This window comes from Nocardia citri (assembly GCF_054065835.1).
This window is the reverse complement of the sequence record NZ_JBSUQM010000020.1, coordinates 56,189-107,524: the sequence shown is the minus strand read 5'-3', so window position 1 is coordinate 107,524 and position 51,336 is coordinate 56,189. Positions and strand designations below refer to the sequence as shown.

The 51,336-nt window shown below is 64.0% G+C and carries 33 protein-coding genes and 1 pseudogene (1 of these 34 running past the window's edge); 14 read left to right on the top strand and 20 right to left on the bottom strand.

Annotated elements, in window-relative coordinates; genetic code table 11:
• The 10 genes and pseudogenes from ACW2Q0_RS23540 to ACW2Q0_RS23495 form a co-directional block, all read right to left on the bottom strand.
• On the bottom strand, window positions 1–1,400 hold a 1,400-nt coding region (locus ACW2Q0_RS23540; protein WP_457193066.1), incomplete at its 3' end, for a sensor histidine kinase.
• Window positions 1,397–2,047 (bottom strand): response regulator, encoded by a 651-nt coding sequence (locus ACW2Q0_RS23535; protein ID WP_457193065.1) that lies wholly within the window; start codon window positions 2,045–2,047, stop codon window positions 1,397–1,399. The genes ACW2Q0_RS23540 and ACW2Q0_RS23535, both read right to left, overlap by 4 nt.
• Window positions 2,048–2,229: 182 nt before the next feature.
• Window positions 2,230–2,427, bottom strand: a pseudogene (locus ACW2Q0_RS23530) (IS256 family transposase); the annotation flags it as partial.
• A 244-nt stretch (window positions 2,428–2,671) separates the two neighbouring features.
• A complete protein-coding gene (locus ACW2Q0_RS23525) occupies window positions 2,672–4,429 on the bottom strand; it encodes an Hsp70 family protein (RefSeq protein ID WP_457193064.1) in 1,758 nt (585 codons plus the stop codon).
• Window positions 4,426–6,222 carry a hypothetical protein gene (locus ACW2Q0_RS23520; protein ID WP_457193063.1) on the bottom strand — a complete coding sequence of 599 codons (1,797 nt, stop codon included), beginning with the start codon at window positions 6,220–6,222 and terminating at the stop codon, window positions 4,426–4,428. Before ACW2Q0_RS23520 ends, ACW2Q0_RS23525 begins: the two co-directional genes overlap by 4 nt.
• Window positions 6,223–7,849: 1,627 nt before the next feature.
• Window positions 7,850–13,876 (bottom strand): DUF4011 domain-containing protein, encoded by a 6,027-nt coding sequence (locus ACW2Q0_RS23515; protein ID WP_457193062.1) that lies wholly within the window; start codon window positions 13,874–13,876, stop codon window positions 7,850–7,852.
• 295 nt (window positions 13,877–14,171) lie between these two features.
• Window positions 14,172–15,434: a DNA sulfur modification protein DndB gene (locus ACW2Q0_RS23510; protein WP_457193061.1), complete on the bottom strand. Its 1,263-nt coding sequence runs from the start codon at window positions 15,432–15,434 to the stop codon at window positions 14,172–14,174.
• A gap of 82 nt (window positions 15,435–15,516) precedes the next feature.
• Window positions 15,517–15,948, bottom strand: coding sequence for a DUF4189 domain-containing protein (locus ACW2Q0_RS23505; protein WP_457193060.1), 432 nt, complete (start codon window positions 15,946–15,948; stop codon window positions 15,517–15,519).
• A 63-nt stretch (window positions 15,949–16,011) separates the two neighbouring features.
• A complete protein-coding gene (locus ACW2Q0_RS23500) occupies window positions 16,012–16,611 on the bottom strand; it encodes a DUF4352 domain-containing protein (RefSeq protein ID WP_457193059.1) in 600 nt (199 codons plus the stop codon).
• 32 nt (window positions 16,612–16,643) lie between these two features.
• Window positions 16,644–17,183: a hypothetical protein gene (locus ACW2Q0_RS23495; RefSeq protein ID WP_457193058.1), complete on the bottom strand. Its 540-nt coding sequence runs from the start codon at window positions 17,181–17,183 to the stop codon at window positions 16,644–16,646.
• Between the two features lie 423 nt (window positions 17,184–17,606).
• On the opposite strand from ACW2Q0_RS23495, the gene ACW2Q0_RS23490 reads away from it, so the two are divergent.
• The 4 genes from ACW2Q0_RS23490 (at window position 17,607) to ACW2Q0_RS23475 (ending at window position 19,930) form a co-directional block, all read left to right on the top strand.
• Complete coding sequence (locus ACW2Q0_RS23490) at window positions 17,607–17,945, top strand: ESX-1 secretion-associated protein (protein ID WP_457193057.1); 339 nt, start codon at window positions 17,607–17,609, stop codon at window positions 17,943–17,945.
• On the top strand, window positions 17,942–18,241 hold the full coding sequence (locus ACW2Q0_RS23485; protein ID WP_457193056.1) for a WXG100 family type VII secretion target: 300 nt from the start codon (window positions 17,942–17,944) through the stop codon (window positions 18,239–18,241). The genes ACW2Q0_RS23490 and ACW2Q0_RS23485 overlap by 4 nt, the downstream gene beginning before the upstream one ends.
• Window positions 18,242–18,845: 604 nt before the next feature.
• Window positions 18,846–19,628: a hypothetical protein gene (locus ACW2Q0_RS23480; protein ID WP_457193055.1), complete on the top strand. Its 783-nt coding sequence runs from the start codon at window positions 18,846–18,848 to the stop codon at window positions 19,626–19,628.
• A gap of 8 nt (window positions 19,629–19,636) precedes the next feature.
• Window positions 19,637–19,930 carry a hypothetical protein gene (locus ACW2Q0_RS23475; protein WP_457193054.1) on the top strand — a complete coding sequence of 98 codons (294 nt, stop codon included), beginning with the start codon at window positions 19,637–19,639 and terminating at the stop codon, window positions 19,928–19,930.
• Between the two features lie 31 nt (window positions 19,931–19,961).
• On the opposite strand, the gene drmC is transcribed toward ACW2Q0_RS23475, so the two are convergent.
• From drmC to drmD, 5 genes are all read right to left on the bottom strand, one after another.
• Window positions 19,962–20,705 (bottom strand): DISARM system phospholipase D-like protein DrmC, encoded by a 744-nt coding sequence (drmC, locus tag ACW2Q0_RS23470; RefSeq protein ID WP_457193053.1) that lies wholly within the window; start codon window positions 20,703–20,705, stop codon window positions 19,962–19,964.
• Window positions 20,680–22,722 (bottom strand): DrmB family protein, encoded by a 2,043-nt coding sequence (gene drmB, locus ACW2Q0_RS23465; RefSeq protein WP_457193052.1) that lies wholly within the window; start codon window positions 22,720–22,722, stop codon window positions 20,680–20,682. Before drmB ends, drmC begins: the two co-directional genes overlap by 26 nt.
• A gap of 11 nt (window positions 22,723–22,733) precedes the next feature.
• Window positions 22,734–26,474, bottom strand: a complete 3,741-nt coding sequence (gene drmA, locus ACW2Q0_RS23460) for a DISARM system helicase DrmA (RefSeq protein ID WP_457193051.1) — start codon at window positions 26,472–26,474, stop codon at window positions 22,734–22,736.
• 99 nt (window positions 26,475–26,573) lie between these two features.
• Complete coding sequence (locus tag ACW2Q0_RS23455; RefSeq protein WP_457193050.1) at window positions 26,574–30,614, bottom strand: Eco57I restriction-modification methylase domain-containing protein; 4,041 nt, start codon at window positions 30,612–30,614, stop codon at window positions 26,574–26,576.
• A complete protein-coding gene (gene drmD / locus ACW2Q0_RS23450; RefSeq protein WP_457193049.1) occupies window positions 30,611–33,865 on the bottom strand; it encodes a DISARM system SNF2-like helicase DrmD in 3,255 nt (1,084 codons plus the stop codon). The genes ACW2Q0_RS23455 and drmD overlap by 4 nt, the downstream gene beginning before the upstream one ends.
• 153 nt (window positions 33,866–34,018) lie before the next feature.
• Here drmD and ACW2Q0_RS23445 point away from each other — a divergent pair, with 153 nt between their 5' ends.
• The 10 genes from ACW2Q0_RS23445 to ACW2Q0_RS23400 all read left to right on the top strand — a co-directional run bounded on the left by ACW2Q0_RS23445 (window position 34,019) and on the right by ACW2Q0_RS23400 (window position 48,434).
• Entirely contained in the window at window positions 34,019–35,116 is a 1,098-nt protein-coding gene (locus ACW2Q0_RS23445; RefSeq protein ID WP_457193048.1) for a helix-turn-helix domain-containing protein, read from the top strand.
• A 2-nt stretch (window positions 35,117–35,118) separates the two neighbouring features.
• A complete protein-coding gene (locus ACW2Q0_RS23440; protein WP_457193047.1) occupies window positions 35,119–35,607 on the top strand; it encodes a hypothetical protein in 489 nt (162 codons plus the stop codon).
• Between the two features lie 157 nt (window positions 35,608–35,764).
• The gene (locus ACW2Q0_RS23435) at window positions 35,765–37,852 is read left to right on the top strand and encodes a UvrD-helicase domain-containing protein (RefSeq protein ID WP_457193046.1); all 2,088 of its coding nucleotides are present in this window, start codon (window positions 35,765–35,767) and stop codon (window positions 37,850–37,852) included.
• Window positions 37,853–37,862: 10 nt separating this feature from the next.
• Window positions 37,863–40,151, top strand: a complete 2,289-nt coding sequence (locus ACW2Q0_RS23430) for a GmrSD restriction endonuclease domain-containing protein (RefSeq protein ID WP_457193045.1) — start codon at window positions 37,863–37,865, stop codon at window positions 40,149–40,151.
• Window positions 40,152–40,398: 247 nt separating this feature from the next.
• Window positions 40,399–41,427 (top strand): restriction endonuclease, encoded by a 1,029-nt coding sequence (locus tag ACW2Q0_RS23425; RefSeq protein ID WP_457193044.1) that lies wholly within the window; start codon window positions 40,399–40,401, stop codon window positions 41,425–41,427.
• A 252-nt stretch (window positions 41,428–41,679) separates the two neighbouring features.
• Window positions 41,680–41,943: a hypothetical protein gene (locus ACW2Q0_RS23420; protein WP_457193043.1), complete on the top strand. Its 264-nt coding sequence runs from the start codon at window positions 41,680–41,682 to the stop codon at window positions 41,941–41,943.
• 369 nt (window positions 41,944–42,312) lie between these two features.
• Window positions 42,313–43,371 (top strand): phenylalanine--tRNA ligase subunit alpha, encoded by a 1,059-nt coding sequence (pheS, locus tag ACW2Q0_RS23415; protein WP_457193042.1) that lies wholly within the window; start codon window positions 42,313–42,315, stop codon window positions 43,369–43,371.
• A 46-nt stretch (window positions 43,372–43,417) separates the two neighbouring features.
• Window positions 43,418–45,922, top strand: a complete 2,505-nt coding sequence (gene pheT / locus ACW2Q0_RS23410; protein WP_457193041.1) for a phenylalanine--tRNA ligase subunit beta — start codon at window positions 43,418–43,420, stop codon at window positions 45,920–45,922.
• A 405-nt stretch (window positions 45,923–46,327) separates the two neighbouring features.
• A complete protein-coding gene (locus tag ACW2Q0_RS23405) occupies window positions 46,328–47,596 on the top strand; it encodes a hypothetical protein (RefSeq protein WP_457193040.1) in 1,269 nt (422 codons plus the stop codon).
• A gap of 67 nt (window positions 47,597–47,663) precedes the next feature.
• Complete coding sequence (locus ACW2Q0_RS23400; protein WP_457193039.1) at window positions 47,664–48,434, top strand: ESX secretion-associated protein EspG; 771 nt, start codon at window positions 47,664–47,666, stop codon at window positions 48,432–48,434.
• Window positions 48,435–48,467: 33 nt separating this feature from the next.
• On the opposite strand, the gene ACW2Q0_RS23395 is transcribed toward ACW2Q0_RS23400, so the two are convergent.
• The 5 genes from ACW2Q0_RS23395 to ACW2Q0_RS23375 all read right to left on the bottom strand — a co-directional run.
• Entirely contained in the window at window positions 48,468–49,496 is a 1,029-nt protein-coding gene (locus ACW2Q0_RS23395) for a hypothetical protein (protein ID WP_457193038.1), read from the bottom strand.
• Between the two features lie 42 nt (window positions 49,497–49,538).
• On the bottom strand, window positions 49,539–50,057 hold the full coding sequence (locus ACW2Q0_RS23390) for a hypothetical protein (protein WP_457193037.1): 519 nt from the start codon (window positions 50,055–50,057) through the stop codon (window positions 49,539–49,541).
• 25 nt (window positions 50,058–50,082) lie between these two features.
• Window positions 50,083–50,850 (bottom strand): alpha/beta hydrolase, encoded by a 768-nt coding sequence (locus ACW2Q0_RS23385; RefSeq protein WP_457193036.1) that lies wholly within the window; start codon window positions 50,848–50,850, stop codon window positions 50,083–50,085.
• A 54-nt stretch (window positions 50,851–50,904) separates the two neighbouring features.
• Window positions 50,905–51,195, bottom strand: coding sequence for a DUF427 domain-containing protein (locus ACW2Q0_RS23380; RefSeq protein ID WP_457193035.1), 291 nt, complete (start codon window positions 51,193–51,195; stop codon window positions 50,905–50,907).
• A 106-nt stretch (window positions 51,196–51,301) separates the two neighbouring features.
• Window positions 51,302–51,336: the 3' end of an alpha/beta hydrolase-fold protein gene (locus ACW2Q0_RS23375; RefSeq protein WP_457193034.1), read on the bottom strand. It continues 400 nt past the right edge of the window; only the last 35 of its 435 coding nucleotides appear in the window; its start codon lies off the right edge, out of view — the gene reads right to left on this strand; it ends in the stop codon at window positions 51,302–51,304.

Below are 51,336 nucleotides of genomic sequence, written 5' to 3'. Positions count from 1 at the left end.
ACCGGGGCGATGGCGATCACCGCTGCGACGACGAAACCTGGCCAAGGGATTCTCCATCGTATGTTCAGTGCGGCGACACACCCGCACACCAGATGCAGGATCACCAACGCCAGTTGCGTGGGGAGGTGTGGCGGATGGATGAACGGCATCCGCGCGATCGCGGTGATTGTGAGGGTGATCGAGATAGCGACCAGGCCGTACCCGTAGCTGTTGCGAAACCGGGCGATCTTTTCGGCTGTGCGCGATGGGTCCGTTGTCGAGATCTGGCGTGGTGTTGCCGGTGGCCAGGATAGCGTAACGGTGGTACCGGCGGCCGAAGAGTCGAGGGTGGCGTCACCGCCGACATCGCGCATTCGCGCGATGATCGACTGCCGTACGCCGTGATGCCCGCAGGCGCTGTCGGCGAGGGCGGCGAGCCCGGTGCCGTTGTCTGTGACGGTGAGTCGCCCCGGTTCGACGGTGACGATGACGGTGGTCGCATTAGCGTGGCGTTCCACATTGGTCAGCGCTTCCCGTGTCGCCGCGGTCAGTGCGTGCGCTGTGCGGTGATCGACGAGTACCGGCGCACTGCGAAAGTCAACGGGCAGTACTGGTTCGGCGCAGATCGGCGCCAGGGCATCGGTAAGCTCGACGTCGCTGTGATCGTCAGGCGCGGGGCTGCGGGCCAGAGCGGCCAGGTCGCGCTCGGCTTGGCGAGCCAGCCGGTCGGTGTCGGACGCCGCATCGTGACCAACCATCAGCAAGGTCGCGGTGGCGGTGTCGTGCAGAAGCCGCCGTTGCTCGCAGTCATAGCTGTAGAGCTCGTCGGCCACCGCCGCCGCGAGTTGCCCGTCGTGGAGGCGGTCTTCCTCGTCATCGACGGCACGGGCGACCCGAATTACCAAGTGGCGCAACACAACCGCCAGCACCCATTGAACTGCGAGAAAATAGATCGAGAGCACCGAGAACGGATGGGCTAGGCCATCGAGGGTGTAGCCGAGCAGGCATGCGAGCCCGGTAGCGATGATCGTGGCCGCACCCGCGGCGCCGATGATGCCGATCCCCGTCGATATGGCGGATTGTCCGGCGACGATCTGCGCGGCGTTCGGGGTGTTCGGGTCCGAAAGTTCGGAACTGGCGACGACGAACGGGGTGCACACCAGGTAGGTGAGGACCGCGATGACGTCGGCGAGAATCCAACCGCGTCCGCGGCGCCGGGTCCAGAGCCGAAATACCGACCAACTCCCGAATCCGGTGTTGAGCAGTAATCCCACGTGAGTGTGCACTGGCTGCAGGGGGTAGATGACCGCAGCCAATAGGAATGGCAGATGCCGCAGCAGCAATGCCGACACACCGATCTCATCGGCGAGCCTGGCCGTCATCGGATGCGGCTCGACCGCACCACCGGCGGAACCGTTCATGGCAGTTCGTTGGGACTCACGATGCCGTCCTGGATGGCGCGCGTCACGAGCGCGGCCTTCGTACTCGCGGGCCGTCCGACCGCCGCGTATTTGGCACGAACGCGGGCGATGTAGGTTTCGACGGCGCTTTCGGAAAGGTACAACTGCTCGGCAACAAGGGATTTCGATCCCGACTGGAACCAGAGCAGAAGAACCTGTTGCTCGCGTGCGGACAGTCGCGGACGCACCGGCATCGACACCAACGACATCGCGTTGGCCATCGTCAATGTCATATGCAGCTGCGCACTGGCCGCAGCGCGGACCGCTTTCAAAAGTGGTTCGCGTCCTTCGGTTTTCGCCACATAGCTGGCAACCCCCGCCTCCAGGCAGTTGCCGACGAGACGCGCGTCGGTGTGCTGGCTGTAGATCACGACTCGATGCCCCCGATCGCACAGGTCCGTCACCGAACGCAGGTGGGGCGTATCGTTGCCGAACTGCAGGTCCAGGATGACCACATCGACGGAGCCCGCGTCATCGGTGAACTCCGTCGGCGATTGGTATTCACCGACGACGCGGATGGGCGGATCAGCCATCGCGCACCAACTGGAGATACCCTCGTGGATTACGTCGTGGTCGTCAATGAGAGCGACCCGAATGATTGAGTTCAACCTGCTGGCACAGTCCTTCCTCCACTGGCGTTGCGACTGAACCGCCTCCGTCTATTTCGCCGTCAACGCACCAGATCTGGGTCGAGGTTCTCGGCGGCTTGACATCTCGCGGGATGGACAGCACAGCAGCAAAGCTGGCTGTGCTCAGAGGCTATTCGTACTGGCCACGTCCGACAAGACCCCTGCGGCGACTTCCGCGCCCAGCCGGGCAGGCTCGCGGAGCAAAACTGTTGCCGCTCACCGGTTTCCGAATCGACCCATTTGTCGTTCACGCGCGGCGCCTTCACTTTCACCGAGCCCGCAGCGGTGAGGACTTCCTGCTCGGCGTGGTAACCATTGCGCACCACTAGACGGTGACTGTTCCCGTCGAGCCGGTCGGCGAGAACTGGGCGACATGGGCGCAATCCATGCTGGCGCACACCTACCTCGCCGTCACCGCCGCTATATCCCAAAAGCATTGGCAGCTACTTCATTCCACTCATGCTCGATGAAATCAAGGGTCTCCTGGCGCACCAGATCATGCCGATTCCGAACCTCGCCTCGGTGCGCCGCGGGTCGACCTGGCGGCGAAGACATCAACACCGCGCCCAAAAGGGCTTGCTGCCAGCGAAGGCGGCTGGAGTATCAGCGCGATCCGCACCGGCACTCGGGGTCGTTCGCCCGACGTCGACAGATCGCGCACGGCTGGTAGTACAAGCGTTCGTCGACCTGGATTTCGGGCGGGTGCAGCGCCCGGCTGAAATAGGTCGGCTTGTAGGTGTAGAGCAGTTCGCCGGGCACGTAGTAGTCGTCCTTCTTGTCGGCGATGTTCGACCGCACGACGACGCTACCAATTTCGGTGGCCTCCTGCTCGAGCGGCGGACCAAGGTCGTCTGCGACACCCGCGTTCGTCTTACTCGAACCCAGCGAGATGCCGAACTGCACATCGTGCAGCGACTTTCTCTCATGATCACCGCGCAGGTCCGACTTCGCCGTGACATGGACGACGCCGTCGGGGTCGAGGGTCGTGTTCAGTGTCAGGCGCTCGATGAAGGGCCGTGCGGCGGTGTCGACTGTAAGGCTGAGTGTTTCGAGGTCGTCACGGGGATCCGACCGCTGGGTGTCCGAGCCGGGCCGGGTTGGCGTGCAGAACTGGAACTTCGCGTGGCCGTCGCGAGGGTCGGCGCAGTACATTTCCAGCGACTCGTCCGAGAGTTCCTCGCCCTCGAAGGGAATGCGGGTGCCGGCCTTGAGGAGCCGATAGTACGAGCCTCGGGCCAAACGGACCTCGATGTCCTTGGCCAACTCCAATTGCTGCCGGTCGAAGGCGATCCACGCAGCACCCTGAGCGATCAACGTTGCGCTGTTCTGCGACACCTCAACCCGGTGCGCGCCGAAGAACTCCCGCAGCCGGGACGAGATCGCAGGCATCCGTGACATGCCGCCGGTCACCAGGCACATAGCCACCTGTGAATCGCTCACGTGAGCGGCGTCGAGCAGTGAAACGATATGGTCCATAGCGCGGTCGATCAGCGGTTTCGCAATCGTCTCCAGCTCAGCTCGTGTCAGCTGATGGATCAGTGGAGCACCGGTGCCGGGATGGAAGTTGCGGATAATAAGGGGCTGCGAATCCGACTCCGACAGATAGATCTTCAGCTCCTCGCATTTGTGACGGAGCTGGCGGCGACGGTCGGGGTCGATATCGACTGATGCGTCGGTCGTCTGAGTGAGAATCCAGTTCCGCAAAGTGTCGTCGAAGACGTCACCGCCGAGTTCCCCCGTGCCCGCGTTCTGCAGCTGGACCATGCGACCGCCCATCATCCGGCACAGCGTGAGGTCCAGCGTGCCGCCGCCCCAGTCCACAACCAGGACGTTTTTGCGGTCGAAACGCTGTACGAAATCGGTGCCGACTCGCGGCCGGAAATGGCCGTAGAGCGCGGCGAACGGCTCATGGACGAACTGGACCACGCGAATGCCGGCGCGGGCGTAGGCCTCGCGCAGCGCTCGGCGACGACGCCCGTTCATATCGACGGGGATGGTGGCGACGGCGGCCGTGATCTCGGACAGAAGACCGGCGTTGAAGGGTGAGTCCAGTGCGCGTCGTCGCGCATGCTCGATGACGTCATAGGTGATGTCGACGGGACTGCGTTCGACACCGTCGACGCTGATCGTCTCCTCACCGAGGTAAGTCTTGGGCGACTTGACGAAACTGCCGTGCACGCCGAGGCCACCGGCGTCGAGTTCATCCTTGGCGGCTTGCCCGACAACTTTCCGGACGCCCTCGTACTTGACGACCGAGGGCACCGGTCGGCCGTTGTTGTCGAGAAAGTCGATAACCTTCTCGTCATCGACGTACGAGACGAGGCTATTGGTAGTGCCGAAGTCGAACCCTACGACGGTCATTGCTGTTCTCCTTGCGCGTCCGTCGAGGAACGCGGTTGTAGAGTGGCCAAACTTCGCTGCAGATACTTGACCGCGCGTCTGACAAATTGGTCGGTCATCTGCGTCTCCCCGTATTCGAGCGCGGCGAGAGCGTCTTCGAGCGATTCGACCTGCTGCGATATGACCCGCGAGGTGTTGATACGCATCGTCTCGAAATCCGATGTCGCGCCTATACGCTCGCTGCGCCGAGCGCCGACTTCCTGCTGGAGCGCGACCTGAACCTTCGCCAGTTTGGTCTCCAACTCGGCAGCTCGGGCCCGGACTGCGGCCAGCTCTGCCGCGGTTCGCTGGATCTCTGCTTGCGCCGCATGCAGGCGATGGGTCGTCTGGTCACGGTCGGCTTCGACGGCCTGCAGCCTACGACGTACGGACTGGATGACTAGCGCAGCCGTTTTGCGCGCAGTCTTCGGGAGAGCGGCCATCTTCTCGCGGCCGGCCGTGGACTCGGCGAACGACTCACCGCCTCCCCAGATGGTGTCCGCGAACGCGGCGGCACAGTCGGCGAGATCCCAGTTCGCCGCCGAGGCCGTGATAAGCACGAGAGTGTGTGCCGCATTGTCGGACAAGCTCTGCAGCGCAGGACTTTTCAAGGACGTCTTGCCGTCGAAATCCTGGCTGAGCAGATTCTGCATCCGCACGATCGACAGCCGCAGTGTCTCCTTCTCGGCGTCACCAGCGACGAGCCGGGTTAGCCGCGCCCCAAAAGTGGCATCTTCAACGAATACCGGATGCCGCTGCAGGACCCGTGCGGCCAGCGCAGTGACGTTCTGACGTGCGGTACCACGAAGATCGGACTTGTCAGCGGTCAGCATTAGCGCCAACGCGGTGGCGAGCCTTGTGTCGCGTGCCGCGACATCGGCGATCAGCTCGTCGAAATCCTGGAGTTCGACCGGCTTCGCCAGGGCGATCCTGGCCGAGGAGCTCTTCGCCAGTTCGGCCGGTTTGAGGTCCTGGTCGAGACAGCGTAGGTAGTGGAGGAAATCGGCGAACGACTGAACCTGGTCGATCGTCAATGGCGCCGGCGCGGCGGAAACTGGTTCGGACGCAGGGGTGGGCGACGGAACCGGCTCATACTCGGAATCGGCGTTCGCGCTGGGCTCCTCCGCACCGGTGGCGATGGGTGGATCTTCGGTCGCCGCAGGCTCGGCAGGCACACTCGTGTCGTCGGAGCTCGAGCCGTTTTCTGTGTCAGCGGCAGATGCTGCGTCGGAAGAGTTTTCCTCCGTGCGCTCTTCCTCGCTACCGGGTTCTTCCGTACCAGTGAGCTCGTCCGCGGCTGCTACGGCGTGGACTGTGGCCGAGTTCTCTTGCGCCGTGTCCGCATCCTCGACGGATTCGGTCGGTTCGGGTGCATTGTTATCGGTGGTCTTCGCCGTCTCGATTGCAGAAGCGGTCGCGCTCGTCGGACTGACCGACACTGCGCGCACTTCGCCGCTATCGGGCCCTTCCGCGCTTGCGAGCCCGTCCGCGGCCGCTACGGCATGGACCGTGGCCGAGTTCTCTTGCGCCGTGTCCGCATCCTCGACGGATTCGGTCGGATTGGGTGCATTGTTCTCGGTAGTGGCATCGGTGGTCTTCGCCGTCTCGATGGCCGGGGTGGTCGCGCTCGTCGGAGTGTCGGACATGGTGCGTTCTACCTCCGTCGTCGGTGGAACAGTCGCCGCCACAACTTCTTCTGCTCTTTTTCGTCGTCTGCGGGCGCGCCGTTTGCCGAAGCTTCGTTGCTGCTCGACATCGCGCTGCGTGTCTCCCACGGTGGAGTGTCGGACACCTGCGGAACCGGGTTCGCGGTGCCCGATGTCCCGGTGACCGAAGCCGCTCCCTTCCGAGGGAGCGCCTGTGCGGCGAGGGTCGCCGGAGTCGGGGTTGTGGCGGCGAGCCGGTGCTTTCGTGGTGTGCGGGCGCCGCTGGAAGTCGCCGGGCCGTTGCTCGTCGCTTGCGCTGTCGTGCTGGAGGGGAGGTCGGTAGTCGGTGCCCCGTCCGTTAGGTCTGCCTTCTCGGGGCGGACGCTCGCCAGTGTGGTCGCGGTCATCGCGGAATCGCTCGGTATCGCGGCGGCCGCGTATGCCTTCAGTGTTGGGCCCGCCAGCTTTCGGGCCTCGGTGCGGGGTCTCGCCGGAGCTCTTCGTGGATCTCGGCTTGTTGTAGCGGTTTTCGCCGCCGGTTCCGCCTGTGGCAGCGCCCCGGCTGTTTTCCCGCTCCTTGCGGTGGCCGCTTCTGCTGCCGTCTGCCACGTCAATCCTTCGTTGGTAGTGAGATCCAGCCGTGAGTCCACCCACTGCTCGGGCAAACCATTCTGACTGGCTTCCTGCACGGCGGTCACAGCGCAGGGGTCGCCGGTGGCGATGTGATGCTCTGCGATGAACAGCATTGCCTTGACACGGTCATAGGATTCGGCGCTGCGATAGTCGAAGCTTGTGACCGCGTCGCTCGCAACGGCATCGAGGGGCTGGCTGCACAACTCCACGAGGGCAGCCGTGTAGTCGTCCATCAACAGTTGCTCGAGGTGTGCGAGCTCGCCGGTGATCCGGCCCGGGTCGACAGTGCTCGTTTTCGTCGCCCACATTCGTGCCAGACGGTCGGAAACGTCACGCAGCCGAGGGCTCAACGCCCGGTGCTCGGCTTCGTCGAAATGGTTGAAGTGGAAGGAAATCACGCTGGTGATGGCACGGGCGACCGGCCGATGCGCATCGCCCAGCAGGTACGCAGCACGATTGAGTTTCTCGCGATATCGGACGGCCGTGGCCGGGTCCACACCGGTTCGTCGGCCCGCCTGCCAATACAGGTATTCGGCGATGCCGCCGGTGTAGTTGCGCGCGGTTTCGAAGGCCAGCGCCCGGTCGCAGAAGGCACTGATCGCGTTCGAGGTGATGTCGCCGGTGGCGAGTAGTTCTTCGACGGCGGTGTCGACGCCGTGCAGATCCTCTTCCGAGGCGATCGAGAAGTCGAACTCGTATGTGCGATCCGATCTCTCATTGCCGATCTGCACTGCGGCGACGCCGCTTGCCGCGGACAGCCGGGTACCGAGCTCGGCCGGATCGACCGTGGTGCCATCGAGGCGTGCCCACGTGCACTGGGAGATCGCCCAGTCGATCGGTGCAGTGCGCCGCTGTACGAGAAGCCGTGTATTACCGCACACCACACCGCGGTACACGAGAACCGGCCGAGCGACGGGGTGGCTGCTGAAGACGTGTTCGCGCAACGCGTTTAGCTCCGGGAAGGTGGCACCGCACTCCGCGCACGGCAGTCGCAGCGGCCGAGGGGGTTCCGGTGGCGGCGCCCAGATCTCCTCGTGGAAGTCGGCATAGCCCGATGACCAATGAGCCATGGTCGTCGTACTCCGTTCGTGGTGGCCAGAAGGTTCTCGACGTCGTATCGGCGTCAAGCCCCGGCGCGCAACAGGGAATTGATACGAATCAAACGGCCGTTCTGTACAGCCAGATCTATGCACGCTTCCAGCCGGTTTCGACTCGAGCCTCGGAGGCGGCCTTGATTGAACACCGCCAGGGTCGCACGCATCAGGGATTCCTCGTCGAGCTCTCGCCCGGCGCACACGGCGTTCATCGCGTTGATGATCTCCTCGGGAGCGATCTCGTTAAACGGCCGACCGAGATCGGCAGGGGTGGCGCGATAGCCCCTCCACGTCGTGCGATCGATCTGGTGGGGCCAGACAAACGTTCCTAGTGGGCACTTGTGCACAAGCTCGGCGGGGATGCAGTCGGTGATGAAATCCTTGCGTATAGCGGGAACTCGGTCATAGCCGAAGCGCCCGCCGATGGCACGGGCGAGCCTGTCCAGCTCGATCGGGCCTTCCATGTCGACGGTCACTCGTACAGCATTGGTGATGATCCGCCGGATCGACTGTGAATTCGTCCGGTTGAGATCATCCCGAGCGCCGAGCATCGTCCTCGGGGCATTCTGGTAGGCGACGCCCTTACCGTGCCAGTCACGAGAAGCGGAGTCCGGCAGCGGGGCGGAGCGGGTGTCGGCATCGGAGGTGAGTGTCGGCGCCACATTTGCCAGGCGCGCCGATTCGATCGGCTCCGAACGGATCTCGGCAGGTTTGGTGTCTGCGGGTAACGCCTGATCGATGTCGGCCTCGGCCACGACTTCGTCGAGGGCCGCCTGGGCTTCGGCTTCTGCGATCTGCGCCGCCCGTGCTGCGGCCGCCGCTTCGAGCTGCTCCTCGAAAGCCTGTCGACGTCTGCGGGAGATCTCGACGGCAGCCTCGATCCGGTCTAGGACGGCACCGGGATCATCGATCCATTCGGGCAGCCACACCCGCAACGATGAACCCCAATGCATCATTGTTTCCAACAATCGCGGTGTCAGATCTCGGTCGGCGACTGTAGGCCGCTGCGCCCACCTCGGCCCATCGAGCATGAGCGCGACCTGCCAGTGATCGCAGCCCCGTTCACGGACGACGATGTCGAGGACGAATTCCGACAGACCGTAATTCGCATCCACCTCGTAACCGCGCTGCCGCAATTCTGCACACAGATCTACCTGGATCGGATCGACGATGGCGCCGTATCTTGTCCGCTCTCCGTTACCGGATTCGTCCGCCGCCATCTCGAGGTACCCACGCAGATGCGCCATGCCGAGCGACTTGGTCCGCGACAGGTCGATATCGGACGGGTCGAACGACGTGAAAACAATGACCTTGCGGCGGGCTCTGGTGATCGCCACGTTGAATCGTTTCTCGCCGCCCGTCCGGCTGAGCGGGCCGAAATTGAGGGGGAGCTGGTACTCACCGGGCTTCGCGGAGAACGCTGCGGTGAACAGGATGACATCACGCTCATCGCCCTGGACGTTCTCGAGGTTCTTGACGAAGATGCCTTCCTCAGCGTCGGGTCGTAGTTGCTCGCGGATGAGGGGATCGCCGCATTCTTCGAGTAGATCCTGGACCAAGTCACGTTGCTGGACGTTGAAGGTGACGACGCCGATGCTCTGCCCGGCCAGGTGGGGCGTAGCCAGTCGCGTACGGATCTCCTCGACGACTGCTTCGGCCTCGATGCGATTCGTGCGCAGCGCCTTACGGCTCTCGCGGTTGAAATGGCCGTTCACCCGGCGCCATTCGACACCGGCGGTAACATCGCCACCCGGGGACGGCAGGCTGGCGAGACGTCCCTCGTAGTACTTCTGGTTGGAGAAGTGGATGAGGGATTCGTCCTGACTGCGGTAATGCCACGACAACCACTGACGAGGAAAACCGGATTCGACACACTCGGTGAGGATGCTGTCGAGGTCGTCGGGAGCGAGCTCGCCGTCTTCGTCTGCTTCGTCGTCATCGGCAGCGGTGACCTGGCCGAAGGATATCGGCGGCATCTGCTGAGAATCTCCCACGATGACTGCCGATCGACCGCGGCCCAATGCGCCGATCGCCTGCGCCACCGTCACCTGCGACGCTTCGTCGAATACGACGATGTCGAACGTCGCCGAGCCCGGTGGAATGAATTGCGCGAGCGAAGCCGGGCTGACGAAGACGCACGGTGTTGCCGCAAGGATGTGATCGGCGTACCGGAGCATCAGCTGCCGGAAGCTGGCACCACCGCGTTTGCTCTCGAGCAAGCGCCGGAGTTCCGCGACCTCGCCGGTGAGCGCATTCGCCGTGAAAGGTCGGCTGCGCAGCAGAGCGGCTGGCAGCGCCTTCACCTGCTCCTCGCGCAGCGCCTCGGCAGCCCGCACCAAGTCGTCGATCTCCCCATCGCGCAGATCCGACAGGAAGTTGTCGAGACCTTTCGAGCGACGCCGTTCCTCGAGCGATCTCTGCGCAGTTCCCCGGATGAAGGCTCCGGTCGCTTTGCTCGCGGGGATCACACCGGTGACGAGCTGTTCGACGAATATGTTCAGTCCAGCGCGACGGAGCGGAGCGAGATGGTCCGACATACGAGACCAACCGAGAATTCGCTGGGCTTCGAAATGTTCTGCGTCCTCGATGAGATCGGCGTGCGTGCGGTCCCAAGCGGCCAACCAGTGGTCACCGTTCTTCCACCGCGAAAGGTCGTCGTCGGAAGTGCCGAGGCACGACCGAACATGCAGCCACGCATCGTGCACATCCTGGAGCAGCTGTATCTCGTTCTCCGACAGGAATTCCACCGATTCGAGCAGACGCCATTCGTCCGGATGGTGGTCGACGAACGCTACGGTGGCAGCAACGTAGTCGGAGACAGTTCGTAGGTCGTCAGCACTTTTGGCTGAGAGAGGATTCCACCGGGGCGGGGTCCAGTGGCCGAGGAGTTCCTTGGCGTGGTCCTGCGTCCGCGATAGCGCCTTCCGCACGTCCGGGATCGCACGCAGGAGGGGGAGGACCGTGGCAGGGGTCAGGTCCACATCGGGGTGGGCGAAGGGAGCCAGGTTCTGCTGGAACTGTTCGACCCTCTTCTTTTTTCCGAAGATGCCCTTGCCGCTGTCTTCGGCCTCGGTGATGAACCGATCGAGATCACCGGATTCGAGGAACAAAGGCGTGAATGTCGCCAGAATCGCAACACAGCTCTGCTGCAGTTGCTCTATCTCCTCGAACAATTCGCTGCGCGACGACGCGAACTGTGGACCGCGCATCCAGGCAAGAGTCGCCGCGTCCGGGACACGATGTCCGAGCTGGCGGTGCGCGGCGGGAAGCAAAAGGCCGATTTGTGCGGGGTTTTCCAGGCTTTCCAGGAGCCCGCGGACCTGTTCACTGGTCCGGTCCGCACTCAACGCGTCGGCAGCGCGTCGCAGAGCCGCGAGGATCTGGTCCGCGCCGACTCCCTGCGGGACGGATCCAGCGAGCGACCACGCAGCGTCACGGCGGATGTCCAGATGGCGAGCCGATCTTGTGAACAGTTCAAGGGATTGTTTCACCTCTCCCCAGCTCACAGGCGGGCGAGTCACATACGAAATGGGAATGTCCGCCACCGAACCCTCCCCGATTTCGAGGAGCTCCTCGAACGCGCTCCACAGCGACTGGTCGACGCCGTTGCGTTGGTGCACCTTGTCCGGGTAGTCGGACAATGGCACGAGGCGTGCGCCGTATTCCCCGAGGCGCATCTCCCAGGTGCGCTCGTTGTAGTGGAGTGAATTGTCGATCGCCGCTTTGAGCTGATTCCGGATGGCGTTCGGCGTCTGGTTCTTGCCGTGTAGATCGAGGGTGAAGTTCTGCAGTCCGATCTTTTCGAGGCGCTTCTTCACCACGTCGAGGGCAGCCTGTTTCTCCGCGACGAAGAGCACGGTCTTCCCGAGGCTGAGAGCATGCGCGACGAGGTTGGTGATCGTCTGGGACTTACCGGTTCCAGGAGGGCCTTCGAGGACGAACGTCCGGCCTGCCGCAGCAAGCGCGATCGCACGCAGTTGCGAACCATCGGCCGGGATGGGAACCGGAACAGCGCTTTCATCGACCTCGATGTGGTCGAGCCCGATATCACCGTCGGTCTGCGGATCGCGAAACGACTCCCCGGCGTGATGGGTCAAATACCTGACGATTGGGCTCTGCTCCAACGTATCCCAGCAATCGCTGAGATCCCTCCACATTCCGAAGGTGCCGAACTGGCAGATCGCCAACGTTGCGACCTCATCGATGCGTAGGTCGATGTTGTGTTCCACCAGGGCAGCCCGGATACCACGAAGCGCGGCGGTGATATCGAGGCCGCTGTGGTCGCGCTTCGGCGACTCCAGCGCTTCGATCGACACGTGGTGCTTGAGCCGCAGCCACTCCACCAAGCAGTAGTTGGGGGTGGCGACCTCGGTCGTGTCCGCGATGATTTGGTACAGCGTGCGCCCCGTTCCACCGATGATCTTCACCGGTAGCAGGAAGAGCGGGGCCCTGGCTTCGGCGCCGGTGGAGGTGTGATGGATCAGCGCGCCGAGCGTCAGATAGAGATTCGCGCTACCCGTCTCTTCGAGCAAAGTGCGTGCGGTGCGAGACAGATTCTTGAAGCGACGAACGTAGGTCTCGTGGGTGACAGCAGCATAGATCTGATGGTCGTCCGATAGGTAGGCGTGCAGGATTTCCGGGTCGATTTCGGCGGCGCGGCGTGCGCCCTGGAGCTGGTGGATCGACGACAGGTCGTCGTGTGGGACCAGGGCAATGGTAGTTCCCTCGTGAATGATGTCGTCCAGGACCGGCAGGCAGTCTCTGGGGACATTCAAATCGATGACTTGTGCCGACGGCTTGAGGTTGAGCAGCCGATTGCGCGTACTCAGATCGAGTAGAGCCCGCTTCCATTTGCGGACCCGAGCCGGAGCGTTGTCGGTGACATCGAGGACGTTTTCGTTTGCTGGTTCGCTGCGCAGTTCCGCGGGCAGCTCGAGGAGGACTGGGCCCACGGTCGTAGCCTCGGGTAAGCGGTCGAGCTCGATGTCATCCGTGCTCGGAAGCGGAAGCACGCCACTCTTTCTGGCGGCGGTGATACCGACAACACCCGCCAATTTTTCTGGCGTGCTGAAATGCCGGCGGCCCTGGCCGACCGCATTCTTGAAGGATCCGTTCGCCGACTCGTCGTAGTACACCGCTTCGACGGGTACGGCGACGCCGGATTCGACGAGGTTGACCAAGGCGTTCTGCTCGGTCAGTGAAGGGTGGGACAGGGACATTTCCTTGCTGAGGAAGCCGGCGAACGCGTGGTCGTCCAGCAACCACACCAGCGGGCGCAGCCCCGCGGCTTCCAGGCACGCCGCATAGGTCAGCGACAGGTCGATGCAAGTGCCGAAGCGCTGCTCCAAAACCTGTGCGCTGGTACGGATCTTCTGTCCGGTCGCCTCGAACGAGGCGGGGGGAGTGATGTAGCGAATGCGCTTGGCACGAAGCGTCTCGTAGATGGCTGCGGCGATGAATGCGGCGCGCTCCTCGCCCGCTTGGTAGCCGCTGATCGAGGAATCACCGGTACTCGATCGCAGCAGTTCGGCGGCGCCGTTGAGCACCGACTGCACCGATCGGGTGTTCGGCTGGACGAAGGCCGCCAGGGAATCGTAGAAGATGGGCGCGTTGAACCATTCGTTGTGGGCGAGGACTTTTATCGGAAGTGTGAGATGAACATCCTGGCCCCATATCCGGCTGACGGTAACGCTGACGCTCGCGGGGTGGCTTTCGTCCAGACCGCGAAGGTACGAGGTCTGCGGGGCGAAACCGGGGAAATCGTCCCAGAATACGTCTGCTCCATCGGCGAGCTCCCCATCATGCGTGCGGGTCCAGGCAGGCGCGAGTTCGGCGCCGTTGCCGTGCAATCGAACCGTCACCGTGACGTCGACTGCGGCTGACCCCGTCGTATTCGTGACGCGAACTCCGGCGATCAGCGGGACGTTGTTGTGGACGAGCGCAAGATTGATCGCGGGTTGGGTCAACACCTGCACCGTGAATCCCGAGTCAGCCGCCGTACTGTCCTCCCACAGCTGCGTGTGCGTCACATCTTCCTCCGCGTACGTCGAACTCATTCCACCCGGGTCGGGCAGGGTGGCCCCCTGGTCGAGCACTGATCTTCTCATCGGCGCTCGATAAGCAATCGTGACATGTGCGGCACGAAGAGATGGTTATTGTCGACGCTGGTATCAGCAACAAATGCCAAAGTAATGATCAGTTTTCACGTTCCGCCGACGGCCTAGCCTTCAAGTTCGCCCGAAAGCTGCTGATCAGCAGCGACTTTCCCCGATCCTCCCAATCCGAACCGGATCACGCCCGGCCGCCAGGCCGAGCGAGAACCGAGGTCGAGTTCAGTCGAGGGGCAACGCCTTACAACTCGGCAGGAGCCTTCCGGTACCACCCTGCGATCACACCAACCAGGTGAACGATGTTCTGGGTCCGCATAATCGGGGCCGATGCATTCGGCTCGAAGTCGACATCGGCTGCTGTGGTACGCCAAAGACTGGTTTCGGTGACCGGTGCCGCCATGTGGGGGTCGAGGCGCTTGAAGAACTCGGTGATGTCGCCGAATTCGGCGGGTGAATCACTGTTGCGCAGTTCCCGGAACACCCCACCCAGTACCCGCCACATACCGACTGATCCGAGCAGCGAAGTGCGGCGCAGCTGCTGCGAGAGCGATTCACCGGCGCCGCGCGCCGCCCCCGGGTCCTCTTCGGTGATGGCCGCGAGATCGGTGAATGAGATGGACATGGCGTCGAGGAAGTCCTTGACTTGTTCGATGACCTCGCCGTCGGTCAGCGTCTGCTCGGCCTTCTTGCTGATCCGGCCACCGGCACCGGCAACCACCGCGCGGGTGATGTCGGCGACGTGCTTGGCGCCCATCAGGTTCGGGTTCTTCAGGGTCATCCGGTCCTGTTCGGCATCGACGCGGCCCTTCAACAGCGGGTGGTCGATGACGTCGGACAGCGTGCGGTTGGCGACCTTGTAGTTGTCGAACCGGGCCCGAACTGCACTGCTGATGCCCTTGGCATTGTCGGCGACATCGACGAACATCTGTTGGGCTTTGATCGGATCAGGTTCGACATAGATGTCGATGCCGACGTATTCCTGCTTCAGACGATTCATCTGCCGCACCAGCTTGTCGCGCTCGGCCTGGAGTTTGGCGGCCCGGTCGACGCTGACCTTGCGGGCAAGTTCACGGTCGATAACGGAGATGCCGTCGGTGATGCGCTGCTTCTCGATCGAGACGCCGAGGACCCGGTGCTGCCCATCGATGGTCCGCAGGGTGGCGATGCCGCCGATCGCCCACGGCACGGTGAGGTAGCCGACCCGGCCCTCTTCATCGGCCTTGGTGAAGACGCAGCCACCACCGTCCCGCGCGAGCAGCGTTGGCGCGACCCAGTCCTGCTTGGCGTCGAGGTACTGACCGAACTGTTTGGCGTGCAGGCGATCTACCTTGCGGTTATCCTTGTCGACGTTGTTCGGATCGGGCACCGGCAGGATCGTCGGCAGGTCGAGCAGCGGAACACGGGTGGAGTACACGTCGCGCCCTCCCTGGATCGTTTTCAGGGCCAGGTAGGTGCTGGAGTCCTGCGGTCTCGAGAGCAGGCGATGGTCGATGGAAATGGTCATGGCGTCTCCTCGGTGACGTTGGGTTGGTGGGTGGTCGACGCGGTTACGTGGGCTTCGAACACGCCGGTGTGAGCAAGCCAGCTCACCGCTGGCACTGGGACCACCAGATGGTGGCGCCGCGTCCGGCGTTCTTCAGTACGGCGTCGAAGTCGGCCTCGGTGAGACTGTTGCCGACCGAGTAGGAGTAGATGCGGCCGACTGTCTTGCCGTCGTAGGTCCGGTCTCCCGCTGCGACGGCGCCGCACTGTCCGCTGGCAAAGGTCAGCACGATGCGGCAGTCGTGCACTGGCGCACTCGATCCGGTGGCCGGCGGGATCCGACGGTCGCAGTTGGTGATCGCGACGTTCTTCGCCTCTTCAAGGTCCGGGTAGTCGTATGCGCTGTTCAGCAGGCCGTTGCTAGTGGACACCGCTACAGCCGTCCAGCGTGGTGCCTCGGCGTGGGCCGGACTGGCGGCTGCGGTGGCGCCGGCGATACAGGTCAGCAGGATTCCAGTGGTGATCGAGATTTTCATCAGCGCGACTTTCGTTGCAGTAGAAGTGATGTCGGATGGGAAACGTGCAGTAAGGAGGCGGACTCACATGATGGCGACGCGGGCGCCACCGGAGAACATCGAGTCGTGAAACTCGATCGCGGCAGGCGCGGTGCCTTCGGGGACGTCGAACGCGAGGATCACCGAGATCTTGTTGCCGGGGTTGATCTCCGACATCAGGTGATCGTTAAGGTTCATCTCGGCGCGGGTGTCGTTGCCGAATAAGCGCCCGGAGTCGTCGACGAGCTTCTGGTTGTCGCCGAAGTAGGTCTGCGGTCTGTCGGCGGTGTTGGTGACGTCGATGTACACCAGGATGTATTCGCCCTGGGCCTGCTGCCTCGAAAACTGGTTGTCGCCCACGGTCTTGACTGGCGCATCTACCTGGGTGACGACAAAGCTGAACTTGCCGTCTCGCACTGTGGCACCGACGGGCGCGGCGACCGTGCGCTCGTCGTCTTGTTTCGCCACTTCATGTGCGGCACTACCGATCAGCAAGGCACAGCCGCCGAACATCAGGACGATGCATGCGAAGAAGCCGCCCAGCACCCAGGGCCAGATGCGCCGCTTCTGCTGGGGCGGGCACGGGTAGAACGGCGCCTGCGGCTGGCTGGTGGAAGGCTGCTGAGGTCCCTGTGGGTTGGACATGATGGTCGTGATTCCTTCGGGTTGTGGTGAATTCAGGCAGCACCGCTGGCGAGGATGTCGGTGACCGAGACCGTGAGCTGGTCGTTCGGTCCGGTGGTACCGATGCTTTCCTCGTCGGCGATCCGGTAGCTGACCTTGTCGGCGGAATCGCCGCGGGTGAACGTGAAGTTGTTGATCTTCGGACCGTCCTCACCGCCACGGATCTCGTAGATCACCGTCCACTTCTTTCCAGCCGGGATCTCCTGTTGGAACAGGAACTTCGGGTCGACGTGGACCTTGACATTGCACCCGGCCGAGCCGAAGCAGCTCTTCTTGACAGTCGTCAGGGACAGCAAGATCTGGTCGGGTGTCGGCTGGAATACCGGCTTCGGTGCAGCGGTGGTCGTCGTAGATTGGACCGACCGTGTCGTGGATGGCGTTGTCGCCGTGCGGTCGTTGTCGGCATCGCACGCCGACAATGTCGCCATCAGCAGAGCGATGGTGGCGACCGACGGCCCAATTGTGGTGCGGCGCAGGTGCGCTGACCGAGTGCGTCGAGTCCAGGCGAGGCTGGAACCGCGATATCCGAACATTTGCGATTTCCTCCAATTTTCTGCCACAGGGGCTTGCGATGGTTGATTCCGATGTCGCACAGCCGGTTCCGGCGCAGGTGTCATCGGCACTGAAGGGGGCAGTGCTGGCGATGCGTGGGTTCGAAGGTGTGGAATTTTGCGGCGACCCCGTTGGGTGCCGACCATGTGTGTTGCGAGAAGCTGTTTCCCGCAACCGCAGATCTGTGTCTGCCGAAGCTCGTCGAGGCGGTTTCTGGTCACCCCGTGGTGTTGTGGTGACTATCCTGACACGAGAGTGGCGATTTTCGCAACTATTCAGGTAGTGGCGGCCCGGATTCGATCGCCGCCGGTCGCAAGTTCCAGGTCAGAAGGCGCTGATGGTCTGGCAACGTCGTCCGCTTGCTCCATGGGATGCCCCAGCGGGGGTCCGTTAGGATGCGCGTCATGAGTGATGGGGGGACGTCGGCCTCTGGCCTCAATCTTTCGGTAGTACCCGAGGAGGTGCGTGAGGTCGGCGGGTATGTCTACGAGTTGGCCGAGGCACTGCGAACCGCTCGGGGCTCCGTCGCCGAAAACGTCGCTTCATTGACCGATGGCAGCTGGACCGGCGATGCGGCTGCGGAGTTCTCCGAGGGGTGGACCGACGTCCGTGACGGTGGATCCCAGATCATGACCGCGTTGACCGAAATGGCGGAAAAGTTAGGCATCACTGCCGACACTTACCAGGCCCGCGACGAGAGCAACGCCGCCGTGCTGAACACCTCGAGTTTGGATCTGCCATGAGCTCTGAGTTCTCGGTCGATCTGGATCATCTCGATGAGATCGTTGCCCGACTGTCGGGCCTGGCCGGGTTCATCAGCGACCATCTCGACGAGATCGATAACAGGGTTGCCACTGTGGTTGGCGGTGGATGGGAAGGCGTTGCCGCCCAGGCATATTCCGAGGCCCACACCCAATGGGTCACTGGCGCACGCGAATTCGTCGAGGGTGTGCGTGACATGAGTGATGCCGCCAAAGTGGCGCATGCGCGCTACACCCGCGCTGTCGATACCAACTACAAGATGTTCAATCAGGCATGAACCGCCATGGGTGAACTGGTTATCAACTGGCAGATCTATTACGACGCTGCCAAGAAGTGTCACGCCCTTGCCGCGGACTTGCGCACGGCCGACAAGCCGGTCCACGATGCCGTCAAGGGTGAATGTGCGGGGATGGCCGGCGACACGGCGGGCTGCGGGCAGTGGGGCAAAGCCTACGACGACGCCGCCCGAGCCACGATGCAGACCTGCACGAATCTGGCGGACGCACTCACCAACATGGGGTACATGCTCTCCGCCGCCGGATACAACTGGGCATCGAGCAACAACTCCAAACCGATGCCAGATCTTCCCTCCGTGACAGCGATGTCGGAGCACAAGGTGTCGATCCCGACCTCGGTGGGCAACAACGGCGACGGCATCCTCGAAGGAAATGACAGCATCCCGGGCTTCTACGACGCTCTCGTCGGGAAGATCCAGGAGGAGTTCGGAAGCAAGCTGCCCAACGGGAACAAGGACAAGCTCGCCAAAGCGGCATCCACGTGGAAGACGTTCGCCGAGCACACCACCATCACAGGTGCCGCAGGCCGGGTCACCGAGATCAGCAACCTGTTCAGCGATATCAAGGACACGAGCGGCGGCCTTGATGGTCTGCTCGGCTACCTCACTCACCACACTGAACGGCTCCGCGACGCAGTTGGCCGCCGCCTCGGTCAACCTCGCCGCTCCCGTCGGCGCATACAGCAGCGCCACCTCCGAGGTCCGCGACAAGTTCAAGGAAGCGGTCACCAATGCGCTGATCGCCGCAGGAGCGACTGTCGTCATCGGCGTCGCGGCCTCCTGGATCACCGCCGCCCTCAGCAATGTCGCCGCCGGTGCGGGTGTCGTAGTGATCGCCGGAAACACCGACAGAGTGCTCAAAGGTGTTTACGACACCAGCAGGCTCATCAGGATCATCGGCACCGCGGCAGCGGTCGCGGGCACCACAGCCGCCGTGGCAACCGCATTCGACAAAGTCCCCGACCTCACCGGGGAAGCCGTCAAACTCGCCGCCATCATCGCTATGAAGGTGTTCATCGACGAGGACGACATCCCCTACGACCAGCTCACGCCGGCACCGGCGATACCGCTGGGAGGGTTGACAGACGCATCGGAAGAATACATCCGAGCCAAACATGTCGAGGGTGGAGAGCAAGCAACAAACAGAAAGAGCACCTTCAACGGAGGCGCCGATCTGGATGCGCTCGCGGATGCCGCCGAGGGAACTCCCGCACGAGGCCCTAACAAATACGGCAATTATGAGCGAATCGTCGACGCTGGCGAAAACATCGGCAACCTTTCGAAGGAAGCCGGTGGCGCGGCAACAACCCGATACAAAGTCATCACCGACAAGTACGGCACCGTCATAAACATGTTCCCAGTGAAGTAGGAGCAAAATTGGGCATCGACGTCAGCATCCAAAATATGGTCCATCGTCAGGTGGAGCCGGTCGACATATCCAGCAAGGCGATTACTGAAATCATCGAACGCGCACCAGCTGGCTCGATGCTCGATGCAATCCACCTCCATGCCGACACCATGTTCAACTCATACCAACTTCAATATCTGCTGAACGAGCTGTCAGCTCTGCCAACACACGACGATAACGAGCGGAAAGCCGTCCAGGCACTGCGGGCTGCCGCTCAATCTGCGATCCGACAGCACGGGTACCTGTGGTTCAGCGGGGACTGAACCCTGATTGAATCGCGGCGCAAGTTCCGGGTCAGAAAGAGCCGGCCACGACCGGTTCGTACAGCTCCTCTTGGACCGCGAAAAGTTGCCGCTCAACGGCCTCGGCAAGGTTGGGGTTATCGAGGAACAGGCCGAACTCGACATTGCGATGCTCGGCGCTGCGCGAGAAGTTGGCGCTGGTCACCAGCAGGAAACGGTGGTCAATGACCAGGAGTTTCGCGTGATTGCGAACATATTCGCCACCGTAGACGGTCGTACGGTAGACGGCTGCGGGCCACAGGTGGGCGGCCACTTCGGTGGTGGTCGGCGACCAGGACTGCGGCTGCTGGTCGGCCGCACGGGCGTCCAGGTAAACCCGGACGCTCACCCCCGGTCGGCGTGCGGCCTGCCGCAATGCCGTCCAGAACCCCGACGAGCGCTGAAAGTTGAAGGTCGAGCAGATGATCGACTGCCGGGCACCGTCCACCAACCGCGTCACTTCGCTGGTGAGCCGACCGGATCGCGCCAACTGCCCAGGCAATGTCCACAGTGGATCGACCGTCGGCCGGCGCGACCGAGCGCCTTCGATCGCCCGCAGCACCGGAACCGCGGCTTGCGGGCCCAGTGCCTCGAGCAGCGGTTCGACGGCCTGCCGCTGGTTGTTTGCGATCGATCGCAACGCCGAGCTGATCGAGTTGCCACCTGCCAGCCGGTCCGCCAGGTTCTCGGCCTCGATGCCGGTCAGCAGTTCACCGAGGGCACGGGCGGCCTCAGCCGGGGAGCTGGAAGAAACCAAGGCGGCTCCCCGGCAGGTCGATCAGGAAGCGGCGGTCGAGGAAGCGGTTTGCTCGCTCGCACGAGGTTTCCGAGGCCATGGCGCAGCAATGGCACGCGGCGCCGTGCAGGAAATCCTCCGGCGGCTTCGGGGTGCGTCTGGCGCAGATCGGGTCCGACGAGCAGCGCTGGGCACGTCGCAGCGCGCCGATGACGATCTCGTGCAGGCGTTCTTCCCGGCTCAATTCGACCAAGCCGCCGAGGGTTCCGTCACTGTCGGAGGCGGTGGTGCAGATCAGTACCCCGGCAGCGGGTTCGCGTCCCTCGTCGGTTGCTTGCCAGGCGTAGAGCCGCTCGCTGAGGCTGGCCGCATTGTAGCCGCAGGTCATCGCCATCTCGCGAATGAGGATGTGCGCGAAGGTGTGCAGCAGCCAATATCGGGGCGGTCGCATCCGATCGCTGGCCTTGATGCCCTCCGCGGCGGTGTCCGAGTGGCGATTGTCGAAATTTCGCTTGTGTGCGGCGCATAACGCATCCCACAGACCGGAATTCTCAGTCCGCCGTTCCCACGCAGCCACTGCCCCCTCGTCGAATTGTAGGAAGATACCTTCGCCGCGGTCCTCTGCGGCGACGGTCCAGGTGGGTCGCGGGTCGCGCGCCAGCGGAACCATCCGATGCGGCAAGTCATCGACCCGGTCGATCTCGTCGATTCGGGTGAAGCCGATCAGAGCGTTTACCTTGCGCAGCGATTCCACTGCCAGCACTCGATCGATCTGCGGTGGGAGTGCCTGGTGTTTGTTCCGAGTGGACAGCGTCAGGCCACTCTGCTCGTCCTGGTGGCGGTCGCCCAGGGGATTGGTTTGCAGGTAGCGCCATTCCGGCACCAGCAGGTCGATCGGGTCCCACTTCTGTTGCTGCTGGTCGGCGGCGGGTTCTTCGGGGGGTGCCAGCGCGAGGTCCATCAGCTCCACCAAACGCGCATCGCTGTATCCAGTGACGTCGATGTTCTTGTCCGCCAAGGCATCCCGGGCAAAATCGAGATGCTGGGCGTATCGCGTCAGCCTGTCGCCGAGAGCGTTGCGAATGCGGCTGGCGACCTCCGCGTCCAGCATCTCCGCTTTTTCCGGCATCACGATCACCGACTGGGTGGCCGGGAACCACAGATTCGACGCACCGACCAGGATCAGCCGGACTTCGTTGTCGCACGGATAGAACGCGTCGAGATGGGGGTGCCGGCCTCGGCAGCGCGGTAGTTTTTCCTTCGCCGCCTCCCCCTGTGCCTCGTTCATCGCCCGGGACAAACCGCATGCGCCGCATGTGATGGTGGCGACGGCGCCCTTACCGAACGAACGGTCGCTCATGGTCAGCGGTGCGGCCCCCAGGACCGCCTGTGTACAAGGTCGGCCCCGATGCACCCACAGCTCGTACGGGAATTCGTCGACGTGCCCGTGTGCACACGCGAGCAGGTAACGCGCAGGTACTGCCGGATGGGTGCCGACTTTCTTGTGAGCACCCTTGCGACCTCGGCACTTGTGTTCGAACTGGGCCAGATCGGTACGGAACGGGTGCGTGTTCTTGTAGCCGAAATGCCCGAGCGGAGCCAGCTTGTCGCAACTGGTGCAGCGCAGCCACTGCGGAAAGATCCGCGCGGGAACGCCGAGGGTGTTTTCTTCCGTGCCGAAGTTGCTCTTACTGGCCTCCCGTGGGAATGGCCGCAGTTCGATGTCACGGTGCGCGCCCTTGATCAACCGCCGCACGACGGCACGCAGTCGTGGCGCGTGGATAGTGGGGGGAGTACCCGTGCCCTTCGCCCAGATCCGATTCCATTCATCGAGGCCGGTCGGCATGATCGTGAAGTTCGGCAGGTCCATGACCGAGCCGGGGCCGTACGTGTAGATCAGCGAAGAGGGGCGGGCGGAACCGACTTTGGCACGGTTCTTCTGGATGCCTTTCTCCTCTGCCGATGCGGCATCACCCAACGGGTCGACCTGTTGGGTGGTGTCGTGGATCGGTGCCGCGGTATCGGTTTCGACGGTCATCTCCTGCGCTCCTAGTCCTGTGCCTCAGGCATTTCCCAGCGCGGCGCGGCCGCGGGAATCACGTATTCGAGCCGCTCCGCGAGCGGGCTGACCAGCAGGTTGATCTCAGGCTGTACCTCACGCATCGAATTCGCGACCTCGAACGGCGGCAAACGACGTGTGCCGCGCAACTCGTTCGCCCGATCCGGACTGATCAACAGAGTCTCGATGCTGTCGGTCCCCTTGTCGTAGCTGAGGGTCTTGCCGCTGGCGAGGGCTTCGGCGCGATATCTAGTCCACCGGTCCAGCCGGTTGCCGAGCAGGTCTGCGGCACTCTGTGCCGCCTTCTCGTCTCGCGCGGCCCGCTTCATACGCTCGACGAGCAGTTCGATGAGGTCCTTGACGAACCCGTACTCGTCGTCGATCTTCCCGGCGCCGTTGTCCGGCGATAATCCGTTCTTGCGCACGGCATCCCGAACCCGGGCCGCGCTGATCAGAACACCGTCGATACCGCGCGCCATCGCGGTGCTCGAATACGGCGTCACCGACAACGCCTCGACCTGGGAATAGAACGTTTCGTGATATTGGCGGAACTGTTCGAAATGCGCGAGGTCGCGGGGCCGCGCCCAGTTACCCAGTGTGACAACCAATCCGGGCCGATCGGGGTCTCGGCCGACTCGGGAGGACGCCTGAATGTATTCGGCGGTGTTTTTCGGCTGGCCGACGATCAGCATCAGCCCGAGCCGGGTCACGTCGACACCGACCTGCAGCATCGAGGTCGCCAGCACCGCATCGTACGGTACGGCGTCGCGTTTGGCGCCCTTCGCGCCGGTAGCGTCGAGCGCCGGGTCGAACGAAACAGCCATGGTGTCAAGAACTTTGGTGATGTCGGCGCTGCCGACCCGGGCGGTGAGCTCGGCGGTCCGCAGTTCGTCGAAGCCGGTGCCGAACCGGCGTGGTAGCCGCGACCACGGCCGGCCCTTGCGCAGCATCGTCTGGACATCGTCACCGAGGTAGCGGGCCATACCGGCCAATTCGCGGGTGGCGTTGAAGTAGCCGACCAGCGTCATATACGGGTCGGCGCAGCTCCCGGACCGATCCAGCAGCAACTGTCCTGCGGCCATGAGCACTTCGGCAATCCGGATCTCCGCGGTGGTGACACGCACACCGGTCGTGCTGATGCCCAGGTACCGGCGGCCGGGCGTGGCTTCGGATACCAGTTCTTCCTTGGAGAAGAAGGTGTCGCCGGCATCCAGCACCTGCGGCGGGAAGATGGTGACGTCCCGCCCGTACAGCTTGCCGACCTGGTCGGCGGCCCGGAACGCGGTCGCCGTCGAGGCGACCAGCAGCGGCCGCACCGGTGCACCGGCCGGTGTCTTCCAGGCGGTGATTACATCGATCGCGGCCTCGAACAGACCGACGGTGGTGCCCAACGCGCCGGTGATCAGGTGCAGCTCGTCCTGGATGACCAGATCCGGCGGCCGAAGCCGGCCGACCGGCCGCCGGGCCGCAGCGGGCTGACCGGCCTTGGCGTTGTGCCGGTTGCCGTCCTGCAGGGCGCAGTACTTGTAATCGGGGTGCACGTAACCGTGCCGGTCGCAGCGTTCGGACACGTAGCCGAACAGGGCCGCCGCCTCACCTTCGCGCGCGAGCCGGGCGAATTTGTCAACGGTGGCGATGACGAATGCCGGTGCGAGCCGGTAGATCTCCTCGTCGACGGTGAGCACGGGCAGTCCGTCGTCGACGGCTCCGCCTTGGGAGAACGGGCATTCGGCGAGGTCGTCGCTGCAATACGCCCGCACCCGGCGTTGCGTCTCAGAGGTTTTCACGTCGCCGGCGTCGATCCGGTTACCGCACCACGGGCAGCGCTGGATCTGCAACACAGTGAGCCGGTGCCCGCGGCCCTCATTGATGTTCTTCAGCTGATCGCGGGCTTCTTCGAACCATTTCGGGCTGACCTGGGTGCCCACCCATAGCCCGATCCGGAACGGCTCTGCACCCCAGGTGTTTTCGTCGCTGCGGCGTTCCATTTCGGCGGCGCACACCAGCGCGGTGGCGCGCTGGAACTGCTGGGCGGTCAGCAGTCGCAGCGTGTAGCGCATCAGCACGGCAACACCGGACATGCCGTTCAACGGCCCGTCGGCGCTGTCGACGATGCCCTGCCGCCGCCGCACCGCGAATGTGTAGGCGGCCAGGCCCAGGTAGGCCTCGGTCTTACCGCCACCGGTCGGGAAGAAGAGCAGTTGCGCCTGCGCCAGGCTGCTGTTGGTCGCGGACCCGGACCGCTGTTGCGCGGTGGGGTCGGTCAGCATCGGCAGCTGCATGAGGATGAACGCCAGCTGGAAGGTGCGCCACGAATGCGCCTTGTCCTTCCTTTCGGCCAGGATCGCTGCGCGCGCCTCGTCGATGCTCTCGTCCCGGTGTTCCTTCTTCGCGCGGCGTTCGGCGATCTGGCTGTGGATACGCTGCGCGGCCATCACCCGGTTCATGAAGCCGAAGCACTGCACAGCGATGTCATCGGTGAGCAGGTGGAACAGGCCATCGGCCAACTGCTGGTGGACTTTCCGAGCGTCGGCCACAGCTTCGAACGCAACCTTTTGCAGGTGCGGCGGCAACTGCTTGGCCCGCTGCTCCTCGCCGTCCAGCCACACCGCGTAACCGGACACGATCGGCTGTAGCCCGGCCCGCAACTCTTCCTTCGTGGCCGAGCCGAGCCGCACCATGTCGAGCAGCGCATCCACTTCGCCGGCGGTGGTCTGCGGGGTTTCGCTGACCGGCAGCCATGTGGTCCAGACCTTGCGGGCTCGCGGGGAACGGGTCGCGGTGTCCCACTGGTCCTTGTCCCAGGTGTCGACCTGCCAGTCGACGGAACACGTACGGCCGACCGCGTATTCGAGGTGCTTGCGGTACTGCAGGTTCAGGCGGGCGCGTTCGTCGTCCGACTCGTGGACGACCTCGGTCAGCGGGTCGGAAGCCGGCAGGAACACATCGGCGCCACCCGCCTCGACCTCCAATTTCGTCTGGTACAGCCAGGCTTCGGTGGGGATGTGCCGACCGGTCTCCCGATCGTTGCACAACGCCACCTCCACCAGCAAGCGATCCTTGTCCTGGTAGCTATCGAGACGCAGCACCACGGTGTCTCGCAGCGACTTCTCCATAGTCTCGCCCGGGTGCAGGTCGGCGACCTGGATCTCGGCCGGGAAAACGAATGGGGTGCGCTGGAACCGTGGGGTCTTCCGCGAACCCTGCTGCTCGGCGTCCTGCTCGTACTCACCGCGCGGGACGCCCTTGTACTGCCCCCAGGACGCGGTCACGGTGAAGGTATCCAGGTCGGCCGGGATCTGGAACCGCAACCCCATCGACGCGGGAATCACCAAGCCGCGCTTGGGCGCCGCATCCTCCGACTCGTTCGAACCGGAATCCTCATCGCCCGCCGTGCTGCTGTCGTCCACCGCCGTCACCGGGACACCACGGTTCTGCTGGGCGTCCACGTCGTCACCGACATCGGTGTCGGGTTCGTTGGTGTCCTCATCGATCGGGACACCGGAGTCGGTAATGCGGACCGGGGCGATTCGGCCGATCAAGTACGCCTGGTCGGGGGTAGTTTCGAGGATCTCGTTATCGCCGTTGGCGGGGCCGAGGAGTTCGCGGTCCAGGATGTCGACGAGATTTTCGCGGGCGGTGTAGGAGCGGGAATCGGGGGTATAAGTGAGCTCGTATTTGCTCGCAGTGGACGGGCTTTCCACCGTCAGGTCATCTATTGCGTTGGTCACTGTTCCCCCTCCAGATCAGGGACATGTGGTGGGGCGATCGCACCTGGTCGGCGACCGGAGCGCCGAGAAGATTGGCCGGAGATTGTCCATACTGCTCGGTCACTCTTCCTCCTCGAAATCGCCGTCGGGCAATTCAGGTAGCTCACCCTGTTTGGCTGCGCGGCGGCCATTCTCCTCCAGGAGACGGTCAATGATCTCAGCCCTAGCCGTCGGGCAAACGGTCCAACGCTGCACTCTACGATAGGTGAAGAAATTGTGGTCGAGTTCTAAGTTCGTCCAACCGTACGCCGCGCAAACTTCTGCGTCCAATTTAGCATGCAGATTTCGAAGCTGATCAATATCCGAGTCGCAGCCTAAACTAACGAGTGGGTCGTTTATTAAATTGTACAGATCGGTCAGCCCCAGCCTGCGCGCCGTCATGATCTTTCTTCGAGCGGCGCTAAATGTCCTTCCGAGCTCCATTAGTCGCTCGGTCATAGATGGTCGCGGAAAGGTTTCAAAGACACTAGATGGCGTATATCTTGTGGAATTATGTCCGAGCGTCGAACCGTAAGTAACCGCCCATATCTGATGGACGGATGAACAAAGCACTGCCTCGTCTGCATAAGAGTCTGTTGCGAATACGACAGTCGCATCGCTCGGCAACAGGCTGGATGTCACCCTCAATGGCATTACTGCCTTGCTGTGCCTAACTATGACCAGAATTTCATCGAGACTCGCGATGGCAGTCTGCATAGCAGGTCTAGTTCGATGAAACTGCCACCACGGGGTTCGGCGGACCTCTTCTGATTTAGTCTTGCGTTCAGGCTCAACCTCCTGCAGCGCTCGACTGTACGGCAGGTGATACGACTTTGCTACCTGCTCGGAAGCTGTCCCAAAGTTGATAATCCAGCGAGACGGCGAGCTGTCCGGTCGAGAGCTTAGGTCCTCGCCGTTCAAGAATGGATACAATACTTCCGAGTTTCTCTCGTCGCTCCGAATCCATGCGCCCGCCTCTCCTGGCGATATTATGAACCCCGCGCCGTAGGGCTCCACCCCTTTAAATGCGATACCGATATTCTCCGCTAGTCTAAGTGGAAGTTGTTTGTTTCTGCCTGCAGGCTCAAGCTGTGTAGATATTCTAGGTACGACCACACCATCGGCTACGCGAAGCACTTCGGTTGATATAGGACGATTCGTTCCCCAAACTGCCGAATACTCGGTCTTGGCATGCACTGTCGGCCAGCGTTCGCTCTGAACTGACCTCAAAATGGTGAACCCCGCCGCGTTCATCTGGTCCAGTCCAACTTCCCGAGTCTTACCCTGAGCAACCGAATCAGTGGCGATTAGGCCGATAACTCCACTTCGCCCAACGAGCGTGTGGGCACGAAGAAAGAAGTATGCAACGAGGTCTGCCTTTCCCTTCTTTCCGCCCGCAATTACATCGACAAGCCATGAGCGCATGTTCGATCCGAATGCATCGGCTTGTTTATATTCGCCGAGGAATGGCGGGTTCCCGATAATCGCATCGAATCCCCCCTTTATCATGACGTCGGGAACGGCAAGAATCCAGTGGAGTGGTTTCCATCGCGTGTAGTCGGTGACCACAGTCGGGGTAAGTCCTTCGTCCAGAATCCGAGTCAGCATCGCTGTGTCGCCGGACTCACCATTGACGGGATACGCGTCGGCGACCGCGACACCCAGATTCTCGTAAGCGGCGGTCAATGCACGACCGCGTTTGCCACCATGGATCAGGCCAGCGGCGACGACTCCGTCGGCGATAGTGCGCAGCTGTCCGACGAGGTTCTGATAATCCTTCCACTGTCGGCGTTTGGTGGTCGTCGCGCGTTGCGGATCCCGATCGTCGACCTCCGACGCCAGCGAGCGGCGCAACTGTGCCGCCGCTGCCAGGGTCCCATCCACGTCGATGTCGAACAGTGAGTCATGCAACTGACCTGCGACCTGGTGAGGGTAGACGTGCCGCGCCTTCAACTGCCGGACATCGGTAAGCCCGAGCAGCGAATTACCGTGCAGTACTTTGTCATCCACGAAAGAGAACGGCAGCTTCGGATCCAGTGACACCAGCCACAACGACAGCTTGCACATCTCCACCGCCATCGCGTTGATGTCGGCCCCGTACAAGCAGTGCGCCACCACCTCACGGAGGGCGTGCAGCTGGATCTCATACGGTGTCCCGACGACGCTCCGGTCCTGCTGCCATGCCTCGACCAGTCGCGCCGCGAGATAGCGTGCTGCGGCTACGAGAAATGCTCCTGAGCCGCAAGCGATATCGGCGATCTTGAGATCGAGGATCGCTTCCGGCCGAATCAGCTTCCACTCACCCTGATCGGCAGTCTGATGCGGTCCTGGCGAATACACCAGCGGTTCCAGCGCGTACCGCACCACTTCTTCCGCCAGTGACCGCGGCGTGTAATGCGCGCCGGCGGATGCCCGGGAGGCCGTCTCCACCACCACCACGCCACCGGGCAACACCACGTACGGCTTGTTCCGCAGGTCGCGCCGGATGATGCCGATGAACGGCCGGAGCCGGTTTCGTAGCTCCTCGTGCCGGGCTACCGACAGCAACGCCCGCTCGGCGTCCTCCACCTCACCCGCGCCACGAATCGTCTTGGCGAGAACAGTTTTCGAGACGGCCTTCGCGGCGGGCTGGTCCTTCTTCGCCCACGCGATGATCGCGTCGGCCAGCTTCGCCGGATCGGAATGCCGCGTCGCCAACTCCTCCAGCGTGGCAAGCGGAATCTCCGGCTCGGCCCCCTTGGCCCCGATCAGCCCGACCGTGATCTCCTCGACCGTTTCCGTCGAATACCCCAACAGGCCTTCGTAGATGTACCCGATCTGCTCGACGTCGATGTCGCGGAAGGAGATACGCCGCGCATCCTGTCCGCGTGGGGTCGCCACCTGCACCGACCGCAGCACCTCCAGCATCACCCGGTCGGAGACGCTGATCGCCAGCGCACCGGACGCGCTCAGAGCGGTGAGGAATCCGAACCGGTCCGGGTCGAACAGCGACCCACCGTAGGACGGGATGCGGATGTCCTCGAAGGAGGCGCCCCGGTACAGCGCGTTCGAGGTGGCGAGCAGCCGATGCCAGGTGTGGAAAGTGCCGTCGAGTGCTTCGCTGCCCTCCAGCTCCTTCCGCCGGTCCAGCTCGTCCAGTTGGTCGCTGAGGCCGTACCCGAGGGTGAACAGCTCACCCTGCGGCAGCAACCCACGCTCCTCGGCGAACAGCAGGAATACCACCCGCATCATCACCGTCACCGCCGCCTCGTACACCAAGGACTTCCGCTTTGGGAGCGGATCTTCCAGTCCCTCGAAGACTTCGGCCAGCGCCGCCTCGGACATGGCCTGCACCAGCAGTTCCACCGCCTGACGCACCTGCACACCGAGCGCCTCGGTGATCTCCTCGGCGGCGGCGACCGACTCCCCGAAGAGCTCGGTCAGCCGGTCCTCGGCCTTACCGCCGACCAGGCAGCGCCGCTGCAGCAGTTCGACGAACGCGTTGCGGGTCTGCGGCTCTTCGATCCACGTCTGCGCGTTGACGATGCCAGAGGCGACCATGGTGTCCGGGCGGGCGGACACAATTGCCCACCATCGACCGTCGGTGACCACACCGATGCGCACGTCGGAGGCACGCAGCAGCTCTTCCATCCGGTCGATCGCATTGGCCGCCCACCCGTCGTCGAGCGGATCCCGCAGCGACGACACCGGATCGGTGACCAGTACCAGCGCCCCGGTCATGTCACCGCGGACGAGTGCTCCGCTGGCGGTGACCGTGACCTGGTGGTTCGGGGACTTCACCGCGACAGCGCTGCCCGCGGTGTACATCTGCCCCCACCCGAGTACATCTCGCAGCACGGTGTCGACCCAGCTATCCCTGGCGGTTCGATACCGCTCCAGAACTGCCTCGTTCTCCCGGTCGGAATCCCATTCCTCCCAGGCCTTCTCGAATGCGGGCTTGGCCTCACGCAGAACGGCGAGTGCATCCGCGTTCATCGCGGGCATGCCGTTTTCCCAGACCCGCTTCAAGGCAGGGATCGACAGGAACGGACCGTCGGCGTCGACCAGCTCCAGCCACTCGCGGTGCAGGTCGGCCCCGGTGGAGCTGCTGCGGCGACGGGACTTCTTCGGTGCGGTGGTCATCGCTGCAGAGCTCCGGGTTCGGCGTCGGCGGGGGTCAGGGCGAACACGACGGCCGCCACCGACACGTAGGGCTTGATATCGGCGTAACGCTCACCGACGGCGGTGATTTCGCGCTGCTCTTCCTCATCGAGGTTGTCGCGGCGCTGCTGCATCACGTCGATATCGCGACGCAACTGCCTGCGCTGATCATCAGTGAAGAATTGAAGTTCCAGTTCGGCTTGCTGGTCGCGTAGCCGTTTCAGAGAGTCGTCCAGGTTGTGCCGGAACGCGGCGTAGATCTCGCGGGTGCGGCTTGCGTCCGCGGCGTGGCGCTCCTGCAGGGCCTTGGCCACGTCCTCCTGCTTGATCTCGGCGCGGCGGTTCATCGCATTCAGCAACCGGCTCTGCAGTCGCGAACCCTCGACATTCCACAGTTTGGCCAGCGTCGAACGAACCTGCGGGGAAGCCAGTTTCAGATCCATGTGGTCGAGCGTGGCCTCGAGCAGGTCCTCGACCTTCCGCTCGGCCATGTCGTTACCACGGATACGGATGCCGGTGAGAAACACCTCCTCGTGCAGCCGCAGGCCACCGCGGCCCACCAGCACCAGGCGCGACACTACTGCCACACACGACTGCGACAGATCCTCGACGACAACCGCGGTCACCCGGCTCACCTCCGAGCTGCCGCCGAGCAACTTGCTGCGCAGGATTCGCGCCGATCGCTGCACGAGACCGTGGCCGAGGTGCACGTGGACAAGGACGTCGCGGTTCTTCGCGATGCGGTCGTCGAAGGTCACCGGGCGCCAGATGCCGGGTGCGAGGTGGGTGTCCAGTCCACGCAGCGCCGGCTGCCATGCGTCACTCAGGCCGGGAATGTCGAAGACCTGGCCATTGCCGGGTTCGTTCGGAGGATCCAGGGAGTCCGGCTCCTCGATGTCGAAGATTTGCTCGATGTCGGGGTCGATCGTCTCGATCAGGGTCGGCTGTGCGGTCAGCTCCAAGGCGGTGTCGACCACGCGGCGCAGGTTCGCCGGGGTGATGTGCATTCGGTCCTTGGTTTCGGTGTAGCTGTTCGCCAACTCGGTGAGGCGCCGGTTCAGTTCCCGGCTGCCGGCCATCACGGTCGAGATAGCGGCGGCGCCGTCGTCGGGAGCTGACTTCTTACGCCCGCCACGCCTTTTCGCGACGGTCGGGCTGAAATGCTGCTGCACGTCGTCATCGATCACCTGGTTGACGGAACCGAGGTCGCTATGGACCGTGCCAACCTTCTCCGCGATGCGGCGCAGGAAGTCCTGGTCGGCACCGAATGTGCTGGACGTGCGGTCCGGTGCGAACTGGTAGATCAACGGCGTCTGCTGCTGACCGTAGCGATCGATGCGGCCGATGCGCTGCTCGAGCCTAGACGGGTTGAACGGGATGTCGTAGTTCACCAGCCGGTGGCATCGGGCCTGGAGATCGATGCCCTCACCCGCGGAGTCGGTGGCCAGGAGCACACGGACTAGTTCCTTGCTCGGGTCGGCGCTGAACCGCGCCCGGATTTTCTCCCGTTCTTCGGTGTCGGTGGAACCCTGGATCACCGCTAGACAGTCCTTGTAGCCGCGCTGTTCGAGCACGCCTTTGATCCACTCCAGGGTCGCGGCGTATTCGGTGAACACCACCACGCGCTCGTTGGACCAGAGCTTGCCGTCCGGTCGGCAGACGCTGTCGAGGAACTGCACGAGCGCTTTCAGCTTCGAGTCGGGGCGGTGCTCGAAACCGTTGCCCCAGTTGATCAGTCCGGTGATCTCCTGCGGTGTCGCGGCACTCAGCGGGTCCGATCCTTTGCTGCGGCGCAGCGCCGAGAATTCCGGCTGCTCGGTCTTGCCTTCTTCCTCGTCGGATTGACCGCTGCCGAGCACCTCCTGGTAGTACTCGTCGTCATCGTCGTCCATGGTCGGCAGGCGTCCCGAGGAACCGGCTTCTTCGTAGCGTTGCAGGGTGAGCGCGAACGACCAAGGGCTGGAGAGGAAACGCTTCTTCAACAGCATCGCGACGATGTCGCCGGAGCGGCCACGGCCATTGCGGCGGGCGCTCTCGGCAAGGATGCGGTCCAGCAGACTGAACCTGTCCTGCTCGTCGTCGTCGGGGGTGAAGGGGATGGGCTCCAGTTTGCGGGTCTTGAAGTTCTTCTCCGGGATGTCGGTCTTGAGCCGGCGGACCGCGACATCTTTCAGCGCGGTTTCGTCGAGGACTACTCCGCGGGTGAACCGGCGGCCGTCGATCATCTCCAGCAGCGCGGTGAACGACTCGGAATACCCGTTGTGCGGAGTCGCCGACAGGAACAGGCGGTGCTCACAGCGCTGGGCGAGTTCCCGCGTGGCGATCGTGCGGTTGCTGTCGACTGCGTAACCGCGTCGGCCGCCCACCGCGGTCGGGCTCGCCGGGGCGACATGGTGCGCCTCATCGACCACCAGCACATCGAAGGAGTACCGGCGGGCGGTGGACGCCTTGCCGGCCGAGGCGTACACCTCGCGCAGCATCTGCTGAGCGCGCAGCGACGGCAGCCACGCCATACTGACGATGACCCGCGGGAACAGCCGGAACGGGTTGGCATTGAGGCCGTGGCTGCGCCGGACCCGGCGAATCAGATCGCTGTTGACGATGGTGAAGTCCAGGCCGAACTTCTCCCGCATCTCGTCCTGCCATTTCAATGCCAGGCTGGGCGGGCAGACGATGATCACCGAGCGGGCGCGGTGCCGCAGCAGCAGTTCCTGCACCACCAGCCCGGCCTCGATGGTCTTGCCCAAGCCGACGTCGTCGGCGAGCAGCAGGTTTGTCCGGGCGGACTGCAGGGCGCGGCGCAGCGGCTCCAGCTGGTAGGCCTCGACGTTGGCGCCACTGCGGTAGGGGGACTGGAAAGCGTCGGCATCCGCGGAGGTGACCGCGCCCCAACGGACCGCGTCGACGAATGCTGCGAGGCGGTTGGGGTCGTCGAAGCTCTCCGCGCCGATCTGCTCCGGCAGGCCCTGGTCGGGGGCGACCGTGTGACCGACCTCGAGCTCCCACACCACCTCCAGCTCGTCGCCGAGCCGGTCTTCAGCCAGTGACTGCAACCCCACTACATGGGTCAGCCGGGGGTCGCCCTCGTCGGCGGGACTGCGGGGGAGACCTTGCTGCCGGACATCGGTAACCGCCCAGGTCGAACCGCGGACAGTGACGATCTGGCCCGGTTCCGGCACCGGCGGGAGTGTGCGCGGATCGGCAGCGGGGTGGTGTGGGCTCGCGATCGTCATCCTCGGTCAACCTTCCGTACTTCCAACTGCGCTCACTGGGGTGGCGGCCCAGCCGACCTCAACAATGCAGGTCGCTGAGTGAGTCGAACACGCCGGACACCATAGTGGACCGGTTTTTCGATTATCGCAAGCCATCTGGAGTACCATCCCCCTGTGTCGAGCATTCCAGATCGTGTCCGGGAGACAATCCAGGAGTCGGGTCTGAGCCAGCGTGAGTTCGGCCTGCAGATCGGGCTGGACGATTCGAAGCTGTCGAAATCCCTGCGCGGGACCCGTCGGTTCTCATCTGTCGATCTGGCGCGGATCGCCGAGCTGTGCAACGTCTCCGTCGACTGGCTGGTCACGGGCGAGGACACCCAGGTCGCTGTGGCGGCCCGAACGACCGGCGGCACCGCCGGAACCGCGCTCGAGATCGCCAAGCGCTACGGCACATTGCGTACCGATATGGCGAGTCTCGGATATACCCAGCCATGGAGCGGGTCATCGAACCTGTCCGAGGCCGGGTCATTTCAAGCGCAGGGCATTCGGCTGGCGGATGCTGCGTCGAAACGCTTAGCGGTGAAGGGGAGCTCCGTACTGCAGCCGGACTTGGCCGCGGCAATCGAATCGGCATTCGGCGTGGATGTTGCCGTGGTGGCACTCGATCAGGATTTCGACGGACTTGCGGTGTCCTACCCCGATGTCAAGCTGATCATCTTGGCTGCCAGCACAATTCCGGCGCGACAAAGGTTCACGCTCGCGCACGAGTTGGGTCATCTGCTGGCAGGCGACGATCAAGGCGTCCACCTGGACGAGGACGTTTTCAGCAAAGCGCAGAAGCGTGACGGTAGCGAGATCCGTGCGAATTCCTTTGCTGCGGCGTTTCTCATGCCTGAGGAAACATTGCGAGAGCGATTGATACCGGCGAAATTCAGTGAGGAATCTTTCGCCGGTCTCGCCTTCGAACTGATGGTGACACCGTCGGCTTTGGCATTCCGCTTGCTCGAGCTGCATTTGATCGATGCCGGCTTGTGCGACCGGTTCAAGCGCCTCACCGCGGCCAAGGCCGCGAACATCGTTGGGCGCGGTGTCGAGTTCGGTGAGCGTGTCGTAGCGGCCAGCACACCCCGGGCGCCTGGTCTGCTGGTCAGAGACACCTACGCGGCATACGACACGGGTGCCGCGACGCTACGTCCATATGCCAACCTGCTCGACATCAACGTCGAGCAGCTGAGAGAGTCGTTGGAGTCCGACAGAGGGGCCCAGCGGTAGTCGTGAGCGAGTTCCTATTTCTCGACAGCGCTGTTTTCGGCAACTTCGTGAGGGCGGATCGCCTGGATCTGTTGAAGTCGATTCTCGGCACCCGAGGCGTGTGGACTTCCGCTGTGGAATACGAGGTTTCGCGGACGCTGCCTGTCAAAGCTCAGGTCACCCTCAGCGGATACATGGGTGAACCTGTCGATATCGATGATCCGGCCGAGATCTGCGAAGTCCATCGACTGCGGCGCGTCGTGTTCGGCGGAGCCGAAACGCGGTCGCTGCAAAACCTCGGCGAAGCCGAGACCTGCTTCCTGCTCACCAAGCGCAAGGAGTTCGCCGGATCCAGGTGGATCACGGACAACCCGGAGGTGCTGCGGTACGCCCAACATCGTGGCGTTGCCACCGGTCAGACTCGCCAACTGATGTCCGAAGCGGTGCTCAACGGGGAGATCGCGCCGGACCAGGCACGCGACATCCTGATCAGGATGCGCAGCCGGAGCTGATCTTTCAGGCCGGCTGGCCTCTCATCTACACGGCCGGACTCGGGTGACTCGTCGATGCTAGCCTTGTTCGGTCTGGTGGCTGGGGCATAGCTGCCGGGCTGTGTTGGATCGGAGGCGCATCAGCGCCGGAAACGTCGGTTTTGCCGAGGGGGGTCGTGTGGCGAAACTGGTGATCGACAAGGACTTTCTGCTCGACCTCGGCGCGCTGGAAGCGTCCGTGCAGCGCAATGTGCGAGATGTTTTCGCCAAGTTCGCGGCGAGCACCCACACCGGACTGCACCTGGAGAAGCTCCGCACCGCCTGCAACAATCGATATCGATCTATTCGCATCAACCAGTCGATGCGCGGCATCGTGCTGGCGCCGGCTTCCGGCGATACGTATGTCCTGCTGAAGGTGCTTCCGCACGACGATGCTTATGCCTGGGCCGCCCGTCGCGATGTCTCGGTCAATCCCGCATTCGGTGTCGTCGAGATCTGGGATGGCGTCGGCGCCGCCGAAACCCTGGCCGCCTTGCCGGAATCGACACAGTCCGAGGCGACGCTGTTGTTCGCCGGATTCGACGACGCAGTGCTCCGCAGGCTGGGCATCGACGACCGGGTTCTGAAGGTCGCCCGATCTCTCACCGACAAGGTGCAGTTGGAGGCGGTGAAGGAGTTCCTGCCCGGTACCCAGTGGGAGGTCTTGTCCGGTCTCGCCGAGGGATTCACCCCGGACCAGGTCTGGGAACTGCTAGCTGCCGAGCTGACCGCCGAGCCGATCGACCCCGACGATCTGGACGCCGCCATCGCGCGCAGCGGCCACCGGCTGGTCACTGTCGACGGGCCTGAGGAATTGCTCGCAATTCTCGAGCGCCCGCTGGATTTCTGGCGTGTATACCTGCACCCCACCCAGCGAGCGATCGCCGATGCCGCCCACCGCGGTCCCGCCCGCGTGACAGGTGGCCCCGGAACCGGCAAGACGGTCGTCGCGCTGCACCGGGCCCATGCCCTTGCGAAGCGCAACGAGGGGCGTGTGCTGCTGACCACCTTCACCTCAACGCTGACCGATATTCTCCAAACCGGACTCAACCTGCTGATCGAGAATGAGCGCGTCCGACGGCGAATCGAGGTCGTAAACGTCGACAAGCTTGCCAACAAGATCTTCCGCGAGCATCGCAAACCGCCGCATATCCTGTCGTCGTCAGAGGAGCGGCAGATCTGGGCAGCGGTCGTCGAAGATCTGGAACTGCCTTTCACGCCCGGCTTCCTCGGCGACGAATGGCGAGAGGTAGTGCTGGCTCAGCGAATCCAATCAGCTGATCAGTATCTTGCTGCCAAGCGCCGCGGCCGCGGCAGGGCGATGAATGCGCAGGCGAAAGCCGGTGTTTGGCTGGCGATCTCGGACTTCGAGCGGCGACTCACCGAGACCAAGCAGTGGACCCATGAGACCATCTGCCGCGAAGCTGTCCGCATCATGGAGACGGTCGAAGATCCCATGTATCGACATGTCCTCGTCGACGAAGCGCAGGACCTCAGTCCTGATCAGTGGCGGCTACTGCGGGCCTGCGTGCTGCCCGGAGCCGACGATTTGTTCCTCGCCGGTGACACCCACCAGCGCATCTACCAGAACCGGGTGACTTTGAAGGACGTCGGGATCCACGTCGCCGGGCGGTCCACTCGGCTGACCGTCAACTACCGCACCACTGCGGAGATCCTCCGCTGGAGTTTGGAGCTGCTGCGGGGTGAGCGCATCGACGACATGGACGAGGGGCTGGACTCCATCGCCGGTTGCCGTTCCGACCTGCATGGACGCGATCCGGTCGTACGAGGATTCGACTCCCTCGAGGACGAACTGTCCAACCTGGTCGAGCTGGTGCATGGCTGGATCGAACATGGCGCCGCGCCCGACGAGATCGGAATCGCAATCCGCGCCAACGATCTCGGCGCCAAAGTTCGGGCAGCGCTGCGGCACGCCGACATTCCATTCATCGATCTGTCCACAGCGACCGCGGGTGGCGTCGGCGTCGGCACTATGCACCGGATGAAGGGACTCGAATTCCGTTACTTGGCGGTGCTGGGCGTCGGAGACACGCAGGTGCCTGCCCCTGCCGCAATCACCTCGGTGGCGGAAGACCCGCACGCCCATCAGCGCGACTTGCAGCGCGAACGCTGTCTGCTGTTCGTCGCCTGCACCCGCGCTCGCGAGGAACTGGTCGTAACGTGGCATGGCGCCCCGAGCGACCTACTTCCGGAAGTCCGAATCTAGAAAGGTCGTCGTGACTCGCCTGGCCAACCTGCTCGAACAGATCGACGCCGGCACTGTGCTCCTTCCAGAGTTCCAGCGCGGCTACGTGTGGAACCGCGACCAGGTTCGCGGGCTCCTACGCTCGCTGTACCTGGAGCACCCAGTGGGTGGTCTGCTGTTCTGGGAGACCGACTCCGACGACATCTCGTACCGGGGTGATTCCCGCACCGCCGCGGGGCCGCGACGGCTGCTGCTCGACGGACAGCAGCGGGTGACCACCATATACGGGGTCGTGCGAGGGACCCCGCCGCCGTTCTTCGAGGGCGACCCGAAGGCGTTCAGCGCGCTGCACTTCGATGTCGAAAACGAGGTGTTCGAGTTCTACTCGGCGGCGAAGATGAAAGACAACCCGTTCTGGGTTGACGTCACGGAGTTGTTCGAGCGTGGACCAATGGCATACCTCCGGCGATTCTCTCCCGACACCCATCCGCAAGTCGACGACGCGCAGCTCGTCGTCTACCTCGACCGGCTCAACAAGCTCCGGGAGATCACCAGGCTGTCGTTGAACGAGGAGAAGATCACCGACTCCGGCCGAACTGTCGATGATGTCGTCGAAATCTTCAACCGCGTGAACTCGGGCGGCACGAAGCTGTCGAAAGGCGACCTGGCCCTGGCGAGTCTGTGCGCGCGGCGGCCCGAAGCGCGGCAAGAACTCCGCGCGAACCTGGACCGATGGAACCAGCTGGGATACGGCTTCAGCCTGGATTGGCTGCTGCGCAACGTCACCGCCGTCGCGAGTGGACGCTCGGTGTTCGACGCGCTCGGCAAAGTGACACCAGAGGATTTCGAGCGTGCGCTGCGGTCCGCTGCCAGGCATATCGACACCTTCCTCGATGCGGTCTCTACCCGCCTCGGACTAGACCATGCCCAGGTGCTGATGGCGCCGGCCGCGCTGCACGTAGCGTCCCGACTGCTCGAGCTCAACGGTGGCCGGTTCGACAACGATGCCCACCGTGATCGTGTCCTCTACTGGTACATCCACGCCGCGCTGTGGGGCCGGTACACCGGTTCGGCAGAGACCGCGCTACAACAGGATTACGAGGCCGCCACTCGGGGCGGCGTCGACGCCCTCATCAAGAATCTAGAGCGCACCCGCGGTGGCAAACTCACCATTCGCCCCGATGACTTCACCGGCACCAATCGTGGCGCCCGATTCTACCCACTGCTCTACACGTTGACCCGCGCCTGCGGAGCCCGCGACCTCAGCAGCGGGCTGGAGTTGCGGGCCGAGAATCTGGGCCAGCAGGCCGCATTGGACATCCACCGTCTGTTCCCGAACGAGGAACTGCGCAAGGCCGGATACGAACGCGGCCATATCCAGAACCTGGCCAACTTCTGCATCCTTCCCGCGAATACGGTCGACGTGCTGAAGAAGCGCGCGCCGACCGACTACCTTGCCGAGGTCGAGAGGGACCAGCCTGGCGTCCTCGAATCACAGTGGATCCCAACAGATCCCAAGCTGTGGCGGGTTGAGAATTATCTGGAATTCCTCCAGGCTCGCCGCGAACTCGTCACTGCGGCAGCACAAAAGTTCCTCGAAAGCCTACTTTCCGGCGACGCGCCCGGTACGAACTTGAAGCCGATTCGGGTCCGCGACGAGAGCGAGAACCCCGCCATCGCCCGCCTTCGTACTGCGGTCGAGGACCTGGCCGATCGAGGATTCGTCAGGCCGAAGTTCGAAGTCGAGGTCACCGACCCACGCACCCGGCGCGAGCTCGTGGTCGCCGACGCGTTGTGGCCGGACGGCCTGCAGCCGGGAATCGGAGACCCGGTGGTCCTGATACACGACGGCAACGACGTCGATCTGACCCGGTTGACGCTACTCGGTTACCAGGTCTTCACCTCCCTGGACGAGCTGCTCGCCTACGCCAATCGGGGAAGCGAGACGATAGAGGAGGCACCCGAGCCGGAATACGCTGATCCCGAACCTGTCGAATCGATGGTGGCGGTTGCTGCGGCCGATGTCACTGCCGAGTTCACCAAGACGGTCAACGAGGCGATCGCCCGAGCAATCAACGAAACCGGATACCGACCGGGGCAGTTTCGTCGGATGGTCGCCGAGATGGGAGCTGTTGCCACCGCGCGAAAGCTGCTGGCTACCAAACAACTCTCCGAGGGTTTCTCCACCTTGTGGGAGTTCGAGCGCTTGGATCTGACGGTGGAAGCCGCAGTGCTCGATGAGCGGTTCGCGGAACTGTTCACCGATCAGGAGCGCGAGACGGCGCGGTTCAGGCTTCAGCAGTTCGGGTTTGGGGGATAGATCCTGGCTGGCGGCGGGCCCGCCACAAATAACTTCGGTCCACTCGGAGCTGTGTTCCTGTGACCCCGACCGTCCGGGCGGGACGAGATTTGTCGGTCCGAGTGTCTAGGTGGGGCAGTGGAGCTGCGTCTGGCACATACTCGCGCCAACCGCTACATAACTATCCTCGCCCATCAGCGGACAGCCCCTCCTCCAGTAGCCTCCACCTCGCCGAATCAGTAACTGCCAGAACAGGAATAGCATCACCATGCCCAACGTGTGGGGTATCCACAACGACTCGCTGACCACCGAACTCATCGACGGCGGCTTCGTCAGCGTCGGCTGGGACGAGATTACGGACCTCCGTAAAGTCGGTGTCTCCCGCGAAAAGCTGAAGGCTGCCCTGGCTGCGACGTACCCTGAGGACAAACCCAGGGCAATCGCGGGATGGGCGGGGGTTCTGCTACGACTTGCCGACGAGATCAAAGTGGGCGATGTTGTGGTTGCTCCGTACCGCCCCGACAGCACGATCAACATCGGGATCGTCACCGGCCCGTATGAGTTCGCTACGGACGCCCCGAAGCACCGGCATCGCCGTGCCGTGAGCTGGAAGAAGCTCGGACTATCTCGAACGGACTTCTCGCAGGCGGCGCTGTATGAAATCGGGTCGCTACTGACGGTCTTCGGGGTTCGTAAGCATGCCGACGAATTTCTCGCCGCGCTGCAGGCGGTGGGCGAGGCAGACCTGATGCGGGCAACACAGCGTGCTGCCCTCTTGGAAGTCGAAGAGGATGACGGTGCGGCCGACGAACCGCGGGCGTCGCGCATCGAACGCCACACACGCGATTTCGTACTCGAATCACTCAAACATGACCTCTCGCACCAGGAGTTCGAAGAGTTCACCGCCGATCTGCTTCGCGCGATGGGCTACCAGGCGCGGGCGACCGCCTACTCCCAGGACGGTGGGGTCGATGTGATTGCACACCGCGACCCGCTGGGTATCGAACCTCCGCTGATCAAGGTGCAGTGCAAGCACATGACCAGCACTATCGGCGCACCAGACGTGCAGCAGCTCATCGGCACCCAGGCGCCCAATGAGTTGAGTCTGTTCGTCACGCTCGGCGCATACAGCCGAGAGGCGCAAGCCATCGAACGTGTCCGGCAGGGCCTCAGGCTGATCAACGGTGAGGAACTGGTCGACCTGGTCCTTCGCAACTACCCGAATCTGGCGCAGAAATGGCGATTGCGAATCCCGCTCAGGCCGGTCCTCGTCGTGGACGATTCCGCCGGACTGTAGTTCAGTGACGGACGCGCGGTAGCGCAGCTCAACCTTCCCGGGTTATCAAGGCAACCCCGATCGTCTCGCGTCCGATTCGGCTCCGGTGACGACGACCCACTCAGCCTCTGTTGCCGTCCCGAGTGATCCCCGCTGCCCTCGCGTGCGAACAATCCCCGGCTCCGCCGCGTGCGGTGCGCGACGAAAGCTTCGCTTCCACCGTGACAGACGTGATGCACCAACGCGAGCCGCACTGGTGCGGTGTACACCGTCGTGGCGCTGACGGTCACCGCCCAACATGGCCAAGCATTCCGAATCGCCGAACAGCGCCTGATCACCGCTGGTGGCCGCGCCCAGGGGCCCGATGCGTCCGCAATCATCGAAATCAACCCGTTCCGCAACGGCGTCGACCAGATCGATCCCGGCGCCACCCGCACGATCCGGCTGGCTTTCTTGCCCGGCAAGGATGAGAACGATGAGAATGCCGACGTCGCGAGCCAACTGGTCCCGCACACGGCCCGTCGTCTCCCGGCGTGACTGTGCCGGTCGGCTAGCCGCGGGTCGTCCGATATCGACGCATCGGTACTACCTGGAGCCGGACGGTGGCGGTAGTCGGTCTGCTCGCCCGCGTGCGATGAACGGGTCTACCAGAGGGAATCGGAGTGGTCGGTGGTGCCGTGGTCGGTTTGCTGTCCCGTCCCGTCCGTCCGCATGTTCCGTTTTCAAAGCTGCCGCTCTGGCCTGCGAGAAACCGCGCAGCGGGGCGCTGGCGCACCCTCGACAAGCGACACAGCGGCAATCCGGATGAATCGGCCCTCGCGCATCGAATACGATTCGACCAGGAACAATGTGGGTCGGCAATACCGTGGACCCGCGAACCGATCCCCAGGGGAGAGACGAACGATCGTGGCCGACGACAACGATGGAGTCGAGAACGCAGCGCTGAGCGAGGCGGCGTTGGCCGCTGCCGCGGCGGAGGCCGAGAAGGCGTTTGCGGCGGCCGCGGATCTCGATGCGCTCGCGGTCGCGAAGACCGAGCATCTCGGCGGTAAGGCGCCGCTGGCCCTGGCGCAGCGCGCGCTCGGCAGCCTGCCGAAGTCGGAGAAGGCGGATGCGGGCAAGCGGGTGAATGTCGCGCGGGCGCGGGTGTTGGAGGCTTTCGAATCGCGCCGCGCGGTGCTGCTCGCCGAGCGGGACGCGGCGGTGCTGGTCGCCGAGACGATCGATGTGACGCTGCCCGCGCGCCGGGACGCCGTCGGGGCTCGGCATCCGATCACGGTTATTTCCGAGCAGATCGCCGATGTGTTCGTGGCGATGGGGTGGGAGGTGGCCGAGGGGCCGGAGGTCGAGACCGAGCACTTCAATTTCGACGCGCTGAATTTCCTGCCCGATCATCCGGCCCGCACGATGCAGGACACTTTCCATATCGCGCCCGAGGGTTCGCGGCAGGTGCTGCGCACGCACACCTCGCCGGTGCAGGTGCGTTCGCTGCTCGAGCGTGAGCTGCCGATCTATGTGGTGTGCCCTGGTCGGACCTTCCGCACCGATGAGCTCGACGCCACCCACACCCCGGTCTTCTCCCAGGTGGAGGGTTTGGCGGTGGACAAGGGCCTGACCATGGCGCATTTGCGCGGCACCCTGGACGCGTTCGCGCGTGCCCTGTTCGGGCCGGATACCCGCACGCGCATGCGTCCGAACTATTTTCCGTTCACTGAGCCGTCGGCCGAGGTCGATGTGTGGTTCCCGGACAAGAAGGGCGGCGCGGGCTGGGTCGAATGGGGCGGCTGCGGCATGGTGAACCCGAAGGTGCTGATCGCCAGCGGGATCGATCCCGAGGTGTACAGCGGGTTCGCGTTCGGTATGGGGCTGGAGCGGACGCTGCAGTTCAGCAACGGCATCCCGGACATGCGGGACATCGTGGAGGGCGACGTGCGTTTCACGCTGCCCTTCGGTATCCGGTCCTGAGCTTGTCGAGTTCAACGAACCTTCGATCGAGAGAGCGAAACGTCAAGTGCGAGTAGCGCAGTCCTGGCTGACCGAAATCCTGCAGCGGACCACCCCTCACTGGTCGGTGACGCCGGAGGAGCTCGATGCCGGATTCGTCCGCGTCGGGCTGGAGGTCGAAGAGGTCGACAAGCTCCAGCGGGTGCACGGCGATATCGATAAGCCGCTGGTGGTCGGTCGCGTCGTCGAGATCACCGAGCTGACCGAGTTCAAGAAGCCGATCCGGTTCTGCAAGGTGGACGTGGGTAAGCCCGATCTGCAGGAGATCGTCTGCGGCGCATCGAACTTCGCCGTCGGCGACCTGGTTGTCGTGGTGCTGCCGGGCGGGGTGTTGCCCGGCGGTTTCCAGATCGCCTCGCGCAAGACCTATGGACATGTCTCCAACGGCATGATCTGCTCGGTCGCCGAACTCGGTATCGGCAAGGATCATTCGGGCATCCTGGTGCTCGAGCCGGGCACCGCCGAACCGGGCACCGACGCCAACGAGCTGCTCGGACTCGATGATACGGTGATCGAGCTGAACATCACGCCCGATCGCGGGTACTGTTTCTCGACCCGCGGGCTGGCGCGCGAGCTGGCGTGCGGGTTCGATCTGGAGTACGCGGATCCGGCGGTGCGGACCATGGCCGATGACGAGCACGACGCGTGGCCGGTCCGACTCGAGCCGAACTCCAAGTGCACCCGCTTCGCGGTGCGCCGGGTCATCGGTATCGACCCGAATGCGGTGAGCCCCTGGTGGTTACAGCGTCGACTGCTGCTGTCGGGTGTGCGCCCGATTTCGCCGGCGGTCGATGTCACCAACTATGTGATGCTCGAACTCGGCCAGCCTTTGCACGCCTTCGATGCCGCGAAGCTCAACGGCGGTCTCGTCGTGCGCACCGCCAACAGGGGCGAGACACTGCGCACCCTGGACGAGGTCGAGCGGGTGCTCGATGCCGAGGATGTGGTGATCGCCGACGACTCCGGGGTGGTTTCGCTCGCAGGCATAATGGGCGGTGCGACAACGGAAGTCGGCGCGGATTCGACCGATATCGTGCTCGAGGCCGCCACCTGGAATTCGCTGCTGGTCTACCGGACCGCGCGCAGGCACAAGCTGGTCTCCGAGGCCGGTAAGCGTTACGAGCGGGTCGTCGATCCGGAGATCAATGTCGCCGCGCTCGATCGCGCCGCCACGCTGCTGGCCCAAATCGCCGGTGGCACTGTGTTATCCGCGGTTACCGATGTGCGGGTGCCGGCACCGGCCGCGTCGCCGATCCGGATCGACATCGATCTCGCCGATCGGGTCGCGGGCGTGGTGTATCCGACCGGAACCTCCGCACGGCGGCTCGCGCAGATCGGCTGCACGGTCGAGGTGGGCGTCGATGAGGCCACCGGGCACGGACAGCTCGTCGTCACGCCGCCCAGCTGGCGTCCCGACCTGGCCCAGCCCGCCGACCTCGTGGAAGAGGTACTGCGGCTGGAGGGGCTGGAGCAGATTCCGTCGGTCATTCCGACCGCACCGGCCGGACGTGGGCTGACCGCCGCGCAGCGCCGCCGTCGCTCGGTGAGCCGGGCGCTGGCGTTCGCCGGATGCGTCGAGGTGCCGCCGCCGCTGTTCCTGGCCGCCGGGGTTTTCGACGTCTGGGGCCTGGATGCCGATGATGCGCGCCGCAACACCACGCGGGTGCTGAACCCGCTGGATGTGGAGCGTGCGGAATTGGCGACGACGCTGCTGCCGGGGCTGCTGGAAGTGGCCGTGCGCAATATCTCCCGTGGTGCGCGGGATCTGGCGATCTTCGGTATCGCGCAGGTAGTGCTGCCCGGTCCGAATGTGCGCGCGGTCGAAGCGCTGCCGGTGGATCGTCGTCCGACCGATGCGCAGATCGCGGAGTTGCTCGATTCGCTGCCCGCGCAGCCGGTGCATATCGGTGCGGTGCTGACCGGACGCCGGGAACCGCGTGGACCGTGGGGGGCGGGGCGTGCGGCGGAGGCCGCCGATGCCTTCGCACTCGCCGATGCCGTCGGCGATGCGGCGGGCGTCACCATCGAGCGTCGCCCGGCGGCCTACCTGCCGTGGCATCCGGGGCGGTGTGCCGAGCTGGTGGTCGACGGCACGGTCGTCGGGCACGCCGGTGAGTTGCATCCGGCCGTTGTGGAGCGGGCGGGCCTGCCGCCGCGCAGCTGCGCCGTCGAAATCGATCTCGACGCGCTGCCGCTGCGCGAATCCCGGCCCGTCCCCGTGGTTTCGCCGTTCCCGGCGGTGCTGCAGGACGTTTCGGTGAGTGTGCCGAAGACCGTGCCCGCCGCTTCGGTGGAGTCCGCGCTGCGCACCGGCGGCGGTGCGTTGCTCGAAGATATCGCGCTGTTCGATGTGTACGAGGGCGCGCAGGCGGGCGAGGGCCGCAAATCGCTGACCTATGCCCTGCGCTTCCGAGCCATCGACCGGACACTGACCGAGGACGAGGCCAGTGCGGCGCGTGACTCGGCGGTCGCTGCCGCCGCCGACGCGGTCGGTGCGGTACTGCGCGGCTGATCAGCTGATATCGGCCCCGGACGCTTCTGCGTCCGGGACCGATATGCGTTGTGGCGCAGGACATTACCGAACGGGCGGATCGAGGTAAGGCCTGGCAGTGCTCGCGACCGGCGGGTTGCCGACGTGTCGCGCGTCCGGCCGATCAGCTGACTCGAGTCCGGGCGGTATGCCGTGGGGCCGTCAACGTTGCGGCGCGGTTCGTCACTGCGTGGATCCACCTGGCCGCGGGTGGACTGGGGGTAGTCGGTTGATCTGGGGACGCCGGCACTCGACGATTCGCCGCGCGGTAGTGGGCATATCGTTTGGTATGGTAATGACCTCTGGACGGGTCGGGAGGGGTGGGGGATGGCGCACCGAGTGACGTTGACGCTGCGATCGATGGGCGGTTGATCCATGGGATTCGGCATGTTCGAGTGGAGCGCAGGCGATCTCGGCTCCGCGATGCTCGCAAGCTTGACCGATTGGATCGCGGGCGAGCAACGTCAACCGGGTGTCGATCCGGCCGCTGTGCAGAACAAATACAACCGACAGCGTGACGGTGTTCGCAGTGCCGCCAATGGTATCGGCTTCCACGGTGACTACCGACCGCGTTCGGTGCGCAGCCGCGACGACTTCGACAGGCCGACGACCGCACAGCTGCGCGAGAAGGTCGACAAGATCGACATCACCGCCGTCGACAACCTCGCGACCGCGTGGAATGAGATCGGCAAACGCGCCGAGACCTCCTTGGACACCTTCAATAAGGCGATGGAACGCGCGACCGATGAAGGCATCTGGAAGGGCGCCTCGCGCAATGCCGTCGCCAAGGCGGTCGGGGATTACAGCAACCAGGCGGTGCAACTCGCCAATGCCGCCAAGCTGACCGGCAGCAAGGTCGCCGAACTCAAAACCGGTTTGGAACCGACGAAAGCCCTTGTGCCGCACGCTCCCGAGCTTCGGTCGAATGTCGAGAACGCCCGGCATTGGATCGCGGGCCGCGGTTGGCGCGATAACGACGAGGCCGAGAGCACCGCGCATGCCGAGGCGGTTCGCGTGCTGAGCACCGTGTACGCGCCGGTCATCGAGGAGACCGACACCAACGTCCCGGTCATTCCCAAACCCGATAATCCCACGGCGAAGCCGGGCGAAACGCCCGCTGTGGTACCGGGTTACCGTCCTGGCGGCACCCAGGGTGAGGGTGGTGCCACGCCTGGCGGCGGCCAACCAACGGAGAAGCAGGAGCCCGAGAGCACCGAGCAGAGTCCGTCCACCGATCCGTCGAGTATCCAGTCGACGGCTGGTTCGACCGCCCCCACCAGCACCGAGCCGACCACGACACAGCCCGATACCACGGCGACCACCCCGTCGTCGACGACAACCCCGACCGGGACAGGCGCGCCGACCGGTTCGGGCAGTCCGAGCGGCACACCCGGGACGACCGGTCAGTCCCCGGGCCGAACCGTCACCGGCACGCCCACCGGCACCGCTACCTCCGCCGCAACGACCGCTACCGCCGCCCCGAGCACGGGTCGAAACGGCATGTCCGGCATGGGCTCGCCCGGCGGTCGGGGCGGCAAGGACGAGAACGAGTCCACCAAGGGCGTCCCCGAGTACTTGATCAACCAGCAGAACGGCGAAGAGCTCACCGGGCTCGACACTGTGCCGAAGACGGTCCCGCCGGTCATCGGTGAGTGACTGAAAGCGCCGAAGGCACCGCACCATCGGTCGCGGCGGAAAGACCGAGCGAAGACAGGAAGACCGCATGACAACCGCGCGGCGGTGGCGTTTCACCGCACTCGAATTCCGAGTGCTCTGGGAGTCGACCGGACGGGATGTGCTGCCCTATCCGCTGCGACATCGTTCCACCGAAGTCTTCCAGGAGGATTCGGATCGGCTGCGCCGGGCCGCGGCACAGGTGGTGGCCCCGCAGTTGGACGATGATCTGGTGCGCGCCGTCGAGGTGCTGCTGGCACCGGAGGCGCGCGTGGAGGTTGCGGGATTGCGTGGTCCGCGCAAGGAACAGAAGATCCGCGCACACGGTGGCGTGCATTTCCAGCACGCGGCGTTGGCGATTCAGCAGCCGGGCACCGATCACGAACACGGCGGGGATGTGGAGCTGATATTTCTGGCCGCCGAGGATCTGGTCCCCGCGGTGGTCGCGGTGTTGCCGGAATGTGCTCCAGGACAAGGTAAACCGATGCAGGTCCCGATCGAGGAGCTGGACCAGCCGCCGCCGGTGGTGCGCGACGCGTGGCGTCCGACGGTGCGCGAGGAGTTCGACAGATTCTTCCGTCGGCCGACCACCGCCACCGTGCACGTGGGCGTGTATCCGCTCGGCAGTGTGGACAATCGGCATACCAAGGGCCGCAAAGACTTCCAGATCACCGACTTCGACAATGACGGCCGCTATGTCAGTTTCGGCAGTCGTACCGTGACCGTGAAGCCGACCGATCGCCGGCGCGTCACCGCGACGCTGCGCGAAATGATCAGTCGCACAGTCGAAGAGGTCCGCAACGGCGATCACGTACGCTGAGTGCCCGCCCTCACCTCAGGCCGGCGCCGCGGATCAGCTGGTTGCTTCGCCCAGGATCGCGAGCACCAAATCCGAGGTGTAGAACGGCTCCAGCCGATCGCGAATCAGCTTGCCCAGCACGCCATCTCGCTTCGCGCCCGCGATGACAGCGGGGCCATACCGCAGGATCTCCTTGGCGATGTCGTCGCCGGACAGACCTAGTTCCGGCAGCATCGCGGCCAGCGTGTAATCGCCGTATTTGGTGAAGAAGACATCCACGCACTCGTCCACGAGCAGCCCGAAGTATTCCTTTTCCCTGGTGGTGACCGCGATCTCGTAGCAGAACAGCACCAGCTCGTTGAGGTCCTGCTGGGTCAGGTAGTCCCGCAGTCCGCTCACCGGCTCATCGGCGTGCAGATCCCAGAACTCCATCGCGGCATCGTGCACCGGGGCGTCGCGCAACATTTCCCGGATGGCGTTGTTGGTGCGCTTGAGCGCGAATACCGCGCCCTTGCCCGCCATATCGCCGATGAAGGTGCTCTCGGTGGCCTTCTTGGCGGTTTTGGCCGCCGACTGTCCCATGGAGATCAACGATGAGACACCCGGAATCTTGCCCGCGATCTGCTTATTGGCCTCCATGAAATCGGAAATGAGCTTATCCACGAATTTCGAGGCGACGGTGGCGACCAGTGGACTCTCGGTGAGCCGCTCCAGAATCCGCTCCTGGGCCTGATGCATGCCGAAGATCTTCTCCAGCAGCGCCTCGACCGGTTCGCGCTCGACCACCTGCCCCAGGGTGTAATCGTTGTTCGCGGCGATATGATCGTAGATCGAGTCGGCGAATACCCCGACCATATCCGCGACGACCGGACTGCCACCGATCAGGTCGATGACGGCGCGGACTGTTTCCTTGGCCTGGTCGATGCCGACGATATCGCGGAAGATGAGGGTGTCGGCCACCCCCAGCACCGACTCCACATCCCGGACGACGACCTCGGTGAAGCGTTCGCCGCTCAGCTCGGCCAGCAGGAATTCCACTTGGGCATCGAGTAGCCGTTCGGCGATCTCACGCGGCTCGCTCATCGAATACACCATCACATTCGTTGTTCGTCGCGTTCGGTCAGCTTACGGATCGTTGGATTCGACGTCGTTGCCGTGCACCGATTTCCGTATCTGTGCCAGTCGCTCGCGCGCCGCTTTCGCGCGCGCCTCCCATTGTTCGTCGGCGCTGCGGCCCGCAGGAGTCTGCCGGTCGAGTTCGCCCATCCCCTGCGCGGTACCGAAGCGCCGCTCGACTTTATCGCGAACCGACTCGAAGCTGGGTACGCCGCCGGACGAATATCCGCCCACCTCGGAGCCGGACGGCATACCGGTCGGCGGTACCGGCACCGCTGGTGCCGGAGAAAAGCCCCCGACCTGCCCGGAAGCACCGACGTCCGAGGATTGGTCATGTGATTGCGCTATCGCAGTGGCGGGACTCACAGCCGCATCGGAACTCGCACGACCGAGTCCAGCGGCCTCCACGACCGCGGTATGCACCCACGAGAGCCGAGGTCGTCCCGCGGTGGTCGTGTCGAGTACCGCCAACAGTTCGTCATCGGACAGTGCCGCGAGCCGCGCGGTGATTTCATCCAAATCACTCATATCGCCAGGCTACGCACCAGCGGTATCAGCGGGTGAGCAGATCACTTGTCCAGGAACGGATCAAATCCGCCCAGTCGACTCCGGCCGACATGATCAGATCGTTGTGATGCCCGCCGGGAAAGACCACCAATCGCTTCGGCTCGGGTGCGGCCGCATACAGCCGCTCGGCATGCCGCAGCGGCAGCAGTTCGTCCTGGTCGCCATGCATGATCAAAACGGGGGCGCGCAGCTTGCCGATGCGGCGCAGACTCGGATAGGCGTCCGGGACGAATGGGCTGGGCAGGAAGGGATACACCGAGCGAGCCGCGTCACGCAGACCCGTGAAGGTGGACATCAGGATCAGTCCCGTGGGCGGATGCTCGGTCGCCAGTTCGACCAGCACGCCACCGCCGAGTGATTTGCCCAGGTAGAGCACGCGATCCGGATCGACGCCGGGCTGTTCCAGGAGCGCCCGCCGGGCCGCATGGGCGTCGCGGTAGGTGCCGTGCTCGGTAGGTCGCCCGGTGCTGCGACCGTAGCCGCGGTAGTCGAAAGTCAGTACGTCCAAACCGATTTGGGTGAGCAGCGCGTAGATCGGCACCCGGTCGCCGATATTGCCCGCATTGCCGTGCGCGAACAGGACATGCCCGATCGAGCGTGCGGCGGGCAGCCACCAACCATGCAGCGTCTCGCCGTCGGTCGTACGGATGGACAGTTCGGTGTAATCCATCTCGAGGATCGACGGCGTCTGCACGACCTGCCGATCGGGCATGAAGGTCAGCGCATTGAGAATCGGACTGGCCGGATGTCGCATGTCATCGTTCTTACCCGGAACCGGCCACCGCCGCCCGCTGACGCCTCGAACCCGCTACAGCTCGACGACGTCGACGCCCTTCCAAAACGCGACCCGATCGCGCACCTGCTCGGCCTCCGGCTTCGGATCCGGGTAGTACCACGCGGCATCCGCATTCTTCGTACCGTCGACCTCGACCGTGTAATAGGAGGCGAGTCCCTTCCATCCGCACACCGTATGCGTATCGCTGTCCCGGAAGTACTGCGTCTTCAGCGACCCCGCCGGAAAGTAATGGTTGCCCTCGACCACCACGGTCTCATCACTCTCAGCCAACACCGTGCCGTTCCATATCGCTTGCACGCTCATCTGATCTCCCACCGTCGCGCCGGAATCCGCCACACACAAACCACGGATAAGGCGTGTAACCCAACCCGCACCTGCCGTATTCCCGCAGGTCGCGACGCCGCGATCTTTACCCCGCGCACCGATTCGACCGGAGAATCACTG

What these genes read in the sequence shown, in the direction of transcription:
- ACW2Q0_RS23385 (WP_457193036.1), bottom strand. Translation starts at nt 50,850, where the DNA reads ATGCGACATCCGGCCAGTCCGATTCTCAATGCGCTGACCTTCATGCCC.
- ACW2Q0_RS23380 (WP_457193035.1), bottom strand. Translation starts at nt 51,195, where the DNA reads ATGAGCGTGCAAGCGATATGGAACGGCACGGTGTTGGCTGAGAGTGAT.
- ACW2Q0_RS23485 (WP_457193056.1), top strand. Translation starts at nt 17,942, where the DNA reads ATGAGCTCTGAGTTCTCGGTCGATCTGGATCATCTCGATGAGATCGTT.
- ACW2Q0_RS23390 (WP_457193037.1), bottom strand. Translation starts at nt 50,057, where the DNA reads ATGAGTGATTTGGATGAAATCACCGCGCGGCTCGCGGCACTGTCCGAT.
- ACW2Q0_RS23515 (WP_457193062.1), bottom strand. Translation starts at nt 13,876, where the DNA reads ATGAGTTCGACGTACGCGGAGGAAGATGTGACGCACACGCAGCTGTGG.
- ACW2Q0_RS23395 (WP_457193038.1), bottom strand. Translation starts at nt 49,496, where the DNA reads ATGAGCGAGCCGCGTGAGATCGCCGAACGGCTACTCGATGCCCAAGTG.
- ACW2Q0_RS23510 (WP_457193061.1), bottom strand. Translation starts at nt 15,434, where the DNA reads ATGACCATTTCCATCGACCATCGCCTGCTCTCGAGACCGCAGGACTCC.
- ACW2Q0_RS23405 (WP_457193040.1), top strand. Translation starts at nt 46,328, where the DNA reads ATGTTCGAGTGGAGCGCAGGCGATCTCGGCTCCGCGATGCTCGCAAGC.
- drmD (WP_457193049.1), bottom strand. Translation starts at nt 33,865, where the DNA reads ATGACGATCGCGAGCCCACACCACCCCGCTGCCGATCCGCGCACACTC.
- ACW2Q0_RS23425 (WP_457193044.1), top strand. Translation starts at nt 40,399, where the DNA reads ATGCCCAACGTGTGGGGTATCCACAACGACTCGCTGACCACCGAACTC.
- ACW2Q0_RS23495 (WP_457193058.1), bottom strand. Translation starts at nt 17,183, where the DNA reads ATGTTCGGATATCGCGGTTCCAGCCTCGCCTGGACTCGACGCACTCGG.
- ACW2Q0_RS23400 (WP_457193039.1), top strand. Translation starts at nt 47,664, where the DNA reads ATGACAACCGCGCGGCGGTGGCGTTTCACCGCACTCGAATTCCGAGTG.
- ACW2Q0_RS23455 (WP_457193050.1), bottom strand. Translation starts at nt 30,614, where the DNA reads ATGACCACCGCACCGAAGAAGTCCCGTCGCCGCAGCAGCTCCACCGGG.
- ACW2Q0_RS23480 (WP_457193055.1), top strand. Translation starts at nt 18,846, where the DNA reads ATGGTCTGCTCGGCTACCTCACTCACCACACTGAACGGCTCCGCGACG.
- drmB (WP_457193052.1), bottom strand. Translation starts at nt 22,722, where the DNA reads ATGACCGTCGAAACCGATACCGCGGCACCGATCCACGACACCACCCAA.
- ACW2Q0_RS23525 (WP_457193064.1), bottom strand. Translation starts at nt 4,429, where the DNA reads ATGACCGTCGTAGGGTTCGACTTCGGCACTACCAATAGCCTCGTCTCG.
- ACW2Q0_RS23505 (WP_457193060.1), bottom strand. Translation starts at nt 15,948, where the DNA reads ATGAAAATCTCGATCACCACTGGAATCCTGCTGACCTGTATCGCCGGC.
- ACW2Q0_RS23500 (WP_457193059.1), bottom strand. Translation starts at nt 16,611, where the DNA reads ATGTCCAACCCACAGGGACCTCAGCAGCCTTCCACCAGCCAGCCGCAG.
- ACW2Q0_RS23490 (WP_457193057.1), top strand. Translation starts at nt 17,607, where the DNA reads ATGAGTGATGGGGGGACGTCGGCCTCTGGCCTCAATCTTTCGGTAGTA.